At 40.7% G+C, this 57,671-nt stretch carries 51 protein-coding genes, 2 tRNA genes and 4 pseudogenes (1 of these 57 running past the window's edge); 26 read left to right on the forward strand and 31 right to left on the reverse strand.

The window, feature by feature from the left end; translation table 11 throughout:
- Positions 1-19: 19 nt before the first annotated feature.
- Positions 20-95 (forward strand) — tRNA-Val (locus ABFY09_RS11460).
- 588 nt (positions 96-683) lie between these two features.
- The gene (locus ABFY09_RS11465; RefSeq protein WP_347984458.1) at positions 684-1,556 is read left to right on the forward strand and encodes a DMT family transporter; all 873 of its coding nucleotides are present in this window, start codon (positions 684-686) and stop codon (positions 1,554-1,556) included.
- Positions 1,557-1,626: 70 nt separating this feature from the next.
- Here ABFY09_RS11465 and ABFY09_RS11470 read toward each other — a convergent pair whose 3' ends face one another.
- From ABFY09_RS11470 to ABFY09_RS11500, 7 genes are all read right to left on the reverse strand, one after another.
- Positions 1,627-2,397, reverse strand: a complete 771-nt coding sequence (locus ABFY09_RS11470) for an HAD family hydrolase (protein ID WP_347984459.1) — start codon at positions 2,395-2,397, stop codon at positions 1,627-1,629.
- A 4-nt stretch (positions 2,398-2,401) separates the two neighbouring features.
- Positions 2,402-3,283: an endonuclease/exonuclease/phosphatase family protein gene (locus ABFY09_RS11475; protein ID WP_347984460.1), complete on the reverse strand. Its 882-nt coding sequence runs from the start codon at positions 3,281-3,283 to the stop codon at positions 2,402-2,404.
- Complete coding sequence (locus ABFY09_RS11480; protein WP_347984461.1) at positions 3,283-4,092, reverse strand: carbohydrate ABC transporter permease; 810 nt, start codon at positions 4,090-4,092, stop codon at positions 3,283-3,285. Before ABFY09_RS11480 ends, ABFY09_RS11475 begins: the two co-directional genes overlap by 1 nt.
- A 23-nt stretch (positions 4,093-4,115) precedes the next feature.
- Complete coding sequence (locus tag ABFY09_RS11485) at positions 4,116-4,979, reverse strand: sugar ABC transporter permease (RefSeq protein ID WP_347984462.1); 864 nt, start codon at positions 4,977-4,979, stop codon at positions 4,116-4,118.
- 84 nt (positions 4,980-5,063) lie between these two features.
- Complete coding sequence (locus ABFY09_RS11490) at positions 5,064-6,347, reverse strand: ABC transporter substrate-binding protein (RefSeq protein ID WP_347984463.1); 1,284 nt, start codon at positions 6,345-6,347, stop codon at positions 5,064-5,066.
- A 34-nt stretch (positions 6,348-6,381) separates the two neighbouring features.
- Positions 6,382-7,383, reverse strand: a complete 1,002-nt coding sequence (locus tag ABFY09_RS11495; protein WP_347984464.1) for an ABC transporter ATP-binding protein — start codon at positions 7,381-7,383, stop codon at positions 6,382-6,384.
- Positions 7,380-8,168, reverse strand: a complete 789-nt coding sequence (locus ABFY09_RS11500; RefSeq protein ID WP_347984465.1) for a DeoR/GlpR family DNA-binding transcription regulator — start codon at positions 8,166-8,168, stop codon at positions 7,380-7,382. The genes ABFY09_RS11495 and ABFY09_RS11500 overlap by 4 nt, the downstream gene beginning before the upstream one ends.
- A 142-nt stretch (positions 8,169-8,310) precedes the next feature.
- Between ABFY09_RS11500 and ABFY09_RS11505 the strand changes: the two genes are divergently transcribed.
- Positions 8,311-8,727, forward strand: a complete 417-nt coding sequence (locus ABFY09_RS11505) for a glutamate synthase-related protein (protein WP_347984555.1) — start codon at positions 8,311-8,313, stop codon at positions 8,725-8,727.
- A gap of 337 nt (positions 8,728-9,064) precedes the next feature.
- Here ABFY09_RS11505 and ABFY09_RS11510 read toward each other — a convergent pair whose 3' ends face one another.
- The 4 genes from ABFY09_RS11510 to ABFY09_RS11525 all read right to left on the reverse strand — a co-directional run bounded on the left by ABFY09_RS11510 (position 9,065) and on the right by ABFY09_RS11525 (position 14,020).
- Positions 9,065-10,039: a GlxA family transcriptional regulator gene (locus ABFY09_RS11510; RefSeq protein ID WP_347984466.1), complete on the reverse strand. Its 975-nt coding sequence runs from the start codon at positions 10,037-10,039 to the stop codon at positions 9,065-9,067.
- Between the two features lie 119 nt (positions 10,040-10,158).
- On the reverse strand, positions 10,159-11,247 hold the full coding sequence (locus ABFY09_RS11515) for an iron-sulfur cluster-binding domain-containing protein (protein WP_347984467.1): 1,089 nt from the start codon (positions 11,245-11,247) through the stop codon (positions 10,159-10,161).
- Between the two features lie 94 nt (positions 11,248-11,341).
- Positions 11,342-12,586, reverse strand: a complete 1,245-nt coding sequence (locus tag ABFY09_RS11520) for an aromatic ring-hydroxylating dioxygenase subunit alpha (RefSeq protein WP_347984468.1) — start codon at positions 12,584-12,586, stop codon at positions 11,342-11,344.
- A 90-nt stretch (positions 12,587-12,676) separates the two neighbouring features.
- On the reverse strand, positions 12,677-14,020 hold the full coding sequence (locus ABFY09_RS11525; protein WP_347984469.1) for an FAD-binding oxidoreductase: 1,344 nt from the start codon (positions 14,018-14,020) through the stop codon (positions 12,677-12,679).
- 148 nt (positions 14,021-14,168) lie between these two features.
- Between ABFY09_RS11525 and ABFY09_RS11530 the strand changes: the two genes are divergently transcribed.
- A complete protein-coding gene (locus ABFY09_RS11530) occupies positions 14,169-15,125 on the forward strand; it encodes a LysR family transcriptional regulator (RefSeq protein ID WP_347984470.1) in 957 nt (318 codons plus the stop codon).
- 17 nt (positions 15,126-15,142) lie between these two features.
- Here ABFY09_RS11530 and ABFY09_RS11535 read toward each other — a convergent pair whose 3' ends face one another.
- The 6 genes from ABFY09_RS11535 to ABFY09_RS11560 all read right to left on the reverse strand — a co-directional run bounded on the left by ABFY09_RS11535 (position 15,143) and on the right by ABFY09_RS11560 (position 20,574).
- On the reverse strand, positions 15,143-15,973 hold the full coding sequence (locus ABFY09_RS11535) for a nitrilase-related carbon-nitrogen hydrolase (protein WP_347984471.1): 831 nt from the start codon (positions 15,971-15,973) through the stop codon (positions 15,143-15,145).
- A 71-nt stretch (positions 15,974-16,044) separates the two neighbouring features.
- Entirely contained in the window at positions 16,045-16,929 is an 885-nt protein-coding gene (locus tag ABFY09_RS11540; RefSeq protein WP_347984472.1) for a glycine betaine ABC transporter substrate-binding protein, read from the reverse strand.
- Between the two features lie 85 nt (positions 16,930-17,014).
- Positions 17,015-17,761: an ABC transporter permease gene (locus ABFY09_RS11545; RefSeq protein ID WP_347984473.1), complete on the reverse strand. Its 747-nt coding sequence runs from the start codon at positions 17,759-17,761 to the stop codon at positions 17,015-17,017.
- 2 nt (positions 17,762-17,763) lie between these two features.
- Positions 17,764-18,960 (reverse strand): ABC transporter ATP-binding protein, encoded by a 1,197-nt coding sequence (locus tag ABFY09_RS11550; RefSeq protein ID WP_347984474.1) that lies wholly within the window; start codon positions 18,958-18,960, stop codon positions 17,764-17,766.
- 147 nt (positions 18,961-19,107) lie between these two features.
- The gene (locus tag ABFY09_RS11555; protein ID WP_347984475.1) at positions 19,108-19,749 is read right to left on the reverse strand and encodes an ABC transporter permease; all 642 of its coding nucleotides are present in this window, start codon (positions 19,747-19,749) and stop codon (positions 19,108-19,110) included.
- A gap of 537 nt (positions 19,750-20,286) precedes the next feature.
- Positions 20,287-20,574: a TOBE domain-containing protein gene (locus ABFY09_RS11560; RefSeq protein ID WP_347984476.1), complete on the reverse strand. Its 288-nt coding sequence runs from the start codon at positions 20,572-20,574 to the stop codon at positions 20,287-20,289.
- Here ABFY09_RS11560 and ABFY09_RS11565 point away from each other — a divergent pair.
- Entirely contained in the window at positions 20,573-21,820 is a 1,248-nt protein-coding gene (locus tag ABFY09_RS11565) for an NAD-dependent succinate-semialdehyde dehydrogenase (RefSeq protein WP_347984477.1), read from the forward strand. The genes ABFY09_RS11560 and ABFY09_RS11565 overlap by 2 nt on opposite strands.
- A gap of 42 nt (positions 21,821-21,862) precedes the next feature.
- Here the strand turns inward: ABFY09_RS11565 and ABFY09_RS11570 are convergent, their stop codons facing one another.
- Entirely contained in the window at positions 21,863-22,621 is a 759-nt protein-coding gene (locus tag ABFY09_RS11570) for an IclR family transcriptional regulator (protein ID WP_347984478.1), read from the reverse strand.
- Between the two features lie 174 nt (positions 22,622-22,795).
- Between ABFY09_RS11570 and purU the strand changes: the two genes are divergently transcribed.
- The 11 genes and pseudogenes from purU (at position 22,796) to ABFY09_RS11625 (ending at position 32,717) form a co-directional block, all read left to right on the forward strand.
- Positions 22,796-23,656: a formyltetrahydrofolate deformylase gene (purU, locus tag ABFY09_RS11575; protein WP_347984479.1), complete on the forward strand. Its 861-nt coding sequence runs from the start codon at positions 22,796-22,798 to the stop codon at positions 23,654-23,656.
- Positions 23,657-23,671: 15 nt separating this feature from the next.
- Complete coding sequence (folD, locus tag ABFY09_RS11580; RefSeq protein WP_347984480.1) at positions 23,672-24,544, forward strand: bifunctional methylenetetrahydrofolate dehydrogenase/methenyltetrahydrofolate cyclohydrolase FolD; 873 nt, start codon at positions 23,672-23,674, stop codon at positions 24,542-24,544.
- Positions 24,545-24,579: 35 nt separating this feature from the next.
- Positions 24,580-25,827: an FAD-dependent oxidoreductase gene (locus ABFY09_RS11585; protein ID WP_347984481.1), complete on the forward strand. Its 1,248-nt coding sequence runs from the start codon at positions 24,580-24,582 to the stop codon at positions 25,825-25,827.
- Between the two features lie 10 nt (positions 25,828-25,837).
- On the forward strand, positions 25,838-26,146 hold the full coding sequence (locus tag ABFY09_RS11590; protein ID WP_347984482.1) for a sarcosine oxidase subunit delta: 309 nt from the start codon (positions 25,838-25,840) through the stop codon (positions 26,144-26,146).
- The gene (locus ABFY09_RS11595) at positions 26,143-29,058 is read left to right on the forward strand and encodes a 2Fe-2S iron-sulfur cluster-binding protein (RefSeq protein WP_347984483.1); all 2,916 of its coding nucleotides are present in this window, start codon (positions 26,143-26,145) and stop codon (positions 29,056-29,058) included. Before ABFY09_RS11590 ends, ABFY09_RS11595 begins: the two co-directional genes overlap by 4 nt.
- A gap of 1 nt (position 29,059) precedes the next feature.
- Entirely contained in the window at positions 29,060-29,653 is a 594-nt protein-coding gene (locus tag ABFY09_RS11600; protein WP_347984484.1) for a sarcosine oxidase subunit gamma, read from the forward strand.
- Positions 29,654-30,118: 465 nt separating this feature from the next.
- Complete coding sequence (locus ABFY09_RS11605) at positions 30,119-30,322, forward strand: hypothetical protein (RefSeq protein ID WP_347984485.1); 204 nt, start codon at positions 30,119-30,121, stop codon at positions 30,320-30,322.
- A 77-nt stretch (positions 30,323-30,399) separates the two neighbouring features.
- Positions 30,400-30,690: pseudogene (locus tag ABFY09_RS11610) on the forward strand (oxidoreductase); the annotation flags it as partial.
- Positions 30,691-30,715: 25 nt separating this feature from the next.
- Positions 30,716-30,832 (forward strand): annotated as a pseudogene (locus tag ABFY09_RS11615) (formyltetrahydrofolate deformylase); the annotation flags it as partial.
- Between the two features lie 264 nt (positions 30,833-31,096).
- A tRNA-Asp gene (locus ABFY09_RS11620) sits at positions 31,097-31,173 on the forward strand.
- Positions 31,174-31,424: 251 nt separating this feature from the next.
- Positions 31,425-32,717, forward strand: coding sequence for an outer membrane protein transport protein (locus ABFY09_RS11625; protein WP_347984486.1), 1,293 nt, complete (start codon positions 31,425-31,427; stop codon positions 32,715-32,717).
- A gap of 94 nt (positions 32,718-32,811) precedes the next feature.
- On the opposite strand, the gene ABFY09_RS11630 is transcribed toward ABFY09_RS11625, so the two are convergent.
- From ABFY09_RS11630 to ABFY09_RS11655, 6 genes are all read right to left on the reverse strand, one after another.
- Complete coding sequence (locus tag ABFY09_RS11630) at positions 32,812-34,968, reverse strand: bifunctional diguanylate cyclase/phosphodiesterase (RefSeq protein WP_347984487.1); 2,157 nt, start codon at positions 34,966-34,968, stop codon at positions 32,812-32,814.
- A gap of 207 nt (positions 34,969-35,175) precedes the next feature.
- Positions 35,176-36,285 carry a DUF1513 domain-containing protein gene (locus ABFY09_RS11635; RefSeq protein ID WP_347984488.1) on the reverse strand — a complete coding sequence of 370 codons (1,110 nt, stop codon included), beginning with the start codon at positions 36,283-36,285 and terminating at the stop codon, positions 35,176-35,178.
- Positions 36,286-36,287: 2 nt separating this feature from the next.
- Positions 36,288-37,346: an imelysin family protein gene (locus tag ABFY09_RS11640; RefSeq protein WP_347984489.1), complete on the reverse strand. Its 1,059-nt coding sequence runs from the start codon at positions 37,344-37,346 to the stop codon at positions 36,288-36,290.
- On the reverse strand, positions 37,346-38,728 hold the full coding sequence (locus ABFY09_RS11645; protein ID WP_347984490.1) for a di-heme oxidoredictase family protein: 1,383 nt from the start codon (positions 38,726-38,728) through the stop codon (positions 37,346-37,348). The genes ABFY09_RS11640 and ABFY09_RS11645 overlap by 1 nt, the downstream gene beginning before the upstream one ends.
- 82 nt (positions 38,729-38,810) lie before the next feature.
- Entirely contained in the window at positions 38,811-40,106 is a 1,296-nt protein-coding gene (locus tag ABFY09_RS11650) for an imelysin family protein (RefSeq protein WP_347984491.1), read from the reverse strand.
- 125 nt (positions 40,107-40,231) lie between these two features.
- Complete coding sequence (locus tag ABFY09_RS11655) at positions 40,232-40,813, reverse strand: hypothetical protein (RefSeq protein ID WP_347984492.1); 582 nt, start codon at positions 40,811-40,813, stop codon at positions 40,232-40,234.
- A 350-nt stretch (positions 40,814-41,163) separates the two neighbouring features.
- Between ABFY09_RS11655 and ABFY09_RS11660 the strand changes: the two genes are divergently transcribed.
- From ABFY09_RS11660 to ABFY09_RS11680, 5 genes and pseudogenes are all read left to right on the forward strand, one after another.
- On the forward strand, positions 41,164-42,342 hold the full coding sequence (locus ABFY09_RS11660) for an NAD(P)/FAD-dependent oxidoreductase (protein ID WP_347984493.1): 1,179 nt from the start codon (positions 41,164-41,166) through the stop codon (positions 42,340-42,342).
- 277 nt (positions 42,343-42,619) lie between these two features.
- A pseudogene (locus ABFY09_RS11665) lies at positions 42,620-42,902 on the forward strand (IS30 family transposase); the annotation flags it as partial.
- A 339-nt stretch (positions 42,903-43,241) separates the two neighbouring features.
- Positions 43,242-45,386, forward strand: a complete 2,145-nt coding sequence (locus tag ABFY09_RS11670; protein ID WP_347984494.1) for a heparinase II/III family protein — start codon at positions 43,242-43,244, stop codon at positions 45,384-45,386.
- A 4-nt stretch (positions 45,387-45,390) separates the two neighbouring features.
- Positions 45,391-47,544, forward strand: a complete 2,154-nt coding sequence (locus ABFY09_RS11675) for a heparinase II/III family protein (RefSeq protein WP_347984495.1) — start codon at positions 45,391-45,393, stop codon at positions 47,542-47,544.
- A 449-nt stretch (positions 47,545-47,993) separates the two neighbouring features.
- Positions 47,994-49,748 carry a transporter gene (locus ABFY09_RS11680; RefSeq protein WP_347984496.1) on the forward strand — a complete coding sequence of 585 codons (1,755 nt, stop codon included), beginning with the start codon at positions 47,994-47,996 and terminating at the stop codon, positions 49,746-49,748.
- 277 nt (positions 49,749-50,025) lie between these two features.
- Here the strand turns inward: ABFY09_RS11680 and ABFY09_RS11685 are convergent, their stop codons facing one another.
- Entirely contained in the window at positions 50,026-50,775 is a 750-nt protein-coding gene (locus ABFY09_RS11685; protein ID WP_347984497.1) for a FadR/GntR family transcriptional regulator, read from the reverse strand.
- Between the two features lie 290 nt (positions 50,776-51,065).
- Here ABFY09_RS11685 and ABFY09_RS11690 point away from each other — a divergent pair.
- A pseudogene (locus ABFY09_RS11690) lies at positions 51,066-51,350 on the forward strand (hypothetical protein); the annotation flags it as partial.
- Positions 51,351-51,424: 74 nt separating this feature from the next.
- Here ABFY09_RS11690 and ABFY09_RS11695 read toward each other — a convergent pair.
- The 3 genes from ABFY09_RS11695 to ABFY09_RS11705 form a co-directional block, all read right to left on the reverse strand.
- Positions 51,425-52,048, reverse strand: a complete 624-nt coding sequence (locus tag ABFY09_RS11695; protein WP_347984498.1) for an OmpA family protein — start codon at positions 52,046-52,048, stop codon at positions 51,425-51,427.
- Positions 52,049-52,172: 124 nt separating this feature from the next.
- On the reverse strand, positions 52,173-52,595 hold the full coding sequence (locus ABFY09_RS11700; protein WP_347984499.1) for a VOC family protein: 423 nt from the start codon (positions 52,593-52,595) through the stop codon (positions 52,173-52,175).
- 91 nt (positions 52,596-52,686) lie between these two features.
- Positions 52,687-53,001 (reverse strand): hypothetical protein, encoded by a 315-nt coding sequence (locus ABFY09_RS11705; RefSeq protein ID WP_347984500.1) that lies wholly within the window; start codon positions 52,999-53,001, stop codon positions 52,687-52,689.
- An 88-nt stretch (positions 53,002-53,089) separates the two neighbouring features.
- On the opposite strand from ABFY09_RS11705, the gene ABFY09_RS11710 reads away from it, so the two are divergent.
- On the forward strand, positions 53,090-54,118 hold the full coding sequence (locus ABFY09_RS11710) for a nucleoid-associated protein (protein ID WP_347984501.1): 1,029 nt from the start codon (positions 53,090-53,092) through the stop codon (positions 54,116-54,118).
- On the opposite strand, the gene ABFY09_RS11715 is transcribed toward ABFY09_RS11710, so the two are convergent.
- Positions 54,111-54,758 carry an HAD family phosphatase gene (locus ABFY09_RS11715; RefSeq protein WP_347984502.1) on the reverse strand — a complete coding sequence of 216 codons (648 nt, stop codon included), beginning with the start codon at positions 54,756-54,758 and terminating at the stop codon, positions 54,111-54,113. The two genes, ABFY09_RS11710 and ABFY09_RS11715, sit on opposite strands and share 8 nt — an antisense overlap.
- A 138-nt stretch (positions 54,759-54,896) precedes the next feature.
- Positions 54,897-55,088 carry a hypothetical protein gene (locus ABFY09_RS11720; RefSeq protein ID WP_347984503.1) on the reverse strand — a complete coding sequence of 64 codons (192 nt, stop codon included), beginning with the start codon at positions 55,086-55,088 and terminating at the stop codon, positions 54,897-54,899.
- 143 nt (positions 55,089-55,231) lie between these two features.
- Here ABFY09_RS11720 and ABFY09_RS11725 point away from each other — a divergent pair, with 143 nt between their 5' ends.
- Entirely contained in the window at positions 55,232-55,714 is a 483-nt protein-coding gene (locus ABFY09_RS11725; protein ID WP_347984504.1) for a DUF2947 family protein, read from the forward strand.
- A 47-nt stretch (positions 55,715-55,761) separates the two neighbouring features.
- Here ABFY09_RS11725 and ABFY09_RS11730 read toward each other — a convergent pair whose 3' ends face one another.
- Positions 55,762-56,463, reverse strand: a complete 702-nt coding sequence (locus ABFY09_RS11730) for a tRNA-uridine aminocarboxypropyltransferase (protein WP_347984505.1) — start codon at positions 56,461-56,463, stop codon at positions 55,762-55,764.
- 270 nt (positions 56,464-56,733) lie between these two features.
- Between ABFY09_RS11730 and ABFY09_RS11735 the strand changes: the two genes are divergently transcribed.
- Together ABFY09_RS11735 and ABFY09_RS11740 are read left to right on the forward strand one after the other, a co-directional pair.
- A complete protein-coding gene (locus ABFY09_RS11735) occupies positions 56,734-57,498 on the forward strand; it encodes a DUF1499 domain-containing protein (protein ID WP_347984506.1) in 765 nt (254 codons plus the stop codon).
- An 85-nt stretch (positions 57,499-57,583) separates the two neighbouring features.
- Positions 57,584-57,671 carry the 5' end (the start) of a TetR/AcrR family transcriptional regulator gene (locus tag ABFY09_RS11740; RefSeq protein ID WP_347984507.1) on the forward strand. It continues 512 nt past the right edge of the window, so only the first 88 of its 600 coding nucleotides appear in the window; it begins with the start codon at positions 57,584-57,586; its stop codon lies off the right edge, out of view.

Genomic DNA, 57,671 nt, shown 5'->3' on the forward strand with positions numbered 1-57,671 from the left:
TAGTAATAAAGCTTAAAGCGGGTGTGTAGCTCAGTTGGGAGAGCGTCGCCCTTACAAGGCGAATGTCGGGAGTTCGAACCTCTCCACACCCACCATTCTAGGTCACTAATCTTTTTATACTCTCCGTTCTAAAAATAGTTTTCTACATATTTCTTCATTCTTAAATTAATAAGAAAACTCAATATTGAGATCTAATCTTACACAGATAATATGATGTATTTTGTGTATTTTCATTTTTTAAATACTGATAGAAAGATCTTTAACACCTTTCCTAGCTGCCCTTAATACCCCTCTCTAATTCCATCTGTCTTCGTTTGTGTATTTTTAATGATTTTCTGGTTACATCTGATACTTGCGCTGAGTGTTCTTCAGTATGCGACCTCAGTAAGTAATGAGGTTTATAGATGTAGAGCACAAAAAAAGCGGAAAAGCGTGTGGGTGCTTTTCCGTTTTTGATTTGATCAACGACAACACTTTCTACGGCTAAGGTTGTGTTTCGACTTCTTCACTGATTTGTTCTAGATCTGCAAATCCTGCCATAGCGCCAATGGTTATTTGCAAGGCTGCCCATTCTTGTTATGTGCAGAAGCAGCACTGATTTATGTGCTGGATTCTGAAATGTGTCATTACATTTTTTTGTGTGAAGCAGGTAACATAGAGATCATTCAATAAGAGAGAAAATTATGTGGATTGTTTATGCACTGTTAGCGGCTCTATTTTTTGGCATGAGAGGAGTGATGTATCAATGGACTTCGCAAAAAAATATTAATCGAAATTTAATGTTATGTGGCGTGTTTTTTGTCGGCTTTGTTATTAGCTCGATTGCGACGTGGCTGTTGGATCAGAAGTGGTATACATGGGCTCATGTTGCTGTGGGTTTCGCAATGGGTTTTGGATCTTTTGCTGCAAATGCGGCTTTGCATAAAGGTTTTTCAGTCGGAAAGGCTTCTCTTATTAGTGTGCTGTCAGGCTTACCACCTTTGTTTGTCGTGTTGATGGCTTTTGGGCTCTGGAACGAAACACTCACCACGCAACAGTTTATCGGTTTTACCGTTATTTTTATTGGGCTTTATACCATACGTTATTCAAACGATATTTCCTTTAGTAACTTACAAGGCGCACAATGGGGCTTACTTGCTGCCTTATGTTTTGCTATGAATGACGTATTTGGGAAGCAATCCACCCGTTTAGATTCTGATATGTTTGCGACATTAACACTGATGTTTGGCTTTGGCAGTTTTCTGTTTGCGATTGGCTGGTTGAAAAACCGTCGTATTACCGATCGTAATGGAAATGATGTTGAACCGCATTGGTCTGGTACTAAAACTTTTGGCTGTGGAATGCTGATCGGATTAACCAATGTGGCGGGAATGATGGCAATATTGTCCGCTTTTGCTATCGGAACGACGGGCTTGGTGTCAGCGATTGCTGCAATGAATATTTTGATTATTTTGTTGTATTCACGAGTGTTTCTAAAAGAAGTGTTCAGCTGCCAAGAAATCTTGGGATTACTTGCGGCACTTGCGGGCATTTTGATCTTGCGTTTAAGTCAGTAACCCTTTAATGAGTAACAGCTTAATTCTACCTAATGAAAGCTGATACCCATTTGTCAGTGTCTTGCTAATGTTAAGAAACCAGTGAATTGGCAAGTTCAACGAAACCTAATCCCCCTTTTTCTTGTGTGATGTAATTGGGTTTGTGCGCCAGTGTTGGTAGAAACTTTTCAACATTGGCGACACCAATAGAGAGTGGAATAGTTTCAAACATGGCTTCGTCATTGGTGGAGTCGCCGATAAAAGCTGTTTCTTCAAGTGCTATATCGTGTGCTTTGAGCCAACCTAAAGCGCCTGTCGCTTTGTTGTAATCTCCAATCCAAGTATTAATGTGAATCGAACTTAATTTGGCGTTCACACCTTGTTCTTTTAGCCACTGTGTTGCTTTTTTTGCATCGGAGAAATCCACTTGCACGGCTTGCCCAATATCTAGTGCGACGTCAGTCATTCGGAAATTTTGATCCTGTGTAAAACTGATATCTGAGAATTTACTGTTCAGTTGATTGGCCAATTTTTTAAGTTTCTCTAAATCGCTTTGTACTTCTTTAGGGTCTTTTAAATAGGTTAATCGAGTATGACCGCGGTCTTCTTGGGTCATAAAAAAAGCCCCATTCTCACCAATGATGTATTTTATCGGCAGCGTTTTGAGTAGGCAGTCACACCATCCTGCACTGGCTCCGGTAACGGGTACAACAAGAATGTTGTGTTGTTTTAATGTATGTAATGACTGAATGGTTTGAAGAGGAATTTCTCCATTAAGAGTTAAGGTATCGTCCACATCAGTGAACAGGACTTTAATAGGGTTGGTGAGGCTTTTAGGCAAGCATTTAGGGTTTTGTGTCATGATTTTAATCCTTTAAAGTTATGCAAATTGGTTGATGATCGGACGCCATGGTGAAGGTGTTTACTTCAATGTTTGCTATTTGATCGTGTAATCCTGAGGAGCAGAGAAAGTAGTCTCGCACATGGGCACCGTCTGGCCAGAGGTCTGTATCAAAGACACCGCAAGTTGGCTGGCGTTGTGAAGAGTGGGTGTTTTTTAAGGCTATTTCTGCCGTATCTAACCATGCCATTTCGCTTGTCATTTTTGTGTATTTAGCACTGTTTAAGTCAACATTCAGATCGCCACACAATAAGACATGTTGGCCTCTTTTCGCGAGGTGATAAGCATCTTGGTTATGTTTAAGTGTTGATGGCTTTTTATCAGTGGCTGATGGCTCTTTAAAAATAGCTGATGGCTCTGTGTGACTGAGTATCTGATCGCGAAGCCTAGTGAGGTGCTCAATTTGCTGTATCGACTCAGATTCTGAGTGATAGGCAAGATGTGTGTTTAATAAATTGATAGTAGTGTTTTTATAAAGAATAACGGTTTCAGCAAGGGTTCTAGGTATCTGTAGCGCAGGCAACACACAAGGAACTGGTAATTGATGAATGCGTTGATCTAAAAGTTTGCCTTGTTTTACGAGTGTTAAGTTACCGAATTCTTGGCTCTTGCCATTGCCCAAAGGCCGGCTAAACCCCGTTGCCCAGACGCTGTGATAGCCTGCAAACGCTTGTTCGAAAAGCTGTTTTTGGTCGTCGTCATTGTAGGCTTGTATGTTTCTAGAGACTTCCTGCAAGCAGATAACATCGAGCTCCCCAAACTTTCTAATGACGTCAATAATTCGGTGCCTATTGAATACACCATCGCATCCTTTTGTGGATTGAATGTTCCAACTGAGTAAGCGCATTATTTTATTCCTGCATGCATAAATGACTGAATGAATTGACGCTGAAAAATAAGAAACATAAGTAATAGTGGGGCTATGGATATCAATGTTCCGGCACAAATGATGGCCCAATCAACGCCAGATTCTGGCGCACCAAAAATAGATAAACCAACTGTTAGAGGGCGGCTATTTTCTGTGTTTGTGGCGATTAAAGGCCATAAGAAATTATTCCAATGTGTGCTAATGGACACTAAGGCATAAGCCACATAAGTCGGCTTGGCGAGAGGCACATAGACTTTCCAGATGATTTGTAAAAGATTACATCCTTCCAGTTTCGCCGCATTTTCTAGGTCGATAGGAATGGTCTTAAAGCTTTGGCGCAATAAGAAAATACCAAAGGCACTGGCAACGTAAGGAATCGCGACCGCAAAATAGGTATCAATAGCATGAAGCTGAGCCAAGGTCTGGTAGTTCTCAACAATGAGTATTTCAGGCGTCACCATCAGTTGCATAATAATTAGGCTAAATACAAATGCCCGCCCATTGAACCGAATACGAGCCAATGCATAAGCCGCCAAAGTGCAAACAATGAGTTGGCCTGCTAGTGTTAAAAGGCTGATGGCAAAAGTGTTAAACATGTAGCTGATAAAAGGCGCTTGAGACCAAGCTTTTTTAAAGTTTCCTAGCTCCAATGGCGCAAAAAGAGAAAAGTTTGTTGTGTACTCAGAGCTGTGGAAAGCCGCCCAAAATGCGTAAAGCAAAGGGAAAATCCACAGTAATGCCAATACCAAAGCGATACTAGAAGATAAAAAAGTCAGTGTTTTATTCATTATCAATCTCGCTAGTTTGGTTGTTAATAATGGATGCGACGTTCAATCACACCAAATTGTATGAGCGCCATAACAATTAAGATCAGCAGCAGAACAGCGGTTAATGCCGACGCGTAGGCTGTATCGAAAAAGGCAAAGGAGTTCTCATAAATGTAATAAAGCAGCAGATTGGTGGCATTGTTTGGGCCGCCCTTGGTGAGGATAAACAAATGGTCAATCAGCTTGAACGAGTTCAATAACGCGTTCACAAAGACAAAAAGTGTGGTTGGCATAAGCAAAGGAAAAGTAATGCGTCGGAAAGTATATAAACTCGAAGCATTTTCGGTTTTCGCGGCCTTATATAAATCTGGCGAGATGGTTTGTAGCGCAGCAAGATAAAAGATCATAAAGAATCCTGCTTCTTTCCAAATAGTCATGGTCATTAGGCTGTAGAGCGCGGTATCTGGGTTGCCTAACCAATTCACACCAGACAAACCAAACCAACCTAAGATGGCATTAAACAAGCCAATTTCTGAGCTATAAAAGAGCAGCCAAATGTTAGCGACAGAGATCATCGGCAACATGGTTGGTGTAAAGAAGGAAAAGCGCATAAAGCCTGTTCCAGCTATTTTACCGTTGACCCAAAGGGCCATGATGAGAGCAAAAAATATAGAGGCGGGTACTGTGATCAAAGCATATAGAGCACTGTTTTTTAAAACTTGATAAAAAACCGGATCATCAAGCAAACGCCCATAATTTTCACTGCTGGCTTGATCTCCCATTTGTACACCAAAGCCAAAGACACTGCGCCAAAGGGTATTGCCTATGGGCAGATAGGTGAAGGCAACCAAAAGAATAAGGGCTGGCGCTAAAAGCAGCCAAGCTTGGGCTTTATAGGTTTTAAACATAGGTAACCTCAATACGGGGCTAGTGCTAGCCCCGTTGTGTTCAGATTGTCATGCAACGCTAGCAAGACTTAACGTTAGCAAAACCTAACGGTAACGAGACAGGATTCGATCCGCTTGTTTTTGCGCCGATGTTAATGCTTTTTCAGCATTTTGTTGGCCATTTAGTACGGATTGAATGGCATCATCTAAAAGCTTTCTGACACGACCAGATTGGTGTGTGGATAGCTCTGCCGTTGCGTATTTTAGTTGGTCGCGAGCAACCGCCGCTGGAGGGAAAGACTCGACATAGTTCGCCAATTCTTTCGTTTTGTAAGCCGCAGGGCTGATGCCCATATAGCCTGTTTCTATGCTCCATTTAGCAGCTTGTTGTGGTGAGGTCATAAACTTCACTAGCTTAAGTGCCGCTTGCTTTTCTTCTTTTGAAGCATTTTTAAACAAGTAGAAGTTACCGCCACCTGTTGGTGAACCGCGTTCTTCATCGGCTGGCAGCATGGCCACACCAAAGTCAAACTTAGCGGCTTTTTTGACAGCGGTTAGGTTACCTGTTGAGTGCCACATGATGGCGGTTTTTTCTTCTAAGAAGTTTTGACGCAAAGTGCCCCATTCAATCATTCCTTTTGGCATGATTTGATGCTTATTGCCTAAGTCTTTCCAGAAGTCCAATGCGGCAATGGCTTTAGGGTCATCGAAATAGGTTTTGTTACCGGCTTGGTTCATTAGCTTATGACCTTTTTCTTTGGTCAGTGCGCCAAACATCCAGTATGGATAACCTGTAGATGGGATCATTGCGCCCCATTGAGAGACGTTACCATTTTTATCTTTCTTAGTGAGTTGCTTGCCCATTTCAACCAGTTCTTTCCAGCTACTAGGGGCTTTATTTGGATCAAGGCCCGCAGCACGGAACATGTCTTTGTTGTAGTACATGACGATGGTAGAGCGCTGGAAAGGAATGCCGTAGGTTTTACCATTAACAATGCCGTTTTCCATCAGTGCTGGGTGAAAGCTCTTTAACCACTTACGTTCAGCCGATGTAGAGATCACATCGTCGAAAGGCACAATAGCGTCTAGATCCATTAATTCATGAACGTCAATGGAGAACATCACAGACAATTGTGCAGGTTTACCACTGTTTAATGCGGCTAAGGCTTTTACACGGGCGTCATTATAGTTGCCCGCATAAATGGCTTTTACATCAATATCTGGGTTTTGGTGTTCAAAATCTTCAACAATAGAGTCAACGACTTTTGTTAAAGCGCCACCAACGGACACTGGGTAATACATGGTTAATTCTGTTTTAGCTTGTACAAGAGCGGAAAAGCTCAGACCTATTGCTCCTAAAGTAAGAAGTTTTTTAATGTTTGTACGCATTGCAGTAGCTCCTTTCAGGTTGATTTTAGTGACGCTAAAAACTGGCAATACGCTTGCCAGTGGATTTGGAAAACAGATGTTGTTTTTGCTCAGACCAATGAATGTTTAAGTGGCTTCCTTCGGTTAATTGATGTTTACCCATTAGGGACAGTTGAATATCTTTTGAGCCTTTAAAAGGGCCACTTATCACATCGACATTGATGATGGTGGCAGCACCTTGATAGTCGCAGTTGTTAATTTTTGCTTGATGGCCGACTTCTTGTACTTCTATATGCTCTGGCCTGACGCCAATAATGTGTTCATCGCCAGTCATAAAGTTCATCGGTGGATGACCAATAAAACTTGCGACGAAGGTAGATTCAGGGGCTTGATAGAAGCTTTCAGGAGAGCCTTGCTGTTCCACCTTGCCTTGATTGAGTAAGATGATTTTGTCCGCCATACTCATGGCTTCAATTTGGTCATGGGTGACGTATACCACGGTCAAACCTAATGACTTTTGTAGGTGGCGTAATTCATTACGCATCTCATTGCGTAGCTTGGTGTCTAGGTTTGAAAGAGGTTCGTCCATCAGGCAAAGAGGGGCTTGAGAGGCAATACTTCTTGCCAGCGCCACCCGTTGGCATTGCCCACCCGATAGTTGACTAGGCTTTTTATTAAGGTGTTCTTCTAAGCTCACCAGCTCAATGGCATGTTTTAATCGTTTAGTTTGCTCTTGCTTGTTTACACGACGTGCTTTTAGGCCAAACAAGATGTTTTCTTTAACGGATAGATGCGGAAAAAGAGCGTAAGACTGAAACACCATAGACAATTCACGCTTCCCTGGTGGAAGGTGGGTGATGTCTTTATTCCCAAGATGAATTTTCCCCAATGTTGGGGACTCAAGGCCTGCAATCATGTTTAAGGTGGTCGATTTTCCACAACCGCTTGGGCCAAGCAAAGACAGAAATTCCCCTTGCTCTATGGTGAAATTGATATCGTCCACGACACAGTGATGAGCGTATTCCTTGCTTAAATTGCGGATACTTAAAAAACTCATAATGTCCTCAAAGTTTCGTCGGTTGATAACTCAACTTTCACGCCTAGTTGCTGGCAAAGTTGGTTTAGTTCATTGGAAATCTGATTGGTGAAAAAGACGTCAATAGATTTCAAATGACTGCTTTTTACAGGCGCACTGCGCTCGAACTTATGATGGTCAGCCACTAATAACCGTTGTTCACAGTTTTCTAAAATGGCTTGGGATAAATGGGACTCTTCTGGTGAAAAGTCGAGTAAATCACCAGAGGTAGAAATGCCGCCTACGCCACAAATGCCAAAATTGACTTGAAACTTACGAAAGTAATGGGTGGCATCTTCCCCAACAACATCTTGATCCGTAGCACGAATACGGCCGCCAACCATATGGGTTTCTATGTTGGGATTTTCACATAGGGCGATTGCCGCATTTAGGTTGTTGGTAATAACGGTGAGACCTGAGTGGTGGATAAGGTGTCGAGCAATTTGTTCTGGCGTAGTGCCTATTCCTAAAAATATACTGCAACCTTCTGGTAGGTATTCAACCAGTTTTTTGGCGATGTCTTTCTTTTCTTCTAAGTGAATGATTTGTCGATTAGAGAACGACAAATTATTGCTTTGCACAGGTAAGCAAATACCGCCATGAATCCGTTTTACTAGAGCCAGCTCACTGAGTGCATACAAGTCTTTACGGATCGTTTGGACAGAAACATCAAAGTGTTCAGTGAGTTCTGTACTGGAGATCTTCCCACCATGACGTTTAAGTAAGTTAAGAATGTCTTCTTGTCTTGCTGATATTTCTTCTGTCATACGAAACCTTAAGGATCAATAAATCTTATTGTTCGAAATGTTATTGGTTTCGTATGAAGGTTTATTTACAGTTTCGTTGCATTTCTAATTAATGTTGGAATTTCTGTGTTGGGTGAATGTCTGGGCTAAATAAGCTGGAGGTATTCGCAACGGTGCTGATGTGGCGAAATGCATGGCATTAGGCGCGGATGCTGTTGCAATCGGGACAGCAGCTTTGGTTGCCTTGGGTTGTAACGATCCAAAATGGGAAGAAGATTACGAAGCCATTGGCTCAGCAGCAGGTTTCTATGACTATTACCAAGAAGGCAAAGACCCAGCGGGTATTTCAACGCAAGACCCAGAGTTGAGCAAACGTCTCGATCCTGTTGCTGCTGGTCATCGTTTGGCTAATTATTTGGGAGTTTTGACGCTAGAAGCGCAAACGTTAGCGCGTGCTTGTGGCAAAAATGATCTACGCAACTTAGAGCCAGAAGATCTGGTGGCGTTGAATGTGGAAGCGGCAGCCATGGCGCGAGTACCTCTTGCGGGGACAAACTGGATTCCAGGTCAGCAATATTAAGTTCGATAAAGACACAAAAAAGCCATGCTTAATGCATGGCTTTTTTGTGTCTCATGTCCCGCCCTGAAATAGCGTTACACCTAAGAAATCTATTGTCGGAACATGAAGTAATACAAAGCGTGAGCGTACTAAATATTATTACATAATGGCTTTAATATACCTTGATTGATATTTTGACACTGAGTATAGGGTGAATCTCAAAAAAGTATATTGTCATGAAGCGAGACACCTTCAAATTGAAGCAAAAATCCGTTTCAGTCCTTCTTATTTGTTTCTCGATATAAGTAGGTAAGCTGTTTACCAATAGAAGCGGAAACAGTTGATAGGCTAAAGCTGTCTAACTTTTGTCATTTGATTTTTTTCTTTGTTCGTTTGGTGATTTGTCATATTGATTTTTATAGCAACGTGCAAAGTAAGAGCTGGAGCTAAAGCCGCATGCTGTACTGATATGAAGTATGGATAAGTTCGATTGGGTGAGAAGGTTATGCGCTTTTTCGAGCCTGATACGTAAATAGTGTGCAGAGGGTGAGGTATTTAAACCTTCTTTAAAAAGGCGCTCTAACTGCCTTGTGGAAACGCTTATAAGTTGGCTTATTTGAGGGCAGCTGAGTATTTCTTCGGTATTACTACGCATTATTTCTAATGACTCTAATAATTTAGGGTTATGTGTAGAATGACGAAGATGTAAGTTCATTCTTTGTTTTTCATTGCTAGAACGTATTGTCGGATGGATAAATTGCTCTGCAACATCTTTGGCTAAGTGGCTGCCATATTTTGTTTCGATTAAATGTAGCATCATGTCAAGCCCCGCCGCTCCGCCTGCGCAGGTATAGATATTGTCATCCACTTCATACAATTCACCTGTGACATTAAGGTCAGGAAACTCTTCAAGCAAACTATCAAGGTTCTCCCAATGAATAGTGCAGCGGCTATGCTTTAGTATGCCTGCTTGGGCAAGTAAGGTTGTTCCTGTCGAGGTCGCGCCTAATTGAACGCCTTGACGCTTAATATCTTTAATCCATCTAATATTCTCAGCATGGCTATTGTCTTTTACGTTCGTTCCTGCGACAACAAATAAGATCTCTAAGTCTGACGTATTTTCCTTTGTACGATTCACTGAAAAGGGAAGGCCATTACTGGCATAAACCTCCTCACCATCACCGTATATATGCCAACTGTAGAGTGTTTCGCCTTTTAATTGATTTGCCATTCTTAATGGCTCAATTAAAGAGGCTAATGAAATCATAGAGAATTCAGGAATAAGCAAGAAACCAATTCTAGTGATAAGTTTTGAAGTATCAGATGTTTGCACGCCAAACCCCAGTGTTAGTTTATTTACTTTACTGTCAATTATTTTAGAGAATTGACTGTTTAACAATAAAAGTTGTTAAAGTTGTTTTTAACTGTATTTGCTCGCTCTATTTGTTCATTCTACTTACTGGCTCTACTTAGTGATAAGTCAGAAAGCGGATGGCTACAACAGGCTAAAATGAACCCATTTTGTTCTTCCTTTTTCGATAACCCACCTTTGTTGTCACTTTTCACATCACCTGAAACCAATTTTACTTTACAGGTACCACAGCTGCCTTCACGACATGAGGTCGGAATACGAATGCCTCCTTCTGCTGCGGATGTCACAAGGTCTTGCTCTGCGTTGGCAAAAAAATTGTAATTGTCTAGCGCAATGGAAAAGTCCTTATTAGCATCGTTATTGCTTATAGATGACGGGTTATCAATGATTTCTATGGCGGCTTGATGCGAACCAAAGGTTTCTGTGTGAAAGTTTGCAGAGGCGCCACCTTCTGCTTTATAGATAGCTTGAATCGTGTCAGTAAAGCCTTCAGGCCCACAGCACAATACCGTACGAGTACTAAGGTCTGGTATTAATGCCGATAAGAGTTTTCTATTCAGCCTGCCACGTAATGAATGCCATGCCTTACCACTTGGCACTTTTGACGCACACTCATACACGGTTAAGTTAGGCATGTCACATTGGATCGTATTGATCTCTTGATGGAAAAGCACATCATCCGGCGTACTGCTTTGCTGAATAAAAATAACGTCGGTGTTTTCTTTACGCTGATGCAACCACCGTAACATGGCCATAATAGGAGTTAAGCCACTGCCTGCTCCAATCAGTAGCAATGGTTGATTTGGATAGTAGACGATGGAGAATTCACCAAAGGGGCCTGTGGCTTCAAAAATGCTATTGATGCTGAGATCAGAATGCATGTAGTTGGTGACTAATCCACCTTCTATGGCTTTGATGGTGAGTTCTAATTGATTGTTTTTAAATCCTGCAACGGTAAAGGTACGGACGTGCTCTTCAGCCTCTTCGTTTTTACCTATTCGTGTTTTTATACTAATGGATTGGCCTGGGTGCATACGTAATGGCTGATGCTCAAACGTTTCAACATTAAACACAAAGGTTTTTATATTGTTGGTTTCTTGGCGTATATCCACAAGTTTTAAGATCATTTTCCCACTGGGGTAAACAGGGATAGAGAGTGGTTTTTTCATTGCTGCTGCCTCAGTGGGAGTATGTATCACACTTACTTGTCTTTTATATTGTTTGGTTAGAGAAGGTTGGTGAACGACATTTCTCTATTTACTTTTATGAATGGTTTTCCAAATAATTTGTTAGCTTATTTTTGTACCAGTCAGTGAAGTTGATCACCATAAATTCAGATATTGCTGAGTAGGGGCCTGGTTGATAGGCTGGTGACAAAATGCCTTTTTGGTTATTTTCTGCAAGCTCTTTGTCTTGCTCGTTCGTTGCTAACCAAACTTCTGACAATCTTTGTAAGTCATAGTCCCAGCCTTCTAGCGCCTCTTCGTGAACCAGCCAAGTGGTGCGAACTTCTGTTTTGTTTGGGCCAAGAGGCAATACTCGAAAGTGAAGAATGTGATCGGATAAAAAATGGTGCCAGTTGTTGGGGGCACGAAACATTCTAACCGAGCCGAGGTCTTCTTCGACTAAATCGCCAAGCAGTTTCTTACAGGCAAGTTCGCCGTCAAGCGTCATGGATTTAATGTCCTTACGAAAGGGTAAGCGAATACAGCGAAACTCTTGTCCACCGTCGGCTGGCTCGTAAGGAAAGCCAAGTTTTTCCCATTTAGCCGCTTTTTCTTTCATTAGTGCAAATTCTTCAGCAAATCTATCGTCTTCTGGTAATGCCATTTCGACGAGAGAAACTAAGAGTTCTGGATGAGAGCCTGCACAGTGGTAACATTCGCGGTTATTTTCTATGACGAGCTTCCAGTTGGCTTCTTCTACAATGACAGACTCAAAGACGACTTTTGTTTTTTTCGGCTGATGAGGCTTAATGTAAGGGGTGACAGTATCACGAAAGAGAGTAAAGTCTGGTGGCGAGTCACTTAAACAAATGTAAATAAGGCCTTCTAAGCATTCTAGAGGTATCGGGTTAAGTGGAAAGTTATCTTTGTTGAAATCTTCTGCCATGTACAAGGCATTTTTTAGTGTGCCATCTAGGTCGTAAGTCCATTGATGGTATGGGCAAACTAACTTGTTTACATTGCCTTTTTCTTTCGTGCAAAGAATAGAGCCTCGATGTCTACAAGTATTGTGAAAAGCGCGCAGGATGTTGTCTGAATCACGCAAAATCAGAATAGGGGCTGTATCTATGATTAATGTTATATAGTCGCCGGGATCAGGTAATTCACATTCATTTGCAATAAAAAGCCAATCGTTCAAAAAGATAGACTGCATATCGGCGTGGTGGATTTTTTCATCCCCATAGAAAGATTGTGGAAGCGAAAAGGCTGTTTGGCTTTCTTCAATAGAATGTTTCACTTTCAAGAAAACATCTTCACTACGTAATTCATTGCTTTCAACCAAGACTATCTCCTCATATTGAATACATTTAAATGAAGGGCTTTAAAGTTTAAAGTCCTTCATTTTGTTCTCATTCATTTCACAAAAAGCCATTTAGCTCCAAGGGAAAGGGCTGTTAGAAACGGGATGTAATTTTCCTTCAGCGTAACGAGAGAAGCGGAATGGTTCTAAGAGGCGAGTTTTTGTTCCGCAAATTTCTTCCGCCACTAATTTACCAACACCTAGCATCTTGTAGCCGTGGTTAGAGTCCAAGACCATATAACAGTTCTCAGCAAACACATCAAAAACAGGGAAGTTATCCGGTGCTAATGCGCCGATACCACCAGATGGTTCATTCTTATACATAGGTAATTTATCTTGGAAACGTTCTTGGCAATGAGCCAGAGCAGATACCCACATATGAGTAAAGTCTTCACCAACAATGAATTCAGGAGACTCAGGGCCATAAGGGTCAACAGCGACTTCATTGGCTGGTTTGCCAACAGGATAAGGGGCAGCACCACCTTGGACACCGCCAAAGTTATAATCTGGTTTATAGTAAATCCCCCACATTTCATCCGTAATAAGCGACCCATCACGAACACTATGAAGCGGCGCATCCGTATCAACATGGATAACGGGTGGCATTTTGCCATCATTCGTTTTTTGATAATCAGGATCAACGCCTAATGTGCCTTCTTGTAAAGACCAATATGTCCACATATCAACATCATTGGCTATTTGGCCTGTTTCAGGGTTTTTAACGGCAATTTTTTCTGGCAAATCCATCATTTTCCAAAACTGTGGCGCCCATGGTCCTGGAGTAATAACAAGGTAATCACAATCCACATTACCTTGGTCTGTCACAACCGATTTAACGGCACCCGAGTTATCGCGCATTAATCCTTCTACGGAAACCCCACCAATAACTTCTACGCCTTCAGCTTGTGCTTTAGCGGCTAAACCTGCCATGGCGATGGTATTGTTTGCATAACCGCCAGGCATTTCATGAAGGACAGAAGTGATGCCTTGTGCTCTCCAATCATGAAAAATATTTTTCATGTATTTTTCACAATCTTTAGAACCTTCTATAAAGGTAGACTGGTAACCAATGGCTTTTTGTTGCTCATAAATAGAAGCAACGTCTTGATGCATAGATTCACTGCTAATTTGCATGTAACCAACAGGGTGATAACTGTAAGCTTCAGGATCACTTTCCCAGACTTTTACACTATGAGCCATGAGTTCGCGCATCGCTGGTTGGAAATAGTTGTTACGGATAACACCGCAGGCAATGCCTGTTGCACCTGCGCATATGCCTGTTTTATCCAGAATAATGATGTCTTTACCACTTCCTTTCCCTGTCGCTTTCAACTGAAGGGCTAAATGGTATGCAGTGCTTAAGCCATGAATACCAGCACCGATAATTATGTATGGATAACTTTTTGGTAAACTCATTTTTCTCTGCCTTATTGATAAAATGATTTCATATTCCTATTGGTCGAATTTATATATTCGTTCAAATAATTTATAAAAACTATTGGTTTTTCAGTGAATAAGATGGTCTTATAATGGTCATTACTGGTTACTTATATAAGCCCTATAAATGAAGAAAACAGACTATTTTGAATTAAGCTTACTGGATAATTTCATTGTTATATCAGAGTCTAATTCCCTCACAGATGCAGGTAATAGAATTGGTGTTTCTCAGTCTGCCATATCTCAGAGTTTAAAAAATTTAGAGACTATTTTTGGTGTGGATTTAGTGATCAGAAGAAGCTCTCCAATAAAACTCACACCAGCCGGTATGATGTTAAAAAAACATTCAGATTCAATATTGAATGATATTAGAAAATTAAAATATGTGGTGAGAGAAGCCGCTGAAAAAGGCTTGCCTCATTGTAGAGTGGGCGCAATAACCTCTTTTGTTGAAGTGTTTGGAAGTCTCTTTGTAAAAGATTTTCAGAAGAGTAATGAATTGCTGACATTACAAAGTGGATCCACTCCGATATTGAATCAAGCTTTTTTAAATAGAGAGCTGGATATTCTTATTTCGGATGACCCTATGATAGAAGAAAACGATGTCATAAGGTTTGAAATTTTTAGAGACCCACTTGTTCTTGTTGCAAAAGAAAACCTGTTAAAAACCTCTGATTTTTCCATTGATAAACTATCCAATAAATCCTCTATGGTGAAATATAATAGGCAAACCAATATTGGTTTGTTAATAGAATTAGCATTAAGACGGATGGAATTAGCGCCCCAAGTTAAGTTTGAAACAGATGACTCTCATACATTCATGAACTTTGTAAGAGACAGTAATAGTTGGGGGATGATGACCAGCTTGTGTCTTCTTCAAGCTAAGTACCAACTTGAAGAAATCAGTGTGGTTGAGTTAGACAAAAGCCGGCATTTTCGAACACTTTACTTAATTGCTAGAAAAGACGAGTTGGGTGAGCTTCCAGAAGAAATATCGGAAATTGCGATTAACTTTTTTGTCGATAAAACATTCCTTGAGTTAAATAAAATATGCCCATGGTTTACGCTTGGGCATTTTTTATAAGGCTTTCCTATGTGAAATTACTCATGTAAAAGCCTAGATATTAAGTTCGTATCGGCATCTCGTATGGTAGGTAGCTCGAATCTTGCTCTTGATATCTCTTTTAAAGATAGTTCAGCCGAGATCAACTCTTCTTTATCATCCGCTTTGGCAAGGATTTTACCGGTCGGGCTTACTATTCGACTTCCTCCCCAAAAATGTATGTCTTTTTCTTGTCCAAATCGGTTTGCCATTAAGATCGGAGTGGCGTATGTCATAGCGTAAAAGTCTATGTTTTTTAACCAGTTTTCTTCATTTGAAAAACTGTCACTGACCACGTTTGATGCGGAGTTAATCGGTGCCAGTAATAACTCTGGGCGGCGTAACATAGCACAATGTACCAACGCTGGATTCCAAAGGTCAGCGCAGATCAGAGAACTTGCATTCCAGTTTTCTTCGACAGGAAAAGAGGTTAAATCGCTTCCTTTATGAAAAATCTTACCTTCTTCTAGTTTGCCATAGCTAGGTAAATTAATTTTCCGGTAACACGCTTGGAGCTTTCCGTTTTTCAAAAAACCGACAGAATTGTAATATTCACCAGGATGCTCTTCCTCAACAAAACCCACAATAATCGTTATATTTGGGGCTTCATTAGACAGCTTTTCAAAAATTGGGTCACAACGCTTTAAGGCAACATCAGGGACGGAACTAGACAACTGATAACCAGTTAAAGATAACTCTGGGAAGAGGATTAAATCACTATTATTTGCTTCTGCTTGTTTAATATAAGTTAAGTGTTTATCTATATTTTTTTCTATGTTTTCAAGATCAGAGTTAATTTGAGCTACTGATACATATAAGCTATTTTTCAAAAAATCACCTTAAATATATAAATGATAAAAACGATGTAAATTAATATACATCGTTTTTATCATTTTTTAACTTATAACAAACCGTTTTCTTCTAAGAATTTTTTAGAAACGGATTCAATGGATTTTTTATCTACATCCACTTCAGCGTTTAACTTAGAGATGCTGGCATCATTAATTTTAGCTGAAATATCATTTAAAAGTGTCCCTAGTTTAGGATTTTCTTTTAATGTTTTTTCTACTATAACAGGTACGACAGAATAATCAGGGAAGAAGTTTTTGTCATCTTTTAAAACAACAAAATCAAAGGCAGGAATTCGACCATCTGTTGCGAAAACCAAAGCAAGATCGACTTTACTTTCTTTTAACGCAGTATAAGTTAATCCAGAATCCATGCGCTTAATATCTTTACGTGGGAATTTAAAGTCATAGGTTTTTTGTAATGGTTTTAGACCATCATCACGAGCATAAAATTCTGCGTTTACGGCTATGGACAAGCCAGAGCCTTCTTTAATGCTTTTAGCTAAATCACTTAAAGAGTAAATGCCAAGCTCTTCTGATTTTGCTCTTTGCATTGCAAATGCATAAGTATTATTAGCAGAAGAAGGGGCCATCCAAACTAACCCTTGTTTTGCATCAAGTTCTTTTACTTTATTATAAACTTCTGAGCTTGGAATTTTTTCTTTAAATTTATTGTAGCTAATTAAAGAAGTGCCTGTGTATTCCCAATAAATATCAACTTGTCCGTTTTCTTGTGCTTTACGTAACACAGCACTGCCCATACCTGAGCGTTTTTCAATTTCGAATCCTTTGCTCTCTAAATATTGAGACGTGATTTCTGTTAGCAATTGTTGCTCAGTAAAATTTTTGCCTCCAACCACAATTTCTGCCGATAAACTAACTGACGAGAAAAAAGTAAAGACAGAGGCTAACAGTGTTTTTTTCATGATATTTTGCATAAAACTCTCCTTAATAGGACGACTAAGTAAGATCAAAAAACCGAGGTACTGCTTTTTGATCGAAAAGTATGATTGAGCGATAGAATCAATTTTTTTCTAATTGAGGATTCACCCCTTTTGATATTAAAGTGAAAGAAAGGAAGGCGATAAAAGCATCAAGAATCACCGCTAACAAACCTGTAGGAATAGCACCTGCTAACATCATATAAGGCTCATCTAAGTCGATGCCTGTGAATATCAGCTCGCCCAGCCCGCCAGCGCCAATTAAGAAAGCAAGAGGAACGGTGCCAACATTAATAGCTAATGCGATGCGGATGCCTGCCAAAATAACAAATAAGGCGTTAGGTAATTCCACTTTGATCAGCATTTGCAGCGGCGTCATACCGATACCAAGGGCCGCTTCTTTTAAGTGATCTGGCACTTCAGTAAGCCCTGTATAAGTGTTTCTTGTTATTGGCAGTAAAGAAGCAATGCATAAGCCGACGACAGCAGGTATTGCTCCAATGCCCAGGAAACTCATTGCCAATGCAAGTAGCGCCAAGGTCGGTATCGTCGATCCAATATTCAAGAATTGCATAATGGGTTCAGCGGCTTTACGTAAGGCTGGTCTACTTAGAATAACCCCGATAGGGATCGCCAAGCCTATCGCAATACTGCCAGATACCAGAACCAGCACGATATGTTGCCCAGATAAATACAAAATATCTTCTTGGTATTCGATAAGGCTACTGATAAAACCAATTTCTGACACAATGACGCCTAATAAAAAGACCAAACAAATAACAAGAAAAGTGCCGCATTTTTTTAGGTATTGCTTATATATTTCTTCCATAGTTACTTGCTCTCATCTCTGAACATGGATGTATCAAAGTTTTGGCCTGTAGCGGAGGAGGGTAAAATAATAGAGCTACTATCGCGGTTGTAAGAAGAGCTAAGGTAGCGCGTTATGCCTGATTGAGTGACTTGGCCTAACATGCGGCCATTATCATCTACGCATGGAATCCACGTGGTATCATGGGTGTACATTTCAGAAGCCACTTTATTTAAATTGTCGTTTGCATTCACCACTGTTTTTAGGCCGTGATAGTGCTCACCACATAATCCATTTGTCGTTTTAGCTTTTTCTTTAGAAACATAGCCAACAGGCTGGTGCTGATCATTGACCATTACAATGGCATGTAGGTAACCATGGGCTTCTATTCTTTCAAGAGCAGTTTTTAATGAATCTGTGTGCTTCACAGCGACAGGCTCTTCAATCATGACTTGTTTTGCATTGACCAATCGCAGTCTTTTGAGTGCTCGATCGTCTCCTAAAAAGCTATTCACGAAATCGTTTTTAGGCTGTGCTAGTAACTGGTCTGGTGCATCAAATTGCACTAATTTCCCATCTTTAAAAATAGCGATTTTATCGGCCATTTTTATCGCTTCATCAATGTCATGACTTACAAATAAAATGGTTTTCTTTAATGTCTTCTGCATTTTCAAGAATTCATCTTGAATGACTTCTCTATTGATTGGGTCAATAGCACCAAAAGGTTCGTCCATTAGCATAACCGGTGGATCTGCTGCTAGAGCTCGAATCACCCCAATACGTTGTTGTTGTCCGCCTGATAATTCACGTGGGAAACGGTGTAAAAAGGTAGATGGGTCTAGAGCAACCATGTCGAGAAGTTCTTTGGCTCGATTCTTATATTCTTTTGGATCCCAACCTAATAACTTAGGGACAATGGAAATATTCTCTTCAATGGTCATATTGGGAAAAAGACCAATTTGTTGGATGACGTAACCTATATTCCGACGTAATTCCACAGGGTCTAAAAGAGAAGTATCTTCACCATTAATAAATATTTTTCCAGAGGTGGGAGAAATGACTCTGTTTATCATTTTTAAGGTGGTTGTTTTTCCGCACCCAGAAGGCCCCAGAAGGATGCAGATTTCACCCTCAGGCACTTCAAGTGACACCTTGTTTACCGCCGTTGCAGCGCCATTAGGCGTTTCGAAAACTTTAACTAAATCTTCCAGCCTTACCATTTTTAGTTCCCCTTTCAATTTATGTCATTACAGCGATAAATTTCACGCTTCTTAAATGTTTTGGGATTCTTGTATGACTTACGGTCAGCGAATAACTGACGAGTAAGGTCATATAAAATACTCATATCAATGCAGTTAACCTAACACTCAAATATTTGTTTGAAAGCGCTTTTGTATCCAAAGCAAAGCGTAATCAGCAATGATGGCTAATAAGCTCACCATGATTGAGCCGATCACTAATTGTCGATAATCACTTTGTGATATACCTCGACTGATTAATACCCCTAAACCACCTGCGCCTATATAGGCAGCAATGGCCATGACGCCGATATTCATCACAACAGCGGTGCGTACGCCAGCCATAATGACAGGAACGGAGAGTGGGATTTCAACATTTTTTAGGCGTTGCTTTGCGCTCATGCCAATGCCAAGTGCCGCTTCGCGTAGCGCTGGGTCTACATTATTAATCGCTGTGTAGGTATTTCTTATGATTGGAAGTTGAGAATAAAGAAGCACCGCGATGACAGCAGGCAAATATCCAATACCGTGACCAATCATCGATAACAAAGGAATCATAATTCCAAATAATGCGATGGATGGAATGGTGACGATTAATGCCGCTACGTAGAGAACAATGTTCGCAACTTTTTGTTTTTTGGTGATGGCTATACCAATAGGTACGCCAGTGATAACAGCGATCCCTACGGCCACCGCAACGAGAGAGATATGTTCAATAGTAAGGGTTAGCAATAGGGCTTTGTTTTCTATTACAAAGTTTAATAGTTCCAATATAAACCTCTCGTATGTCTTCTGTAGTGCATTACAAAAAAGAGAAAAGCTTTATATTCTGCTTCTTAATTTTTCATAAAACACGGGTTAAAATTTGGTGTGTTTTTTCTTTAATCATTGATTTTAAAGGGATTAATGGTTGTTTATGTATTAAATAGAATACTATATAAGATATTGTTATGACTTATAACATATCGGAGAAATAGCGGCTGATGAGATAAAAATGCGACTATTGTTGTGTGGAATGCGACAAATAGATATTAATTTTAGTCAGTGAAAAGGTTCGTTCTTTGAACCTTTTCGAACTTTCTAAGTTGTCACTTCTTTTAAAAAAATACTTTTCTTCGAGCTTAGCGGGGCATCCTGTTTGTATGCGAATTGAATCACTACTAGTAAACTAGGTACTTCTTATCTAACCATATTTTCAGATTAGTGGGTGTCTAATATAGCTTGAAAAGTTTACTTATTTAAAGAATCTTCTCGCTTTATAAGAGAGGTAAAAAAAGGGAGCATAAGCTCCCTAGCGAACATTTTAGTTTAGCTGGCCTTTGTTATGTCTTGGTCATTCCAAGTGTCATAAATGCAGCAGTGCTGAGTTGACCAACGAACATATACTTCACTGCTAGGCGCAATTTCGGAATGCTCTCTGGCTACTATTTTCCCCATAATACGTTGCCCAGAAGAGGTAACAAGTGAACAGGTGTAGCTTTCGTCAAGGAAGACAGTTTCTTCCACCGTTGTACTAATTTGATTGATATCACTTGCTGGTGGCTCTTGTTCTGCTTGCTCTTTCGATAAAACATAGAGGTTTTCTGGACGAATCATGAGTAACACATCAGCTTTGTCTGGAATCGGTCAAGACGACTTAGCAAAAATCATGACGCTTGAACAAGGTAAAGTGTTAGAAGAAGCCCGTGGTGAAGTTGCCTATGGCGCGGCGTATATCGAATGGTTTGCAGAAGAAGCAAAGCGAATATACGGCGATGTCTTACCAAGTATGAGCCAAGATCGACGTTCGTTAGTCATTAAACAACCGATTGGCGTGGTTGGTGCTATTACACCATGGAATTTTCCTGTTGCCATGATCACTCGTAAAGTTGCACCGGCTTTGGCTGCGGGTTGTTCTATCGTATTAAAACCCGCCACGGAAACGCCTTTGTCAGTACTTGCTATTGCTGAATTAGCCCAACGAGCTGGCGTGCCAAGCGGTATGTTTAACGTGATTCCTGGGATGAATGCTGTGCAAATTGGGGAACAATTAACAGGGCACTCTTTAGTTAAAAAAGTCACGTTTACAGGTTCTACACGTGTCGGAAAAATATTGATGGCTCAGGCTGCTCAAACCGTCAAACGAACGTCAATGGAGTTAGGAGGCAATGCGCCAGTATTGGTTTTCGATGATGCAGACATAGATAAAGCGGTTGACGGTGCGTTGGCTGCTAAGTTTCGAAACGCTGGTCAAACTTGTATTTGCACTAATCGAATTCTTGTTCAGAGTGCGGTTTATGAAGAGTTTTTGAGTAAGTTTACGAAGAAAGTACAAGAATTTGTGATTGGTGATGGGCTTGATAAAAGCAGTACCATGGGGCCTCTGATTACTCGTACCGCGGTGAATGGTGTGTCTTCATTGGTTGAAGATGCGTTGAATAAAGGCGCTAAGCTTACAACTGGCACTAAGCCTATAACTGACGATAGTTTGGAAAGCGAGGTTGGGTTCTTTTATCAACCTACCGTCATTCGTGATGCAGACCAAAGTATGCGTATTGCAAAAGAAGAAGTGTTTGGCCCTGTGGTGCCTATCTTTAAGTTTGAGACCGATGATGACGCGATTGCGATGGCGAATGATACCGAGTTTGGTTTAGCCGCTTATGTATTTACTAAAGATCAATCCCGCTCATGGCGTGTTAGCGAAGGATTAGAATATGGCATGGTTGGCGTAAACGAAACCGCGATTAGCTCAGAAGTCATTCCTTTTGGTGGTGTCAAAGAATCTGGCCAAGGGCGCGAAGGCTCTAAATACGGCTTAGAAGATTATCTAGAAATGAAATACATTTGTTTAGGGGATGTTTAATCGTTTTAGCCAATAGAAACGGATGTTTATGAAGTAGTTCCCTTAAATGGGAACTACTTGTGAGATGGATTTTGCTGTTTTTAATAGTTGGTTTTTTGTCTCTTCAAACTTCTCTGCATCATTCATCACTTGGTCGGCACCAGAAATGTTGATCGCGGCGACCACTTTTCCCATGTAGTTATGGATTGGTGCAGCGATGGCTGTAGCATTATCCGAGCGATTACTAGAGTAGCCTTGTTGCCATTCATCTTTTAACAAACGTTTTAATTCTGCGATGGTTTGCGGGTGTGGATGAGGATGCATGTCTAGCTGTTGGGCTTGGTAAATAGCACTGAATTCAATATCACTCAGTTGCTGCAATAAAACTCGCCCCATGGCGCTAGTGTGACAAGGAAGCCGAGTGCCTAACGGGATATTGACGGATAGTCGTTGAGAGGCTTGAGCTCGATAGATATAGAGTGTGTCCAGCCCATCTCGTATCGCCAAATGACAAGAAATAGAAGTCTCATCTCTGAGCTGATTCAAATGTGGTGCAGCCACGTCGATTAAATCTTTTCCCGCCAAGTAGGCAAAACCACGGGACACGATTTGTGGGCCAAGTTCATAGGCGTTACGTGCAACTTTTTTTAAATACCCTCTATCTAGCAAGGTTTGTACGATTCGGTAAGTCGATGAAGCACTAACTCCAAGCTGATCTGCGAAGTCTTGAGTGCTTAATACACGATGGTTAGCATCGAACAGTTCGATTATGTGCAGACCTCTTGCTAAAGCGGGTACTTGATATTCTGTTGTCTTCGTCATCTTTTTATCCAAATACAAACGTATTTTTAATATATGAATTAAATTGTGAGATATAAACCTTTATTTGGCTAAGTTGTTGTCATATCTATTTCTTAAGAATATATTTAATTTACTCAAAATAAACAAATCAAATTATTACTTTTTACCTATTAATAAAGTGCTCTAGGAGAAAAAATGTCTGAATTAAAAGAGTTTGTTCTGAAAGCGTCTTGTGATGCAACAAGTGGAATTGTAGCTGCCGTGACGTCTTACCTAGCAGACTTAGGCTGTTATATCGCAGAAATGCATCAATATGATGATGAAGAAAATAAACGTTTTTTTATGCGTGCAGTGTGTCGTATCGAGTCTGCTGAAACGAGCTTGGACACAGTTCGATCAGGCTTTGACGCACAAGCGGCCCCATTCAATATGAAGTGGGATATGACAGATACAGCATCTCCTATGCGTGTTTTATTGATGGTCAGTAAATTTGATCATTGCTTGGACGACTTATTGTATCGCCATCGTAAAGGCGAGTTACCAATGGAAATTACCGCCATTGTTTCTAACCATAAAGATTTGCGTCCAATGGCTGAGCGTGAAGGTATCCGCTTCGTTCATTTGCCTGTCAATAAAGAAAACAAGCTAGAACAAGAAGCGGCTTTGTTGGATATAGTGAAAGAAACCAAAACAGATTTGATTGTCTTAGCGCGTTATATGCAAATTCTTTCTGACAGTCTATGTAAGGAATTAAATGGCCGCGCAATCAATATTCACCACTCTTTCTTACCTGGATTCAAAGGTGCCAAGCCGTATCACCAAGCCCACGAGCGAGGTGTGAAGTTGATTGGTGCTACAGCCCATTATGTGACGTCTGACTTAGACGAAGGCCCGATTATTTCTCAATCTGTGCAGCCTGTTGATCATACATACTCGCCAGATCGTTTGGTGGCAGTGGGTCGTGATACAGAAACCGTTGCTCTTGCTACCGCAGTGCGTCTGCACCTAGAAAACCGAGTGTTTATGTACGGTAACAAAACTGTTGTTTTCAAATAGTTGAGGAGAGCAAACATGACGTTCAAAGTCATTAACGGTAAAAAAATGGCCGATGATCTGGTTGAAGAAGTTCGCTTGGAAGTTCAGCAAATGTGTGAAGCCGGACATGCCGCACCTGGTTTGGCTGTTGTGCTTGTCGGAGATGATCCTGCTAGTGGCGTTTATGTGCGAAATAAGATTCGACGAGCTGAACAAGCAGGCATTCGTTCTATTGAAAAGCGTATGTCGGCAGATTGTAACCAAGAAGAATTAGACGCAGTGGTCGAAGCATTGAACCAAGATGATGACGTTCATGGCATTTTAGTTCAGTTGCCTCTTCCTAAGCATTTATCAGAAGAACGTATTATACGTTTGATTTCACCGCAAAAAGACGTGGATGGATTTCATCCTGTGAATGTCGGTTTGTTAGGCACAGGGCAAGCGGATTTGGTTCCTTGTACTCCATTAGGTTGTTTGGAAATGTTACAGCGAGAATTAGGTGATTTGTCTGGTAAGCATGCGGTGATTGTGGGCCGATCAAATATCGTTGGTAAACCAATGGCGAACCTTTTGCTTCAGGCAAATTGTACCATCACGGTTGTGCATTCTCGAACGCCTAATGCGAGCGAAATTAGCCGCATGGCGGACATTGTTGTAGCTGCAGTAGGCGTCCCTAAGCTGGTGGGCGATGCTTGGATTAAACCCGGTGCAGTTGTGATTGATGTTGGTATTAATGCAATTGAACTTGATGGTAAACGTAAATTAGTCGGCGATGTGGATTACGACAAAGTCGCTCCAATGTGTCAGGCCATTACTCCTGTTCCTGGTGGTGTGGGACCAATGACTATCGCTTGTTTGATGAAAAATACTCTAGTGGCTGCGAAACGATTAATGAACATCTCGCATTAAGCCAGTTATACACGATTTAAAAGAGGATCTCTGCTATGCCATTTTCTCTGTTGAAATATGGTCTTTCTAATGATTATCCATTTGAGAAAGATGCGGACTTGCCAACACCGACCGAGCTAAAACGCCATTATGATGTGGTCATCATTGGTGGCGGTGGTCATGGCGTGGCAACTGCTTATTATTTAGCGAAATATCACGGTATTACCAATGTCGCTATTTTGGAAAAAGGTTATTTAGGTGGAGGTAACACGGCTCGTAATACGGCGGTGATTCGATCTAACTATTTGACGTCTGAAGGGGTGAAATTTTACAAGCAATCAGTTGATCTCTTTCAGGGGTTATCCAACGAGTTTGACTTTAACATTATGTATTCATCTCGTGGCCAACTGACGCTTGCTCACACAGATGCCACAGTGCGTTCATTTCGTCAACGTACGGAAGTGAATAAGCACTTTGGTGGAAAAACGGAACTGATTGACCCTCAGCAAATAAAAGAATTGGTACCAACGCTTAACATGAACCCAGCTGATATGCCTATTTTAGCGGGTCTTTGGCATATTGATGGAGCAACCGCTCGACACGATGCGGTTGCTTGGGGTTATGCAAAGGGCGCGACCCAACGTGGCGTTGAATTGCACCAATTAACTGAAGTGACAGGTGTTACGGTTGATCATGGGAAAGTTGTTGGCGTAGATACCAATCGTGGCAAGGTAAGTTGTGGTTGTGTGGTTCAAGCGGTTGCTGGCCACAGTTCCATTGTGGCGGCGATGGCAGGCATCAAAATGCCGATTACCACTTACCCTTTGCAAGCCATGGTGACGCAACCTGTAAAACCATTCTTAGATCCATTAGTCAGCTCTTCTGCTTTGCATTGCTATGTACAGCAAACTGGCCGTGGAGAAATCGTCTTCGGTGGCGGATCGGATCCTTATCCTTTATATAACACGCGTTCGACTTTGGATTTAAAAGAAAGCTTATTAGCCAGTGCGGTTGAAATGTTTCCTTTCATGGCAAATCTGAAGTTAATGCGCCAATGGGCTGGTATTACAGATATGACATCAGATTACAGCCCAATAATGGGATTAAGCCCAGTAGAGAATTATTACCTTGATGCTGGCTGGGGAACGTGGGGGTTTAAGGCAACGCCAATTTGCGGGAAGACCATGGCTGAATTGGTTGCGAATGGCGGTAAGGTGCCAGATTTGATTGCGCCTTTTGCTATGGATCGCTTTGATGTTTTCCGCCAAGTCAATGAAATGGGCGCGACGGCCGCTAGTCACTAGGAGGATCAAAATGAAATTAATGACTTGTCCATTAAATGGCCCTAGAAACATCACCGAGTTTGTTTACGGCGGTGAAGTGAAAGAAATGCCTAACCATAAAGCCTGTAGTGATAAAGAGTGGGCCGATTACGTTTTCTACTCTGATAACACAGTGAAAGTGATTCAAGAATGGTGGTTTCATTCACCTTCTGGCTACTGGTTTATTGCTGAGCGCCACACAGCGAGCGATGAAATTTTACGAACCTATGACCCATCTGAGTTGTATCAAGATAGAGTCGATTTTGAACAGGGTGAAAATCTTCAGGAGGGAAGAGCATGAGTGCTTTAGACCGTTTGCCTGCCCCAATGGGGTCGTTAATTAATCGTAACAAAAAGATCAATTTTGAATTTGAAAGCTATCGTTATATGGGCTTTGAAGGTGACACCATTGCCAGCGCTTTGATTGCGAATGATCAATGGCTCATGTCTCGCTCCTTTAAATACCATCGACCACGAGCGCCATTAACCATGGCGGGACAAGATGCAAATACGCTGGTTCAGTTGCCTGAAGAACCGAATGTCTTGGCAGATAGAACAGACATTAAAAAAGGCATGTGTGTGTTTGGCCAAAACTATTCCGGCACGTTAGAAAAGGATGCTGATGATAAGTTAGGTTACGCAGGGCGCTTTATGCCAGTAGGTTTTTATTACCGTGCGTTTTATAAGCCAAAAGGGATTTGGGACAAATGGGAACCCTTCATCCGTAAAAAAGCAGGATTAGGCTTTGCTGATTTAACTTTCCGACCTAGCTATTACGATAAAGCTTATGGTTTTTGTGATCTGGCTGTTGTTGGTGCTGGCCCCGCAGGTTTAGCGGCAGCTATTCAAGCTGCAGAAGCGGGGGCGAAAGTCATCTTGATTGATGAAAACAAGCAGCTTGGTGGAGCTCTAACTTACCATAGATTTGATGCTGAAGGCGGGTTGGCAGAAAGTACGTTACAGTCTTTGGTTGCTAAGGTTGAGCAGCATCCAAATATTCAAGTGATGACAGAAGCGGTTTGTAATGCTTGGTTCGCAGACAATTATTTGCCTGTTATTCAAGGCAAGCGAATGCATAAAATCCGATCGAAGCAATGTATTGTGGCTTCTGGAGCCTTTGAACAGCATGTCGTTTTCCGCAATAACGATCTTCCTGGCGTGGTGATGTCCAGTGCAGCGATGCGTTTGATGAAGCATTATGCGATCAAACCCGGTGATCGAGCGGTTGTGTTAACAGGAAACGATGACGGCTACCTGGCTGCGATTGAAATGGCGCAACAAGGTGTTACAGCTTCTTTAATTGTTGATATGCGTAAAGAAGGTGCGTCATCTGAATTATCTGATATGGCGAAGTCATTAGGGATCGCGATTAAAACCAACTCGACGGTATTTGAAGCGGTTTCTAGTCATGACAAAAAACATTTGGCAGCGGTTCGAGTCCATTCTATTGCCGAGCAAGGTAAAGTCGATCGCGATGGAGTCACGATTCCATGTGATTTACTCTGCATGTCGGCTGGTTATATGCCAACTTATCAGCTTTTGTGTCAGGGTGGAGCAAAGCTTCAATACGACGATGCAAGCGCTCGTTTCACATTAACAGGTTTACCGGAAGGTGTTGCTATCGCGGGGTCTGTAAACGGTGTTCACGATTTAGACGCTGTGATGAAAGACGGTCAAAGAGCTGCGCAAGAAGTGTTGGTTGCATTAGGTTTAGCAGACAAGCCCTTTGAAACGGTAACTTGTACTAAAAATACCAACTTTGATTGGCCTATTTTTAAACATCCAAAAGGCAAAGAATTTGTTGATTTGGATGAAGATTTACAAGCCAAAGATATTATTAATGCGACCCGTTTAGGTTATCGCGATATTCAGTTGGTGAAGCGTTTTTCCACTGTTGGAATGGGGCCTTCTCAAGGGCGTCATTCGGCTTTGCCGACGGCGCGTTTGGTGGCCAAAGCAACACAGCGTACTGTGAGCGAAACAGGCGTGACGACGGCGCGTCCACCTTTTGTTCCTGAGAAATTGGCGAACATAGCTGGTCGTATTTTTAATCCTCATCGTTATACGCCAATGCATAAGAGACACCTTGAGTTGGGGGCTCATATGATTCCTGCCGGTGTGTGGCGTCGTCCTGCTTTTTATGGCTCTAAAGACAAGCGAAGCGAGTGGATCAAACAAGAAGCTATAGCCGTTCGTAATACGGTTGGCATTATCGATGTGAGTACTTTGGGAGGGATTGAATTGCGTGGCCCTGATGCCGCAGAATTTATGAACCGCATGTACACTTTCGCTTTCCTTAAGCAGCCAGTTGGTAAAACCCGTTACGCGGTTTTGACCAATGAGCAAGGCGTTGTTGTCGATGATGGTGTGGCGTGTCGTATTGCTGAAGATCATTTTTATGTCACCGCCACAACCGGCGGTGTCGACGCTGTTTATCGTGAGATGACGAAATGGAATGCTCAATGGCGTTTGAAAGTGGATATTGCCAATGTGACGTCTGCCTTTTCAGCTGTCAATATCGCAGGGCCTTTGGCTCGAAAAGTGCTTGAAAAAGTCTGTACGGATGTGGATTTATCAAATGAAGCTTTCCCTTACTTAGGTTATCGAGAAGGCAGCATTGACGGCATGCCAGTGCGTTTAATGCGAGTCGGTTTTGTCGGTGAGTTAGGTTATGAAGTTCACATGCCAACCTTGTTCGCTCTGAAAATCTGGGACGAGTTAATGGCGGCTGGTAAGGCCTTTGATATACGTCCATTTGGTGTGGAAACACAGCGTCTATTGCGCCTTGAAAAGGGACATATCATTGTCAGCCAAGATACGGACGGTATGTCTCATCCGGGTGAATTATCATTGGATTGGGCGATTGCGCGTAAGAAGGCGTTTTATGTGGGCAGCCGCTCAGTAGACATTGTGATGGCTCGCCAGCAGACACGTAAATTGGTTGGCTTTACATTGGATAAGCTTTCTCCAAAACCAGAAGAAGGTCACATTGTTTTAGGTGCCGCAGGAAGTGATGCCAATATTACAGGCAATGTGACTTCATGTGAATATTCTCCAACATTGGATGCTTATATCGGTTTGGCATTTGTTGGCATTGAGCAGCAAGACGAAGGCAAGAATTTCCCTATTCGCATTAATGGTCAGGAAGTGTGGGCAACAGTTGTTGCTTTGCCTTTCTATGACCCAACAGGTGCTCGTCAGGAGGTAGCGTAATATGGCTGAATTTATTGTGAGTGAGAGTGTGGAGTCTCGTCAGAGCCAGATATTTGCTCTTTTGCCTTCTGGCTATCAAAGCTCTATTCAGTTGAAAGACAGTACTACAAAAAGCCGAGTTGGCTTTCGTGGTGTGGGCGTGGAAGCGTTTCTGACCAGTCAAGGCGTTAATTTTCCCAGTGCGCCTAATCAAGCCATTCTTTCGGAAGCGGGGCTTTGGGTTTTACGCTTGAGTAAAACAGAGTTTTGGCTGATGGATTTAACGGGTGAATTATCAAATAGTATTTTTCATCTTGAGCAGCTGTCTCAAGGCTTAGCAGACGTTTATCGACTTTATTGTCAGCACAGTCATGGGGTGTTTGAAATATCAGGAACACTTGGTTCGCAAATGTTTGCAAAAGTATGTGGTGTTGATTTATCTCATGATAAGTTTGCTGCAGGCAGCATAGCGCAAACCTCTATTGCACGAGTGAATGGCATTATTGTGAACGTATCGGCTTCCGATAGTGCTTCGGATCGTTATTTACTGTGCAGTGATGTGTCTAGTTCTCAGCATCTTTGGGATGCTTTGGTAGACGCCGCGCAAGAATTTTAATCCTTTCTACTAGCCGCTTTTACTTTGTAAAAGCGGCTTTATTTTCTCTTCTCTTCTTTCCTGTATTTTCAGATGGACATTCTATTTTGAGTGTAATCTTTTAAGTTTTTTTACTCTTTTTCTGTCACCTAAAAAATGCTGTTTTAAAAAGTAAGCCTAGTTATCAACCTGTAGAGGTTGATCTTACTGCGAGCATGAGTTTGTTTGTAGGGGAAGAGGGGCGGTCTGATGTCATGATAGAGGTATCTGAGAAACTGGGGGGCAGACAAAAAACTGTGCTGTATTTTAGTGTAAGCGATTAGGCGGCAGAAGGAAGTGAAAAGCCTCCTTCTCAAGCTTTGCTTAACGCGATGGCAAGTCTGCCAATGTCGTCCAAAATCTATGCCTTTGGTTTAGAGGCTTTTTTGTGGGACATACATCAGTTTGCACTTGGTGCTGGGTTTATGTCTGAGCAAGTGAAGTTGAATGAGCCTGTTTCCTCTGCAAGAAGGATGTTTTTCCCATTGTCATAGCGTTATGGAAGGCATTGTTGAGACACCAATTCATTGTCATGGGTGTGGCTTACTATTGTTAGTTCGTGATCATTTCTCCCGCGCTCATGGTGCTTATGTTGGCTTAAATATTAAAGCTGAAGACTCTACTGAAATTCTTGGAAGGGAGGTGCTGTAATGAGTAACGCCCCCATTCCTGTCAAGGTGAGTTCGATTAAGTAAGGTGACATTTTATCTATCACGCCGCTAAGCAATTTGTTTGCGCCTTATTGGGGGGCAAAGAAACACATTCTCATTGCTGGTGGTGTTGGAGTGACGCCATTCATGTCTTATATTCCTCAGCTTCTACAGTCTGAAGAAACCGTTGAAATGCATTATATGTTTCATAGAAGTAAGACAGGCGCTTATCGAGATGAGCTTGAAAGCCTGCTAGGAAGCCACTTGTTTTGTTATGACTCTTACCAAGGCGTACATGGCAATTTGACCGACATTTTGTCTGATCAGCCTGTTGGTACACATGTTTATATTTGTGGATCACAAAGCTTGATTGATGGTGTGTTAGAAACAGTCGAAGCGTTTGGTTGCGGTTGGGCGAGACACAGAAACCGTTGCATTGGCAACAGCTGTACGTTTACATCTTGAACACCGAGTGTTTATGTACGGCAATAAAACAGTCGTTTTTAAATAATGTATAATCGCGATCTAAAAAGGAAGAGACGCTCACGCGCTCTTCCTTTTTTACTTAAAGCTAGAAGAGGTGGCTTTGAAAAAATGTACGATTGTTGAAAGGCCATAGCTTGCCTAGTGTATCTCCAAATTATTTATTTTAAATAAATGGTTGATCTAAAAGGAAGTTCGTATATAATACGCTCCAAGTTTTGAGAGGCAATCTTGAGAAACTTACTACTTAAAAGCAGTAGTGCTTATGTAAGTAAAAAAGCTTAAATGTGTTGGAGTGGTAGTTCAGTTGGTTAGAATACCTGCCTGTCACGCAGGGGGTCGCGGGTTCGAGTCCCGTCCATTCCGCCATTTTTTCCGATAAAATAGTTATCGGTAGAGTTATTGTTTTTGTATTTTTTCATCTCATCATAATCCTATTTTTTTATTTTCTCTTTTTTCTCCATATTCTGTTTTTTTATGGAGTAATATTTGTTAAATATTGTATTCCTTTAGTCATACTTGCTGGTAATATCATTATGCAGGCTTCTATAATGAAAGCGTATAACTGGTTTGATAGTTTAAAAATAATTTTCCTAATAAAAATAACAATGGAGCTTATTATGACCACCTCAAAAACTTTCTTTAAAGCGAATCTCGTGGCAGCCTCTTTGGTTGTGGCCTCTTCAGCCTACTCGGCGGGTTTTGCTCTTAATGACCACAGTGCTACTGCATCTGGTACTGCTCTTGCTGGAGTAGCAGCTTCCGGTGTAGATATATCCTTCAGCTATTGGAACCCTGCTTTATTTCTAAATGCGGCCGAAACAACTGTCTATGTTTCCGGTGCGTATGTTATGCCAAGTATGGAAGCGACGGTAACGGAAGCGAAAAATGGTACGGATTTAACAGCAACTTCAGCGAATTCGTCTACAGATCCTGTTAACAATACTCTTGTCCCTGCAATATACTTCGCTAAACCTTTATCAGATAGTACCGTGACTGGTATTTCTTTGAATGTACCTTATGGTCTTTCAGGGGATTATGGTGACGAATGGGCTGGTCGTTTTCATGCTACAGAAACCAGTATTCAAGATATTGCATTGAGTTTTTCCTTGGCTCATCGATTAAATGAAAAATTTTCCGTTGGTGCTAGTGTGCAGCTACATCAAGCTGATGTTGTATTAGCGTCAGCCATTGGGAATGCCGCTCTTAGTGAGGGTGATGGTCGAATTGAAGCTAATGCAACGGGCTATGGTTATAGCTTAGGCGCTTTGCTTGAACCTGTAAAAGGGACGCGAGTTGGCGTTGGATATCGCAGTGAAGTGGATTTCGATTTTGAAGGTGATGTGACTTATGCAAATGTAGATACTTTAAATTCATTTGGGCTGAGTTTATTGGATGTTGCTGTGTCAGACTCTTTAACTTTTCCTTCCGTTTTTACCATTAGCTTGGATCAAGAGCTAACAGAAAAGCTGACTTTAGGGTTGACTGCAATGCGTACAGGTTGGGACTCTATAGATGGGTTGAGGATTGATTTTGATGATGATGCAACTACTCAATCAGACTCTGTCTTAACTTTTGACTTTGAATATCAGTGGTTTTATTCAGCGGGTTTGACTTATGACTATTCGGATACGTTGATTTTACGTACTGGTGTTGCTATTGATTATTCTCCTGTAACGGATGAGTATCGCTCAGCTCGTACACCAGATGGTGATCGTACTTGGTTGTCATTCGGTGGAACATATAATGTTAACGATATGGCTTCTCTAACATTCGCTTATACTCATGTGGTGATTGACGATGTATCAGTTAGTCGAGATGATACAGGTGAAGATGTGGCTCGCGGCATTTTAGAGGCTGATTATGAATCTTCAGCCAATCTCTTCTCTTTAGCAATGAATATGTCGTTCTAGTTTCATAAAACACTATATGCATAAAAAAACCAGAGTTTATTAAATTCTGGTTTTTTTATATTCAAATTAGGTTGAGGAAATCGGTTATAAGAGCTTAATAAACCATCCGAAGCTCTTTGGCTTTTTCGTTGTTTTTACTTGTCCAGTCTGACAAGGGAGATGGCTTACCAAAGTAATATCCCTGCAAAGTATGGCAGCCGAGAGCGATAAGTAGATTGGCTTGCTCTTTGGTTTCAATACCTTCCGCAATAACTTTCATACCCAATGACTCTGCCAGTTGTATAGTCGATTTCACAATATCAATATGGCGTTGGTCATTTGGTAATGGCGTAATAAAGCGTCGATCTATTTTGAGTGTGTTGGCTGGAATATCAACAAGCTGTCCGAGAGATGCTTGACCTGTACCAAAGTCATCAATGGCAATTGAGAACCCAAATTGAGACAGGCTTCGTAAACGCTTATGGATGAGTGGATTAGTCATAACATAACTGGTTTCAGTGATTTCTAATTCCAGTAATTCACTAAGCCAAGGCTTGTCTGAAATTAAGTTCATTAATAAGGCGAAGAAGCTGTCATTCATTAGCTCTTGGCCTGCTAAATTGAAAGCAATTGGTGTATAAATGTGTTCTTTATGCCATTCACTTAAAGTGCTGACTAGCTCTTTTATTATATTCTCAGCAAGAAGAGGGAGAAGGCCTAACTTTTCTGCGATGCTAATGAATACAGTAGGAGAAATGAATTGGTTGCCGTTTTTCCATCGTGCTAAAGCTTCAAATGAGCAAATTTGGCCATTTTGAGCGACTTGTGGTTGTAACCATATTTTGATCTCTTTGTTTTTAATTGCAGAGCTGAGCTTTAAGCTAAGTTTGTGCTCTCCAATAAGTTTGTTTTCTAGGTCGTAATTGTAATAAGAAAAGCGATCCGTACTACTTGAATACTCAAGAGCCATTTCGCAATGCTCTAGTAGTATTTCTGCCGTTTTTCCATCTGTTTGGTAATAAGCAATGCCAACCTGATAGTCCATATTTAGACTGTTACCATCTATGGTTAGCTGCTTAGGTAGAACAGAACGGATTAAAGTAGTAAGGTTTTTTTGTATTAAGTGAGTTTGATTTAATGGAATAAAACAAGCGAATTTAACACCACGTAATCGGCTGATGATGGCTTGTTCTGACAGATTCCCTTGTAGAGCTTTTGCAAAGTTCAGAATGACTCTGTTGGCGTTGTCTTTGCCATATTGCTTGTTTAACAGTTTAAATTGGCAAATACGTATAATAAACATCGCACCTGTAAGGTGAGTATCTTTTGCATTAATTCGTTCATTTACCTGATGACAAAAGTTTCTATAATTCGGAAGTCGAGTCAGTAAATCAAAATGCGTTAATCGGCTGTTTGTCTGTTGTGTATACTCTAATTCTTGCTGTATCGCTCTTAACTCGGTTGTGTTTTGTAGGTGCAAAACATAGTGGCCGTGTCTGTCTAGCGTTGCTCTTCGTACTTCAATGTGAGTTTCTGGGTTGTTTTTGAGGGTGCATTGGGCAACATTAGATTGCCAGAAAAACTTTCCATTATTAGCAACAGAAGACAGCCAATCTGATATTTTCGAATCTGAAAAGTTGGATACTTGATTATCTGTTAGTAGCTCACGAGACAATTGGTTTGCTTTTAAAATTTTTCCATATTGATCGCAAAGCAATGTTGGGGTGCCTGTGTTTTCAAAAAACTCTTCATATAAGGCATAGTTGTCATTCAATTTTTGATAAAGAGATTGCATCTGTTTGGCGTTGTTCTCTAGAGTGAAAATGATCCTTGAGACAGCGAGAGGTAGGCCTAAATTAAGTGTGAAAAAGGTTAGCAGTTGAAAATAGAATGATGGTGTCGAACTGGTGTTAGTCTGTGCTAAATATTCGCTAATTATCAGATAAAAAGGGCAAATATTAATCGCCATAGCCATAAGAGAAGCTCTAAAGCTAAAGAGTAATCGAGTGATTAGAGGTAGAGAATACAATGAGATAATGGCGTATTTTTTCGCGTCAATTTCATCACTAAGAGTAAGTAATAAAAAGCTGCTTGTAATAAGTGTCAACGTGAAGAGCACGGCCGTGGCTTGAGTGTGCTTTGTACTTAAACCAATAAGACCAATAAGTATCACAAGATAAATGCTATTGGTTCCGAGTATGATGTCTCCTTCCGAAGAGAGCAGAGAATGAAGCTCGGAAATAGTAAAAATGATGGTGGTAAGGGCGAGCAAAATTCTAAGCGCACTTTGCTGAAAGGGCTTATGGCTCTTGCTAAAGGGTTGATTTGAATCAACTAAAAAATAATTCTTCAGGAATGTAATAAACATTATCCAACTTCATAATGCCAAATAAGGAACTTCAGGTATTTACAGCTTCCTATAGACATTACCTAAAAAGAGTACGCTTGACTACGCTAGTTTTAAGGTTTGTTTAAAAAACTAGGTAATGATTCGAACTAAGTGGTTATCCCAGTGTTTTTCTTCATGTTTTTGGAGTAAATCGGCATCATCATTCACGGGATTGTGGCGAATAATATGACCTGTACCACTGGTTAGAATAAACTCATGAGCTTTATCAGACGGCGCCAAACCGCAGACATCACGGCAGTTTTTTATGCCTAAGAAGGTTTTGCTTTCTACTTCCCAATAAGCGACTAAACCTCCACGAGGTGTGCTGATTGCCAGCACTTTACCGCTTGCATCAAAACATGCACTGCCACAGTACTGTTTAAAGCGGATTCGAATAGGTTCTGGAATGGTCAAATATTCCATCTTATTGTTATTGATATGAGACAAAGCAACAAGTGGAACAGGTTCCCAAATATCCCCTTGATATTGGAAGGCAAGTGCGACCAAACCATCTGGGTTAACATCTAGATGTCGAATGCTTAGTTGATGATGGTTGGGATCATCATGGGTAAATGAATTGATGACACCTCCGTCTTTTAATGACATATAAGTAACGTTTGGTTGCATTGTCTCCAAGTTCATTACCATACGGTCATTGTCAGGGTGTGTTCTTTGGCCGCCATTAGCAATTACAAGCACTTCATCGTTAAAGAACACAGCTTCGTGAGGACCAATACCATTGCTGTTATAACTCTCTAAAACTTTTAAAGAAGGCCATTCACGAATGAAGGTTTTCCCTTGACCTGAAGGGTAATGGTTTTCTTGGGTTATGAGCTTTTTTCCGTCTGAAGTGAAAAGCGCATGACCATAAAAATGATGCTCTTTTGTTGGTTCTAAACGAGAGATTTTTTGCTGAGAAGCCATATCAAAGAAATCAAGGTAAAAACCAGGGCGTCGAGCCACAATGCCAACAATGGCATTGCTTGGGTGAACCACAGGAGCATGGGCTCGCTCTGGTAATTGTGCTTTCCAGAGTAAAGAGCCTTGAGCGTCGAATAAACCAAAGAAGTGTTCTTTATCATTTAGAGAATAGGCTGAAGCATAAACATAACCACGATTGTCCACAGGTAGCAAGCTTGCCCAAGCAGGCGTTGTAACTATTGCGCTGCCTAATGCTAAAAATGCTCTTCTGGATGGCATGGCTAGTCTCCGTCTCGGCTGTTGAAACCAATTTGAAAGCCTAGGGAAGTGACTAAGCTAGACAGGTAAGACTGGCTACTAGAAATGGATTTTACTAAAGGCTTCGCAAGCGCAATTTTCTCTTCTTGTGTTATGTCTGCTTTAAAGAAATTGCTTGGCAGTTGCAAAGATAATTTAACGTTTTCAATTAGCTGTTGTTCTAGCTGGTCAGCTACGACAGGATTGCTTTGTTTGGCTATGTCAAATAAAGAAGGTGAACCTGAGTGATAAATTTCACGGTACGATTTCAAATTCTTTTGCATTGTCTGTAGCGACAACCCGCTGCGGTAGAACTCAGCTAACTTTAAATTTTCGCGGCCATTATAACCAATTGGAGTTTCTAGTTTGGAGTCTTTCACCGCAGACATGTGCTCAATCCATTGTTGAAGGAATTGCTCTAGCGCAACTTCTTCTGGATCAAACCCCATGCCTTCTTCATCAAACACCCAATCCTGGGCTTTGCTTTCTTTCCATTGTTGGGCAACTGCTTTCGCGCTTTCTAGGTGATGATTTGCAACGCGCTCTAATAAACTGCAATGACTAGTTGAATTCATTGGATCAAAGTCTCGATGAAAAAGAAGACTTTCAATAGCGGTTAAACCACGTACTGCAATACTGGCCGAAGTCCAAAACTTAGGGGCGTCCATGATGGATGGGTCGCCTTGACTTAATGCTCTTAATTGGCGTTGAGTAACGCCTTTTTTGTCTGGCCAATACTCAAAAGCGTAGTAGCGCATGAAGTAGGTTACAGGGCCAAAGTTAAGCCATTGGACTTGTTGCCAATCTAAGGTGTTTTCTTTAAAGGCTTGTTGGGCCAAGTTAAGATTTGCTTCTGAAGGGGAGGCGCAAAATTCATGGCTGGACTTTTGTAGGGCTTCGGCAGAGATAGAGTAAGATTCATAGCCTTGCTTGACCACTTTATCGACTATGCCGTTAAGAGGGCCTTCCCATTGGCCTGCTGATGTGATTAAGGGAAAGGTTACGCTAACGGCTAAAGCAACAAACTTCGGGAAACATTTCATTAAAGCGACTCCAAAAAGTAAATAAGTTTTTGTCGATGTTCTTTATTTAATTGCTTGTAATACTGTTGACTCTGTTTTGCTTCTCCGCCATGCCAGAGAATAGCTTCTTCAATTGTTCTTGCTCGTCCGTCGTGAAGGAAGCCTTGTCTCCCAGAGACTTTGTGAGATAAACCAATTCCCCATAACGGAGCTGTACGCCATTCACTTGGTGTTGCGGAGAAACTAGGAAAACCACTTGCTAATTCTGGTCCCATATCGTGCAGTAGCATATCAGTGAAAGGGTAGAACGTTCGGTTTTCAAGTGCTTCAAACGTTGCATGTTTACCTGTTTCCATTTTTGGAATATGGCAACTTGCACAACCTCCATTATCAAAGATTGTTTTTCCTTCTCTGAAAGTGGAATCACCAAGGTTACGCATGACGGGCGGCGAAGATAAAGAAACAAAAAGATCAACTAAATCTGATTGTTGCTTATCAACCTCTAGGTTACCTAAATGTTCACTGTTTCCATTTTGGCTTGCCATGCACTCTTCTTGAAGTGCTGTGCAATCACCAGATGGAGCAGGGTGAATTGGAGTGGATAATCCCAAATCAGTATTAAATGCTTGTTGGTTTTGGAAACTAACACTTGGGGCTGAAGCTTTGTAGCCAAAACGCCCAATTTTTTTTCCATTGTTTCCGTCAGGTACCCAATTGATACGACCACTAATACCGTCTTTATTTTTGTCATCAGGGTCAGCATTGGCCGCAATTGTAGCACTCGGAATATTATCCAATAAACCCATTCCAACCAGTGCTGGGGAAACCAAAAGGCTAATTCCTGTACTATCCTCTAAGTTTCCATAATTAAGCGCAGTCCAATGTAGCTTTGGTTTTCTTAACTCTACTTCTGTGCCGTCTGTTAATGTTTCTATGCGAAGGTCATATGAAAGGTAGTAGTCACCTTCAGGTTGAATTCCCTGAACGCTATGACTTTGAAACTGACTGCCATAATGACGGTCTCCAATCTTTGGATAAATAAAATCGGCTACGGGTGAGAGTTCTTCGTAAGCTTTTCCAAAACGAATTAAAAAAGAAGGCACTGTAGCCCCACTGATTCCTGCTTCAGGGGCGTGACCTCGCCCGTTATTAATATGGCAATTGTTGCAAGATCGGGTGTTATATAGAGGACCTAAACCATCGCTTGCTGTGGTTGAAGAAGGTGAGGGGACCCAAAACTTTTGAAAGACAGACTCTCCGATTTTGAAGTCGAGCTTATCTTCTAGCTTTATGCCTGAGATGGGGTTTGAATAGGTGTTGGCAAAAGCGTCGTTTTGGAAATAAAAAAAGCTGGCAATGATGCCAGCTATACTAAAGTTTATTACTTTTAACTTATGTGTCATAAATAGACAAATACCATTAACTGACTAAATGACAGATCCTTCCATGCACCCCCATTTAAATTATTATGTAGGGGGTGCTGTATTATTCAAATACCGCGCTTGGGTTATCCAAACTATCAGAGCCTTCTAAAGCGATGCCTTGAAGGTCTAGGTGGTGGATTATCTCTTCAGTTACACGAGTTTCATCAACTAATGAATCAACAAATGTTTGAACCAATTGGTTGCCTGCTGTGTTGTTCATCGCAATCAATACATCGAATGTCTGACCATGTTCAGCGGCTTCAACCATGGCTTGTGCTGCAGTCTCTGTTATTTCCAACTTAGCTTTCATTTCAAGGTCTAGTGCAATGTCTTCTTGAGCAATCAGCTTAGATAGAGATGGTCCTTTAACCCAGCTGCCGTCTACACGCTTGTATTCACCTAAGTAAACATTTTTAATGCCTTGTGCATCGTGGTAGTGAGACCAATGAGTATTATCAGAGAAGCAATCATGTTCTTCTTCTGGATCATGTAGCATCAAACCAAGTTTAGTTCTTTCACCACCAAGCTCACCGTAAGCCAAGCTGCCCATACCTGTTAGTATTGTAGCGAGACCTTCATCAGTAGATTGCTCTAGCAGAGCAACACGAGCTGCACCGCCTTCTTTCCAGTTGTTTGTCATTTCTTCTAAATCAGAAATAAGCAAATCAGTTGCTGCCATTAGGTAATCACGACGACGTTCGCAGTTTCCGTTTGTGCAGTTTTCTAAGTCGAAATCTGTAGCAGGACGCTCACCGGCACCAGGGTTAGTGCCATGTAGATCTTGCCCCCAAAGTAAAAACTCAATTGCGTGGTAACCACTTGCGACGTTTGCTTCAACACCATCCGCTTCTTGCAGTGTGTTGGCAATCAAGTCTGGAGTGATGTTTGTAGTATCTACTGTTTGACCGCCAATAATTAGGCTAGTAGATGCAATGACATTTGCCGAATATAGAGGATTCAGGTCAGACTCTGAACCATAGCTATCTTGAGCAACGTAATCGATAAGACCTTCATCTAGTGGCCACGCGTTTACTTTTCCTTCCCAGTCATCAACAATGGCATTACCAAAGCGGTAAACTTCACTTTGTTGGTAAGGTGCGCGAGCTGCAATCCAAGAGGTACGAGCAGCTTGTAAATTGGCTTCTGTAGGTTTGTCTAAGAATGCATCGATTGTTGAACGTAAAGTTTTTGCTGTAGACAAAGAGTCACTGTAAATCGCTTCAGCAATATCCGCATAATGAACAACAACAGCGTCCGCCGTTACTGTGCTAGATTCATTTTTTACTGCTGCTGGGCCGCACGCTGTAAGCATTGCACCGGCAACGCATATTGCGATAGGGGTTAACAATCGTTTCATGTTTCGAGCTCCAATGTTAGTTTGTGAAATCATCATATTAGAAATGAAAACGATTATCAACAAGGTATTGCTTACATTCTTGTCTTTTTTATTTCATTTTTTCTGTTCATATTGAGCGTGTGAATTTAGTCGCATTGGTAATGAAATCGAGTGTTCGATGCGTTATGAAGATTGTATTCACATGCTTTGTCCCTGAGCAGGCTTTGCCCTTCCCAAGAAACGCTCATTGAAATGGGCGACTTATTTTTATAGCTTGGAATGAATCGGTAGGCAGCAATAATATCTATGGAGCTGTTTGGTCCAAGCTCGACTGATTGTCCTATTAAGCGTTGGCGTGTTTCTGTATTGTATAGCGTGTAGTCAGTTGTGTATTCCTGATCACCATTATCGTGGGTGAAATTCAGCCAAATTCTACGATATGTTTTTACTTCTGCTGTGGGGTTGCTCAAGCGTAATTTCGTGTAAATGACTTGTGATCTAGATAGTGTTGATTGAGCATTGTTGCTTACTTTTAGAAAAGAGGTGCTTTTTTCTTGCCATGGCATATTGCTTCCAAAAGAAACATCAACTATTTGAATAGTTTGTTTGGAAAAGTGCCTGCTTATGATGTCAAGGGCGTCTTTTGCTGGTGCATACAAAGCAAGGGCTATGATTGCGATGAATACTACTTTGTGTGTTCTGCGAATAGTGGGGTTGATTGTGATCATAATCATATCCTTAAAAATCAGCATTACTGTTTATTTGTACAGTACTGTATAATTATACAGTCTTTTTGTATAGATCTTTTTTGAAATATTTGCTGTTTTTTTTTGCATTAGTGCTTGCTTCTATTTGCTTTTTATTTTCTATAAATATTTTTTAATAAATGTTTGATTTTATTTATCTTGTTGAATTTAAAAAAGTATTTTGTGATTCCCACAGCCTTTTTAACTGTTTTTGTGGACAGTATTTTGTTTGCTGAATTGCTTGTTGTAGTTTGGAGAAAGGCTTCACAATCCAGTGTAAAAGTTAAAGTGAAGCACTATAATGCAGCCACATTTAAGTGATGAGGTAAGTTGTGGATAAAGTTGATGTTGTGGTGATTGGTGCTGGTGCTTCGGGTTTAATGTGCGCTGCGACTGCAGGGTATCGTGGTAAAAAAGTGCTTGTCTTAGATCATGCTAATAAAGCTGGAAAGAAAATTTTGATGTCTGGTGGAGGGCGCTGCAACTTTACTAATATGGATGCTGCCCCAAAACATTTCTTATCTGATAATCCTCATTTTTGTATTTCTGCACTTCGCCGTTTTTCATCGCAAGACTTTGTTGATCTAGTTGATCGTCATGGGCTTGAGTATGTTGAGAAAACGCCCGGCCAATTGTTCTGTCAACATTCTGCAAAAGATTTACTGAGTATTTTGATGACTGAATTGGAATGGTCTGGTGCTGAAATAAAGTTAAATACTAAGATTCATTCAATAGATTATCGAGCTGATGACATTCTTGTGAGTACCTCTCAAGGGGCTTTTGTTTGTTGTTCATTAGTTATTGCTACAGGTGGTTTGTCGATTCCTACAAAGGGTGCGACTGGTTTTGGTTATGATATCGCTAGGCAAGTGGGACATGAAATTTTACCTACTCGGGCAAGTTTGGTGCCTATTACAGTGCAGCCGGATAGGAAGGCGCAATTTTCTGAATTGTCAGGTGTTGCTTGTGGTATTGCAGCTACTGCTAATGGAACGACTTTTCAAGAGCCAATGCTGTTTACTCATCGAGGGGTGAGTGGTCCATCAATACTTCAAATTACGAACTTCTGGCAACCTGGAGAAGAACTCTTAATTAATATCGCTCCTGATATGTCACTAGATGGTTTGCTGGATGTTCGCCGGAGTACGCCTAAGAAAAGTTTCGAAAGCGTACTGTCTAATACGTTACCTAAGCGTTTGGTTGAGCTGGTTAAAAAGGAATTTGCATGGTTAAGCGAGCGCTCAGCACAAACATCGAATCAACAAATTGAATCCTTACATCACTATTTGACAGACTTTGATATTTCGCCAAACGGTACTGAGGGGTACCGGACTGCAGAAGTAACACTTGGTGGTGTGAATACCAGTGAAGTGTCTTCGAAGACTTTTGAGTCTCAGAAGCAAAAAGGTCTTTATTTTATTGGTGAAGTACTTGATGTGACAGGCTGGCTTGGTGGCTATAACTTTCAATGGGCGTGGGCAAGTGGCTATTGTGCCGGTCAGTATGTTTGATCTGGGTTGGGAGCTTTTTTAGCTTTAAATGTGATTGTTTTTTAATGTTTCTAGCTGTGTAACGAAAGATACAATCCACGAAAAACAGTAATAAAACTCCTCATCAATACATGACTTAATTTCGGGTGAATTCTGTATTACGGTGTAATAAACCTAATGTTAGGTACTTTTTTAATTGAAATCGACTGGAGTCCTGAGCAAGTCTCTAACGTACTCAAAAGCTATGGTATTCCTGTTAGTCGTAAAGAGATTTATCAATATATCCATGATAACAGAAGAAACAAAGACGCGTTTCTATCTAATTAAAGAGAGTGAGTTCAAAGTCAGCCCAAGAGGTGGCTGAAGCAACCATAAAGCTATTGATGTCAATTACAGCGGATAATGGTCGGGAATTTGCTTATCGCACTGAGGTATTAGAGGCGAAAGTATATTTTGCTCACCTATATAGCTCTTGGGAGCGTGAAGCGAATGAAAATAGCAACGGCCTTTTAAGGCGGTACGTGCCTAAAAGCACTGATTTAATAAGCGTTACAGAAGAGAAAATACACTTCGCGGTGAGATGAATAAACAATCGTCCAAGGAAGTGTTTAGGGCTCAACTAGTCAGCTGTTGTTTTTTTAGGCAGATGTTCTTGGCTATTTGAAGTGAAAAGAGTTGCACTTGGGACTTGAATTCAGAATATTCTTCTATTACTAAATTGTAGCTTTCATAGATGTATAGCAGTTGTTTGCTATCTTGTATTTGCTGTTGGATTGATTTTTTTTGTATTATAATAGCATTAATAAGCACTAAGTTAATAAAAGCATACCGGGGCTTGCCAATGGTTAGGGCGAGTCGCGGTATGCTTTTATTATGCGCAAATTAAAATAAATACGAATTTAGTGATGGAGACGATGCACATGCAATCAGTATTATTTACGTGTAATGAGCTTAATTTATTACAGGCTCAGGTCGGACATTCCAGTTTGATGGGGAAAACCATCGCCGGCAATCAAGAACAAGTTGATGCATTTATGCGTTTGCCACTAGAAGTGCCTGGCCACGGTGAAGCTGGTGGCTACGAGCATAATCGCCATAAGCAAAACTACAAGTACATGCATTTGGCGGGTAACCTATTTCTTGTAACGAAAGAGAAAAAGTATGCTGACTTCGTCATCGCATTACTTTCGCTCTATGCTGATAAATACCTTACTTTCGGCTTCCACGTTCAAAAAAACACCAATCCTACTGGTCGATTATTTCACCAAATACTAAATGAACATTGCTGGTTGATGTTTAGTAGTTTGGCATATTCCTGCGTATCTCATGAAATGACAGAAGATCAGCGAAATCACATTGTGGATAAATTGTTTGACCCTATGTTGGACATGTTTACTGTTAAATACGGTCATGACTTTGATCGTATTCATAATCACGGTATTTGGGCTGTAGCTGCAGTGGGTATTTGTGGTTTGGTAATCGGTAAGCGTGAATACCTAGATAAGGCCGTTTATGGCATGGCAAATAATGAAACAGGTGGTTTTCTTGCCCAGATTTCGCAGCTTTTTTCTCCAGCTGGCTATTACATTGAGGGTCCTTATTACCACCGTTATGCAATTTACCCAACCTGTGTTTTTGCTGAAATACTGCATCGTCATATGTCTGAAGTGGATATTTACGCTTACAAAGATGGCGTTATCGGTCGAACAGTGAAGGCTTTGCTTGCTACAGCCTATCCAAACGGTAAGTTTCCAGCGTTAAATGATGCTTCCCGTAGTATGGGGATTACAGACGCTGGTGTACAAGTGGCTGTGAGCGTATTGGCTGAGCATTATGGTTGTGATGAAAATATTGTTGGTATGGCTGAGCTTCAAGGTGAAGTATGGTTGCATTCATGTGGTTTGTCTCTATCGAATGAACATGAAAAAGCAAGAAAGTCCGGCGATATTGTCGTTCCTTATTGGCCTAGTATCGAGTTAAATGAAGGTGCAGAAGGTGATAAGGGAGCTCAAGGGTTCTTGCGTCTTCAAGGAGAAAATAACGATATCGCGCAATTGAACATGAACTATGGTCAACACGGTATGGGGCATGGTCATTTTGATACGCTTGGTATTACATTTTTTAACCGTGGCCAAGAGGTATTGAAAGAGTACGGCTTTGCTCGTTGGGTGAATGTTGAACCTAAATTTGGCGGCCGCTATTTGGATGAGAATAAATCCTACGCTCGTCAGACGATTGCACACAATATCGTGACGGTTGATCAGAAAACTCAAAACAATTTTGATGTAGATAAAGCGGACTGTGTTCATGGGATCCCGCACTTTTTTGTTGGTGACGATGAAACTTGTTTAGGTGTAAGTGCTTTTGCAAATGATCATTACGATGATGTAAAAATGCAACGAAGTGCGTTTCTGTTGAATGATGAACACTTTGAAGCGCCATTATTGATTGACTTGTTCCGTTTAAAAACGGATACAGAGCATAGTTATGATTATTCCCATCAATATGCAGGTCAAATTGTCAGAACGAACTTCACTTACACATCATGTGCTGAATTAGAGCCATTAGGCGCAGATAATGGTTACCAGCATTTATGGAAGCTTACTTCTGGCAGTGTGCCAGAAAGTGCTCTAGTGAGTTGGTTGCAAGGTAATGCGTATTACTCTTGGTTGGGTACAAGCTCAAATGAATCCAATGAAGTGATTTTCACTACGGTAGGTGCAGCTGATCCTAGCTTCAATTTACGAAACGATTCTGGCTTTACATTGCGTAGTCAAGGCGGCACCACTTTATTTGCGTCTGTGTTGGAAACTCACGGTTACTTTAATGAAGAGTTTGAGCAATCAACAAATGCCCGAGGCAAGATTTCAAATATTAAAGTGATTGGTCATAACGACTTGGGTTCCGTTGTTGAGATTACATCCAATGATGCAATCTTTATTTTGATGGTGAGTAACCAGCCAGATTGCCAAGAAAGTACTGAGCATCAGCTTGAATTTTGTGGGGTTGAATATCGTTGGACAGGGTTCTATTCATTAAATATCTGTCCAGCTGAAGGGGAATAAGAATATGAGTTACCAACCATTATTACTAAGCTTTGATGAAGCAGCAGTGTTGGCAGAAGAACTAGAAAAAAATTCTTTGTTGGGGCGCGGTTTGCGTCGCGATATGGCCAAAGTAAAAGCTTACATGGACAGTATTGGTATTGAAGTGCCGACTAAACAAGGCGAAGCGGGCGGTTATGAGCATAATCGTCATAAGCAGAATTATATTATTATGGATATTGCTGCGCGCTTATTTTTGATCACAAAGAACGATATGTATCGTGACTACATTGTGACCATATTGACGAAATACGCGCACGTTTATCCGGAGTTAGAAGACAACACAAGTCGTGATTCAAATCCTCCTGGTAAGCTTTTCCATCAAACATTAAATGAAAATATGTGGATGCTTTATGCCTCTTGTGCATATAGCTGTGTTTACCACACGTTAACGGATGATGAGCGAACGCTGATTACTGAGAACTTGTTTAAACCAATGATTCACATGTTCGTTGTCACATACGGTAAGGACTTCGACATTGTTCACAATCATGGCTTATGGGCTGTGGCTGCTGTTGGTATTTGTGGTTATGCCATTGGGGATCAAGAGTCGGTTGATAAAGCGCTTTACGGTTTGAAGTTAGATCGTACTAGTGGTGGCTTTTTAGCTCAATTGGATAATTTGTTCTCTCCTGACGGTTATTATATGGAAGGACCTTATTATCATCGCTTTTCCTTGCGCCCTATCTTTTTATTCGCAGAAACGATTGAGCGTCGTCAACCTGAGTTGAAAATTTATGAATATAACAACTCGGTTATCAAAACGACTTCTTATGCTGTGATGGCGACGGCTTTCCCTGACGGTAGTTTGCCAGCGCTTAATGATTCTTCTAAGACAATCAGTATTAATGATGAAGGCGTAATTATTGCCACAAGTGTTTGTTTTCAGCGCTATGAGCAAAATGACACGCTTATCAGTATGGCGAACCATCAGCAAGATGTATGGATTCATACTTCTGGTGCGGCATTATCTACCGCAGTCTCAACTGCCAAAAAAATTAAACCTTTCTCTTGGGGCAGTATTTTCTTGAGTGATGGGCCAAAAGGTGAAAAAGGTGGCGTAAGTATTCTTCGTCATCGTGACTCTGAAGAAGACGACACCATGGTGTTGTTATGGTTTGGTCAGCATGGCTCAGATCATCAATATCACTCCGCATTGGATCATGGGCATTATGATGGTTTGCACATGAGTGTGTTTAACCGTGGGCATGAGGTTTTGCAGGATTATGGTTTTGGTCGTTGGGTCAATGTTGAGCCTAAATTTGGTGGTCGTTATATTCCAGAGAATAAAACCTACTGTAAGCAGACTGTTGCGCATAATACTGTGGTTGTTGATCAAAAAACTCAGAATAAATTCAATACTGCATTGGCGGAAACTAAGTTTGGCCAAAAGCACTTCTTTGAAGTGGAAGACACTAAGTTGCAAGGTGTTAGTGCCATAATTGAAGATTATTATGATGGAGTAACAATGCAGCGAAGCATTTTAGTTGCGGATATTGAAGAGTTCGAGAAGCCATTAGTCATTGATGTGTATCGAATTTTATCTGACGAAGAGCATGAGTATGACTTGCCATTCCATTTCAAAGGACAAATCATTCGTACCGATTTTGACTACAGTATCCCGGCTAAGCTTTCTCCTTTAGGTGCGGATAATGGCTACCAGCATTTATGGAAGACTGGAGAAGGCAAGGTCGAGGGCAGTGCTTTGGTTAGCTGGTTGCACGATAGCAGTTATTACAGCCTTGTTTCGACGGCTCCAAAAGGCGGTGAGGTTATCTTTGCTCGTATTGGTGCTAATGATCCTGATTTCAACTTGCGTGCGGAGCCTGCTTTTATCTTAAGACAGTCTGGCAGTAATCATGTTTTTGCCTCTGTATTAGAAACTCATGGCTATTTTAATGAGTCAATAGAGGCTTCTGATGGTGCTCGTGGTTTAGTGTCTGAGATTGAAGTTCTAGCTGAAAACGCAGACGGTACAGTGATTGAAATTAAAACCGTAACTGGTTCTGTGTATCGTTTCGGGATTTCAAATAGAAGTACTGGTGAGCAGAGCAATGAGCATACTATTCCAGCGAGTCATGAAGTATTTAGTTGGAAAGGTGCTTTTTCAGAGCTCTAATTAATAATGTATTTAAGCTGAAATGAAGTTATTTGGGTAAACCAACTTATCAGAAGATAAGTTGGTTTTTATCTAGAATAATTAGCGAAAACTTACCCTAATATTTGTATTTTGTATCATTGTGTAAAAGCCTGAGGTTATTGAGCTGATTTGTATCAAAAAAGGCTCAGCGTTGGGGGAGAAATTTCTTGCTCTCGAGTGTTTTTTATTTGTACTATTTTATTATTAAACTACAAGTTAATGTTTTTTGGTCGCATCGGCCTTGAAGTAGAAAAGATTTTCAATTTTGATCCAAGGTCATCTTGCTGTAATTCACTGCTCGATTTAGTGTTTGTAAGTTGATTTGAAGTGTCTGGTTGAATTGGTTGTTCCCACTTTACAACTTGTGTTGTGGGTTTTTTTAAATCATGTGATAGCTAGCAATATTACAAAAATAAAAGGATAGTGATGTGGATATTCTTATCGTCGGAATATATTTTTTATTCTTAATTGCCATTGGTTGGATGTTTAGAACTTTCACCAGTACAACAAGTGATTATTTCCGCGGTGGCGGTAACATGTTGTGGTGGATGGTTGGTGCAACTGCGTTTATGACACAGTTTAGTGCTTGGACATTTACAGGGGCAGCTGGTAAAGCTTATAACGATGGTTTTGCCGTCGCTGTTATCTTTGTTGCAAATGCATTTGGTTACTTGATGAACTATTTGTATTTTGCTCCTAAGTTTAGACAGCTTCGTGTAATTACTGTTATTGAAGCCATTCGTATGCGATTTGGTGCGAAAAATGAGCAGGTCTTTACTTGGTCTAGTATGCCAAATAGTGTTGTATCGGCTGGTGTTTGGTTGAATGCATTGGCTATCATTGCTTCTAGTATCTTTGGTTTTGATATGGTTACAACTATCTGGGTTACAGGTCTTGTAGTCTTGGTGATGTCTGTAACAGGTGGTTCTTGGGCCGTTATTGCCTCTGACTTCATGCAAATGGTCATTATCATGGCGGTAACTGTAACATGTGCTGTTGTGGCTATTGTTCAAGGCGGCGGTGTTAGTGAGATCATTGCTAACTTCCCTGCAGATGAAAATGGCTCATTCCTAACGGGTAATAACTTGAATTACCTAAGCATCTTCGGTATCTGGGCAATATTCATTTTCTTCAAGCAGTTCAGTATCACAAACAATATGTTGAATGCTTACCGTTATCTGGCGGCAAAAGACTCTAATAATGCTAGAAAAGCGGCACTGTTAGCTTGTGTGTTAATGACAATGGGCCCTCTAATTTGGTTTATGCCTAGCTGGTTCTTGGCGGGTCAAGGTATTGATTTAGCAGCTATCTATCCTGAGCAAGGTAGTAAAGCAGCAGACTTCTCATACTTGTACTTTGTTCAGGAATACATGCCAGTAGGTATGGTTGGACTACTGATTGCGGCAATGTTTGCTGCAACAATGTCTTCTATGGACTCTGGCCTTAATCGTAATTCAGGTATTTTTGTAAAGAACTTCTATCAAACAATTTTGCGTCCAAAAGCGGCTGAAACAGAGTTAGTGTTTGTATCAAAGCTAACATCGACTTTCTTCGGTATCGCCATTATCTTGATCGCCTTGTTCATTAACTCTTTAAAAGGGTTGAGCTTGTTTGACACCATGATGTACGTAGGTGCTTTGATTGGTTTCCCTATGACGATTCCTGCTTTCTTAGGTTTCTTTATTAAGAAAACGCCTGATTGGGCTGGTTGGGGTACATTGGTTGTAGGTGGCTTGGTGTCTTACTACGTTGGCTTTGTCATCACTCCTGAACTTGTGCAGAACGTATTTGGTCTTGAAGAGTTAACTAAACGTGAATGGTCTGACTCTAAGGTTGCTATCGGCCTATTAGCTCACATTGTTTTCACTGGCGGATTCTTTGTATTGTCTGTCTTGTTTTACAAGCCCCTTAGTGAAGAGCGTCAACGTGATGTTGATTTGTTTTTCAATAATTTGGCGACACCTTTGGTTTCTGAAGGTAGTGAACAAAAAGCATTGGATAACAAACAGCGTAAGATGCTTGGTACATTAATTGCCATTGCTGGTATTGGTGTGATGGGGATGTGTATTATTCCTAACCCATTATGGGGGCGCGCTGTGTTCTTGTTATGTGGTGTAATTGTATTAGCAGTTGGCTTGTTGTTAGTTAAGGCTGTTGATGACTCTGTAGAAGCGGAAGCTTAAGCAAATTTAAGAACACTAGCTAAACTAAAATATTAGTTTTCCAAGAGATATAATAATTATATTGTTATATCTCTTTTTTTGCTTTCGATTCATTGTGTGCTCTGACCGAGCATGGCTTTAGAGATGGAAAAATTATAGAAAGGAAAAGGTTTAGTGGTTTTCAGGAAAGGATTGTTTGTTTGCATCGTCAGGAGAATATCTGACGATGTTGTTCTTTGTATTTGGGGTGTTTGCGGGGCTGAGAATTAAGAACCAGTTTATAATGAGGTTATACTTATTAATTTACCGCTGCTGTCACAGGAACACTCAAAGGCTCATCTGGTAGTCGGTGTTTACCTGATTGAAGGTGATCTTGTGACGCTTCTCGGGCTTCTTTACTCTTGCCTGCCATGATTGCTTCGTATATTAAACGATGCTCGTTTAAACAAACATCACCATCTTTTGAAGAGTGGATGATGAAGGTTTTAAACATAGTGGTTAGAATGTTCCCGAAAGGAAGATAAAAATCATTATTCGTAGAGTTAAAAATTAACCGATGAAAACTTAGGTCTACCTCAGTCCATGCTTCTTGATTAAAGTTTTTCGTAATTTTTACCATTTGTTCAAAGGTTTTGGAAAGTTCATTCCTTTGCTCTGGTGTTGCGTTCACCGCAGCTAATGCGCATGCTTCAGGCTCAACGGCTCTTCTAAGTCCTAAAAACTGGCTGCAGAATACTTTTGAGTCACTAAGGCCATCCATCCACTCAATCATTTGTGGGTCTAGAAAGTTCCAATAAGCTCTGTTTACTACTTTTGTTCCAATCTTTGGGCGTGACTCTAATAACCCTTTTGAGGTGAGAAGTTTGATGGCTTCTCTTAAAGCGGTTCGACTAACGCCAAATTGCGAGCAGAGGGTCATTTCATTTGGAACAATAGAGCCTTGGGCTAATTCTCCAGATAAAATTCGGCGTGCAATACTGCGAGCAACCTGTACATGTAAGCTTCTTGATGATGTAGAGATGCTTGAAAAATTATTATTATTAGTCATGGTGTCCTTCATTTCCAGCATTGGAGGCGATTGTTTAAATTGTTTTTGGCTCAAGGTTTAATGTCTGTTCAATAATTTTAACACATTTATGTGTTTTTTTTATGAATTTAAAGAAAGTCGAACTGAAAATTGGCTTATTTCTTATATTTTCGACTTGTTGGTTTCAGCTAAATTGTTTGTACCGTCTGAAGTGAAGGTTGCTATTAATAGTCAGTCTCAAATGATGCCGAAGATAAAGCGATAAATGAGCTAGTGGTATTAGGTAGGGTTGATAGTGTTTTTTCCTCCCTGAGGATTTAACCAAAAGTACTGAATGCAAAAAAATGATCGAGTCATTTGTTAATAGGTTTGGTGGAATGGATGTGCTGATTAACAATGCTGGTGGTTTGGGGGGGGGGGGCGCATTCCAGTCTGGAGTTGATACACTATCTCATGCCGATAAAAGTGATGAATTAAAAAATAAAGTTGCGGGAAGTATTGCTTTGAGTGCTTCGCTGAATCAGAAGAGCTCGCTCCATTGTTTAAGTTTTTCGCCTCATAACTGTGGCTGTTTACATTACAGGGCAAATACTTGATATTAATGGCGAGCAGATGTACTTATGATTTAAAGATGGATTGAAGAAAAAAGTGAAAGGTCTCTTGTCTTCTTTTATCTGTTATTTAAAGCTGTATTCGCACTAGTATCGATACTGTAAATAGTCCAGCGCTTATTTGCGAATTGCTGTTCTGCAATCACTTCAGCTACAACTCGGCGGTTTTTCTCACGGCCTTCTTCTGTATCATTGTCACTGATTGGTCGACTTTCGCCATACCCAATGCCTTTTACTCTTTCTTGCTTAATTCTAAAGCTGTCTACTAAAACGTCTGTGATCGCTGTCGCTCGCTTTTGAGATAGCGCTTCGTTTAACTCTTCAGAGCCTCTATCGTCAGTATGGCCTTCAATAATAACTGTGCTTGTTGGGTGGCTTTTTAAGAAGGAAGCCAGCTTTTTTAATTCTGGGTAAAAACGAGATTGAATGTCGGCTTTTCCAAAATCAAACAAAATATTTAACTCAACTGAAAGTAATTTGGTTGTTTGGCTCGGACAGCCATTGTTGTCTACTACTGAGCCAATAGGTGTATTTGGGCACAAGTCTCGAGCCGTAATAACACCATCTCTGTCTTCATCTGACAGGCGAGGCTGTATTTTTGATGTATACAAGCTTTCAGCTGAAGCTAAATGACTAAATGCAAACAATATTCCAAAGCTAATTACTTTTGTAATAGTGCTCATGATCAATTACCACTCTTTCATAAATAAATCTAATGATTATAAGGTTAATGAAAGCGTGATACGCTAGCTAGTGTCTTTTTGTAGCTTTGTTAGGCATAGAAAATCGAAATGTAGTGAAATGTAACTACCAACGTCCAATGTTCTCCATAGAAATCCAAGGCTCAGCTATTTCAAGAGGCTCTCCTTTTTGGAGTAGCTCAATGGAAATATTGTTTGGATCTTTAATAAAAGCCATGCGCCCGTCTCTAGGTGGACGTAATATTGTAACCTCCATAGACTGAAGGTGAGTACATATTTGATAAATGTTATCCACTTCGAAAGCTAAATGGCCGAATTGATCACCATTTGAGTAGCTTTGTTCATTCCAATTATGAGTAAGCTCTACCTCTGGCGCACCATACTCTGTGGCATAATAAATAAGAGTGAACTGGCCTTTTTCATTATCTTTTCGTTTGGTTTCTATTAAACCTAATCCTTGGGTGTAAAAGATGTGACTTTCTTCTGGTTTGTTCGTTCTGATCATAGCGTGCAGGTATTTTATGGACATGAGAAATTCCTAGTCTGCTTAAACTTTGTATCTATTTAATCAGCCTATAGAGTGCAACACAAAGGTATTATGGAAGATCAATAATTTATTCTCATTCTTCCCAAATCCATCTGATGGGGTCGCCGAAGTCATCATAGATAATTTTCTTTTTTGGCTTTTTCTTGGGTAAAGGCGTAGGAGGGGATGGTTTCTTTTTTTGCTGTAAAGCGGCAACAACATGATTTAATGGTGTGCGCTCTTTTTTGGGCTCGCTAAAGCCCATATGGCTCGTGTTATACTTTCCATCAACTAGGCCAGACTCACCCATGTCGATTTGCTGGATCTCTCCCTTTGCTTTGATAAATTGATCTACTAAAGACTCAAGCTCTTTTCGTGTGTCTTTTTTCGTTGTCTTAGGTTTTATCATAGTGTTTGGTTGAGGTGAGTCCTGTTTTAAGGCAATGTGATTTTAGAGTCGATCATTAATTATTCATATTAAACGTAAGAGGTAGCTGGTGTCTATTAGCAACTTAATTGTGCATGAGATTCAAAAACATGAAGGCGAACGTAAGGCAATATTAATTGCACGCCCTAATGAGAACCCTGTTGATGGGCAAGCTGAAGCGCTTTCTGCTCAGGTGACGAATTTATTTAATCGCTCTGGAATGAACACTGGACGATTTGCTAATCCTCAAGGGAGTGAAGAAGGAGCACAGCTTCCAGCCTTACTTACTAAGTATTTTAAAGATAATGCATTTTTAGATTTTTCTGCGTTTACAAAAGAATGTGCGGCGGAGTATTTGAAGCATCTTGAGCCAGTAGAAGAAGCGGGTGGTGGCTTGTTGTGGTTTAACCATTACGAGTTACATGATACCCACTTTTTATACATCGTCATGTTGAAGCGTAAACAAGGGATTGGCCTTGGCGCTGACCTTAGTCTGTCTCAAGTTGAGCAAATTGAAATGGAAAAATTGCATATGGCATTGCGTATCAATTTGACCGCTTGGCAAGGAGAAGATGAGGGTCGATATATTGCTTTTCGATTTGGTCGTGCGCCTAAATTTGAGAGTGAGTACTTTACTCAGTTTATTGGTTGTGATGAGCCTAAGGCTGCGGCAAAAGAGACACGTAAATTAGTGGATCTAACATCAGCGTTTTGCCAATCAGAAGGCTTGCCTTCTAAACAGGCAAATGACTTTAAAAAAGTGGTTTCCGAGCATTGCCAAGCGAGAGCGGAAGATCGCGAGCCTCTTGAGATTAAGTCGATTGCTTCTGAAGTTGAATCTCGTTTTTCTATCGAGCAAGCAAACAAGTTTTTAGAAATTGCAGATTCAGATAGCTTTAAAATGGAGAAAGAGATTTTTGTTGAGAAAGCGGCTCTAAAAAAACTAACTCGCTTATCGGGCAGTTCCCGTGCTTTGACTTTAAGTTTTGACAGTGAATTATTAGGGGAGTCTGTTGTGTTTGATGCAGACTCAGGAGCCTTAGTTATCAAGGATCTACCTAAGAGTCTGCTTAAACAATTGCAATCGGTTTCTAACTAAGACCAAGCAATATTTCCAAATCACTCATAGAGTCAAAACAGGCGGTTGCACCTGCAGCCGTCTGAGTTGCTTGATCCATTTCCGCGCTATAAGCGAAAACCTTCATGCCTGCTGCGTATCCAGCTTTGATGCCAGTTACAGAGTCTTCAATAACGATGCAATCTGCAGGGGCGACATTTAGTGCTTGAGCCACTTTTAAATATAGATCTGGCGCAGGCTTTCCGTGCTTAACATCTTCTACGCAAAATCGAACGGAGAAGGTGTCAGTTAATTGTATTTTGTTTAGCTTTAAATCCATTTCAAGGCGTCGAGCATTGGTCGCCATTGCAATTGGAGTGGGTATTTTCTGAAGTAGTTCCCTGACTCCTGAAATGGGTTCAAGTTGAGACATGATCATTTGGTGGAATTGTTCTCGATATTCTTGATCAAAGTTTTCAGGTAAAGCACGGCCGAGTAGTCTTTCTGCGTTACGCATGGTTTCTTGGTTTGTAAAGCCTGTAAATTGCTCGAGAAGTGTCTTTTTGTCTATATCCAAACCTTGTTCGCGCAGCATTGAGGTGTAAATATTGTTAGACATGGTTTCTGTGTCAACAATGACGCCATCGCAGTCAAAAATGATTGCTTTATAGGAATGAGGCATAAAATAAACTTCGTTGTGAGTGAATTCAGATCATAACGAATTTGAAGATGTTTAAGAAAGGAAAGGGAGGGAGTTTTATTATTTTTCTCCCCTTTAAAGTCGTGATTTACGATATAATTATAGACTGTATCTATGGAATTATAGGTTTGCTTGGCTTAGGTGTTGTGGGCGATCGCTGGCCTTTTTGATAGTGCTTACTGTTGTTTTAAAGAAAGCAACAACCGCTTTTACTTGGCGAGCACGTTTTTGACGGCGAGCATAGTCAGCAGCACCAGTGTCTTCAAAGCCCCATTTTGCTAAAAGTGCTTCATATTGTTCTTGAGAGTCCATGATATTCTCCTGTTTGGTTTGTTAGAATGTTGTTTTATTACAACGTTTTCAATATTAAATAGACTCGTGATATTCGGCAAACGATCCTTTTTCACACTTAAGGTTAGTTTTTTTCATCATTAGAATTTGTTAAGGAAATCAGCTTGTATCAACCATTAGAAAGCTTTTCAAAAAGTTGGATTTTTAAACGCAATGATCCAAAAGTTGAAAAAGAAGATTTGGATAAAATACGCCTATTAAGTGAGCAGAGAGCTGGTCAAATTTGGCGGGATTACATTAGCTCTGATCAACTTCATCCAGACCATTTTACAGATCAAGATTGGTTGGCTTCAGAATCTTCCAAAGCTACGTTAATAAAGGTTCAATGGGAAAAGTCGTGGGACAGTGAGCAAGTGGAATTACCAGAGGAATTACTGACGCATTTTGCGAATTGGGGAGAGGATACAACCGTCTTTTTTTGCTGCCACAATGAATTAGTATTTGAGCTTTCATGGAGCGTTTTTAAACGAACATGGAAGGCATTCTTGTTTCTTGATAATGGTCCTGTTTTGGTTGGAAAAAAGAAGAAACAGGCAGCACAGTTTCACTCTAATGGATGGGTGAATTTGTTATTGAGAACGTCTTAATTCGTGCTTTTCCATTCTGTAATTTTCTTTCATTTTTGAGCGCTGTTTTATGGCGCTTCATATCGTCTGCGGCTATTAAGACACCGTTTATTAAAAGCTTGGTAGTAGTGAAGCAGCTTCTGGCTTTGTTCTAAGTGGCCGAGTGTGTCTAAGAGCATTGCGGTGACTTCAGCCGTTGCAAATTGCATTTTGTGGCTAGAATGCCTAACTAGAAAAGAGCGTTTTGCCCCACTGCTCACTTCAAAGTGCGGAATGTGCTTTAGCCATTCGCTTTGGTGAAACATTTTACTGGCCTGCTTCCATGTACCATCCAGAATGATAAAAGTATGCTTTTGTGTTGCGTTGCTTGAAGGCGCAACAATTCTAAGTTCTCTTTCTTGGGCTTTCGCAGTATCAGTATTTGGAAAAAGGATGGTGCAATTTCCCTGTACTTTATTGAGGTGTTCAAGCAAAGGTTTTGATGGTTCCGTACGACTCCAGATATAGGCTTTTGTATCATCTGGGAATAAATCTGCGATCAGTCGTCCGCTGTTAGTAGGTTTGTGAATCTCATCTCGATGAAACAGTAAGATAAATTCGATAGGTGAAGAGTCAGTATTTCTTAAATGACAAAAGCATACATCTTCAGACATAAGGCAATGCGGACACCGTACAAGATTTGAGCCTCGTGCTTGGAAAGGTCTCATGGATTCTTGTTTGCATTGCTCGCGAAGAATGTCGACACAATGTGGTTTAAGGTTGGATACCATGAATCGAATGCTTGCTTAATAAGTCTAATAGTTGAGGGTCGATATTATGATGATTATCTTTTAAACGTCTACAAAACTTGAATGCTTCTATTAAAACATATTAGGCAGCCGAATTTTGAAAAATTACGTTTAAGTATTAGATATTTAACGTAATCTTGACTAAAAATATGCAAATACAAAGGAATGAGTAGAAACCTCCCTTTTACTCCTGTTCGTTGGCTGCAACACGCGATATTGTGTTCAATATTCTTTTTGTACTATGAGTTATTTATGAGTCGTTATATCTCTCCGGTGCTGTATATCCTCCTTATGCTAGTGGGGTGTATGGCATTTATTTCCATTGCAGGTGTGCGAGTTGGGCTTTTTGACCCTTCAACTGGCTTCTCCATGCTAAGGGAAAGTGTTTTTGCCTCTTTAATTTTGTCTGTTTTAGCCATTGGTTCATTGTGTGTTTGCCGGAAAGAAAATAATATTGCAGGTCAGCGTTTTTTCATTTTGGTGCTAACAGTCTCATTTGTTTATAGCTCAATGTGGATTGTGTTTTATGTACAGAAGTCAGGTTTGCCGAAGATTAATGATATTACGACAGACATAGACACACCGCCTTCCTATATGAATGTCAGTTTTATTCGTAAGACGAAAGAAAATGATGTTAGTTACAATGAAGGTTTTGCCTTTATTCAGCACAAATATTATCCTGAAATACAGCCTTTGTTCACGCGCCTTGATAAAGCTAATGTTTACTTGGCCATTTCTGAGCTTGTTGGGAAAAGGGGTTGGGAAGTCGTGGCTAATTATTCTCAAGTTGGCGTTATTGAAGCGACAGCTCGAACTCCCGTCTTTGGTTTCCGCGATGATGTTGTGATTCGAGTCATGCGGGTCGAAGAGAACCAAGTTCGTGTGGACATGCGCTCTAGCTCCAGAACGGGAGGTGGTGATTTTGGTGTAAACGCAGAACGAATTCGCGACTTTATGAAAGACCTATCTGAATCCCTTGATAAATCCTTCCTGCCTAAAATGAGTTCTGTTCGATAATTTATCTAGGATTATTGAAAACTCTCGTCATTAAAAATAAGACAAGCTAGACTCTCCAAGTATTCAGTATAAGGGAGAGAGATAGGTGAGTCTTCGTCAACAGCAAAAAGCCAATACACGATCTAAAATCAAAGCGGTTGCTAAAGATGCTTTCTTAAAACAAGGTATAGAAG

Source organism: Marinomonas sp. 5E14-1, assembly GCF_039939215.1.
Taxonomy (GTDB): domain Bacteria; phylum Pseudomonadota; class Gammaproteobacteria; order Pseudomonadales; family Marinomonadaceae; genus Marinomonas.

Bases quoted from the DNA above. Each gene is read 5' to 3' on its own strand.
- ABFY09_RS11480 (WP_347984461.1), bottom strand. From the start codon at position 4,092: ATGAATAAAACACTGACTTTTTTATCTTCTAGTATCGCTTTGGTATTG.
- ABFY09_RS11530 (WP_347984470.1), top strand. From the start codon at position 14,169: ATGAAGAAAACAGACTATTTTGAATTAAGCTTACTGGATAATTTCATT.
- ABFY09_RS11640 (WP_347984489.1), bottom strand. From the start codon at position 37,346: ATGAAATGTTTCCCGAAGTTTGTTGCTTTAGCCGTTAGCGTAACCTTT.
- ABFY09_RS11700 (WP_347984499.1), bottom strand. From the start codon at position 52,595: ATGTCCATAAAATACCTGCACGCTATGATCAGAACGAACAAACCAGAA.
- ABFY09_RS11470 (WP_347984459.1), bottom strand. From the start codon at position 2,397: ATGACACAAAACCCTAAATGCTTGCCTAAAAGCCTCACCAACCCTATT.
- ABFY09_RS11685 (WP_347984497.1), bottom strand. From the start codon at position 50,775: ATGACTAATAATAATAATTTTTCAAGCATCTCTACATCATCAAGAAGC.
- ABFY09_RS11655 (WP_347984492.1), bottom strand. From the start codon at position 40,813: ATGATCACAATCAACCCCACTATTCGCAGAACACACAAAGTAGTATTC.
- ABFY09_RS11635 (WP_347984488.1), bottom strand. From the start codon at position 36,285: ATGCCATCCAGAAGAGCATTTTTAGCATTAGGCAGCGCAATAGTTACA.
- ABFY09_RS11730 (WP_347984505.1), bottom strand. From the start codon at position 56,463: ATGGTATCCAACCTTAAACCACATTGTGTCGACATTCTTCGCGAGCAA.
- ABFY09_RS11585 (WP_347984481.1), top strand. From the start codon at position 24,580: ATGCCATTTTCTCTGTTGAAATATGGTCTTTCTAATGATTATCCATTT.
- ABFY09_RS11565 (WP_347984477.1), top strand. From the start codon at position 20,573: ATGAGTAACACATCAGCTTTGTCTGGAATCGGTCAAGACGACTTAGCA.
- ABFY09_RS11675 (WP_347984495.1), top strand. From the start codon at position 45,391: ATGAGTTACCAACCATTATTACTAAGCTTTGATGAAGCAGCAGTGTTG.
- ABFY09_RS11590 (WP_347984482.1), top strand. From the start codon at position 25,838: ATGAAATTAATGACTTGTCCATTAAATGGCCCTAGAAACATCACCGAG.
- ABFY09_RS11705 (WP_347984500.1), bottom strand. From the start codon at position 53,001: ATGATAAAACCTAAGACAACGAAAAAAGACACACGAAAAGAGCTTGAG.
- ABFY09_RS11490 (WP_347984463.1), bottom strand. From the start codon at position 6,347: ATGCGTACAAACATTAAAAAACTTCTTACTTTAGGAGCAATAGGTCTG.
- ABFY09_RS11515 (WP_347984467.1), bottom strand. From the start codon at position 11,247: ATGAAAAAACCACTCTCTATCCCTGTTTACCCCAGTGGGAAAATGATC.
- ABFY09_RS11500 (WP_347984465.1), bottom strand. From the start codon at position 8,168: ATGACAGAAGAAATATCAGCAAGACAAGAAGACATTCTTAACTTACTT.
- ABFY09_RS11670 (WP_347984494.1), top strand. From the start codon at position 43,242: ATGCAATCAGTATTATTTACGTGTAATGAGCTTAATTTATTACAGGCT.
- ABFY09_RS11475 (WP_347984460.1), bottom strand. From the start codon at position 3,283: ATGCGCTTACTCAGTTGGAACATTCAATCCACAAAAGGATGCGATGGT.
- ABFY09_RS11600 (WP_347984484.1), top strand. From the start codon at position 29,060: ATGGCTGAATTTATTGTGAGTGAGAGTGTGGAGTCTCGTCAGAGCCAG.
- ABFY09_RS11560 (WP_347984476.1), bottom strand. From the start codon at position 20,574: ATGATTCGTCCAGAAAACCTCTATGTTTTATCGAAAGAGCAAGCAGAA.
- ABFY09_RS11485 (WP_347984462.1), bottom strand. From the start codon at position 4,979: ATGTTTAAAACCTATAAAGCCCAAGCTTGGCTGCTTTTAGCGCCAGCC.
- ABFY09_RS11465 (WP_347984458.1), top strand. From the start codon at position 684: ATGTGGATTGTTTATGCACTGTTAGCGGCTCTATTTTTTGGCATGAGA.
- ABFY09_RS11735 (WP_347984506.1), top strand. From the start codon at position 56,734: ATGAGTCGTTATATCTCTCCGGTGCTGTATATCCTCCTTATGCTAGTG.
- ABFY09_RS11550 (WP_347984474.1), bottom strand. From the start codon at position 18,960: ATGGTAAGGCTGGAAGATTTAGTTAAAGTTTTCGAAACGCCTAATGGC.
- ABFY09_RS11495 (WP_347984464.1), bottom strand. From the start codon at position 7,383: ATGAGTTTTTTAAGTATCCGCAATTTAAGCAAGGAATACGCTCATCAC.
- ABFY09_RS11605 (WP_347984485.1), top strand. From the start codon at position 30,119: ATGAGCCTGTTTCCTCTGCAAGAAGGATGTTTTTCCCATTGTCATAGC.
- ABFY09_RS11570 (WP_347984478.1), bottom strand. From the start codon at position 22,621: ATGACGAAGACAACAGAATATCAAGTACCCGCTTTAGCAAGAGGTCTG.
- ABFY09_RS11545 (WP_347984473.1), bottom strand. From the start codon at position 17,761: ATGGAAGAAATATATAAGCAATACCTAAAAAAATGCGGCACTTTTCTT.
- ABFY09_RS11525 (WP_347984469.1), bottom strand. From the start codon at position 14,020: ATGAGTTTACCAAAAAGTTATCCATACATAATTATCGGTGCTGGTATT.
- ABFY09_RS11715 (WP_347984502.1), bottom strand. From the start codon at position 54,758: ATGCCTCATTCCTATAAAGCAATCATTTTTGACTGCGATGGCGTCATT.
- folD (WP_347984480.1), top strand. From the start codon at position 23,672: ATGACGTTCAAAGTCATTAACGGTAAAAAAATGGCCGATGATCTGGTT.
- ABFY09_RS11720 (WP_347984503.1), bottom strand. From the start codon at position 55,088: ATGGACTCTCAAGAACAATATGAAGCACTTTTAGCAAAATGGGGCTTT.
- ABFY09_RS11625 (WP_347984486.1), top strand. From the start codon at position 31,425: ATGACCACCTCAAAAACTTTCTTTAAAGCGAATCTCGTGGCAGCCTCT.
- purU (WP_347984479.1), top strand. From the start codon at position 22,796: ATGTCTGAATTAAAAGAGTTTGTTCTGAAAGCGTCTTGTGATGCAACA.
- ABFY09_RS11695 (WP_347984498.1), bottom strand. From the start codon at position 52,048: ATGAGCACTATTACAAAAGTAATTAGCTTTGGAATATTGTTTGCATTT.
- ABFY09_RS11650 (WP_347984491.1), bottom strand. From the start codon at position 40,106: ATGAAACGATTGTTAACCCCTATCGCAATATGCGTTGCCGGTGCAATG.
- ABFY09_RS11540 (WP_347984472.1), bottom strand. From the start codon at position 16,929: ATGCAAAATATCATGAAAAAAACACTGTTAGCCTCTGTCTTTACTTTT.
- ABFY09_RS11595 (WP_347984483.1), top strand. From the start codon at position 26,143: ATGAGTGCTTTAGACCGTTTGCCTGCCCCAATGGGGTCGTTAATTAAT.
- ABFY09_RS11645 (WP_347984490.1), bottom strand. From the start codon at position 38,728: ATGACACATAAGTTAAAAGTAATAAACTTTAGTATAGCTGGCATCATT.